A 51986-nucleotide genomic window follows, 5' to 3' on the forward strand; every position below is an offset into this window, starting at 1 on the left:
GTTTCCTCCGCAGGGCGGGTACGTTCATGCACGCCCCCCGCCATCCGACCCGGGAGTTCCGTCCTCATGAGCACCGCCACATCCCGACGAGGCGACAGCAGGATCAGCCCCGTCTTCCTCGGCATCGCCGCGATCACGGCCGTGGCCGGCTGGGCGGTGTGGACGGACTTCGCGTCGCAGCCCGGCTTCGCGGTGTTCCTGTTCGTGACGGGGGCGTGGATCGTCTCGCTCTGTCTGCACGAGTACGCGCACGCCCGCACCGCCCTGCACAGCGGGGACATCTCGGTCGGCGCCAAGGGCTATCTGACCCTGAACCCGCTGAAGTACACGCACGCGCTGCTCAGCATCGTGCTGCCGGTCCTCTTCGTGATCATGGGCGGGATCGGTCTGCCCGGCGGTGCGGTCTTCATCGAGCGGGGCCGGATCCAGGGCCGCTGGCGGCACAGCCTGATCTCGGCGGCGGGTCCGCTGACGAACGTGCTGTTCGCGATCGTGTGCACGGCGCCGTTCTGGCTGGACCTGCTGGACGGCGTGCCGGACACCTTCCGCTACGCGCTGGCCTTCCTGGCGCTGCTCCAGGTGACGGCGGCGATCCTGAACTTCCTGCCGGTGCCGGGCCTGGACGGCTACGGCGTCATCGAGCCCTGGCTGTCGTACAAGGTGAAGCGGCAGGTGGAGCCGTTCGCGCAGTTCGGTCTGCTCGCCGTGTTCGCGCTGCTGTGGATCCCGTCGGTGAACCACGTGTTCTTCGACGTGGTGGACGCGCTGCTGCGCGCGCTCGGGGTGCACGACTGGGACACCTACTGGGGCCAGCGCTTCTACCGCTTCTGGGAGGGCACCCCGGAGATCCCGGTGTTCAGCCAGTAGGGGCGCTCTGGGACTTCTCGGCCTTGGCCTTGCGGGCGTAGAACCAGGTCATGTTCGACGTGATGCCCGCGATGAGCACCCACACGATCCCGAGGAAGCTGCCCTGGACGAAGGAGACCACGGCGGCCACGACGGCGAGCAGGCAGACGACGAGAGCGAAGAGTGCGATGCGGGGCATGGGGTCGGCTCCAATACACGGCTGGTGTTCGCCGACCAGTGTCCCCCATGCCCCGCCCGCGCCCGAAGGCGACCCGAACAACCCCTTGTGGGGGTTATCGGGTGGTTATACGTCCGTGACGCGCAGGCCCGCGTGCGCCTTGTAGCGGCGGTTGGTGGAGATCAGATTGGCGACCAGGGACTCCACCTGGTGGGCGTTGCGCAGCCGGCCCGCGAAGACGCCGCGCATGCCCGGGATGCGTCCGGCCAGCGCCTGCACCAGGTCGGTGTCGGCGCGGCTCTCGCCGAGCACCATCACGTCGGTGTCGATCTCGTCGATCTCCGGGTCGGCGAGGAGCACCGCGGACAGGTGGTGGAAGGCGGCGGTGACCCGGGAGTCCGGGAGCAGGGCGGCCGCCTGTTCGGCGGCGCTGCCCTCCTCCGGCTTCAGCGCGTACGCGCCCTTCTTGTCGAAGCCGAGGGGGTTGACGCAGTCGACGACGAGCTTGCCGGCGAGGTCCTCGCGGAGCGCTTCGAGGGTGGCTCCGTGGCCGTCCCACGGCACGGCGACGATCACGATGTCGCTGCGGCGCGCGCACTCGGCGTTGTCGGCGCCCTCGATGCCGAGACCGTGTGCGTCGAGCTCCTCCGCGGCGGCCTGTGCGCGCTCGGCGGCGCGGGAGCCGAGGATCACCTTCTGGCCGGCGCGCGCGAAGCGGTAGGCGAGGCCCTTGCCCTGCGGTCCGGTGCCGCCGAGCACGCCGACGACGAGGCCGGACACGTCGGGCAGGTCCCAGGGGTCCTTGGCCGGGGCCTTCGGGGCGGTCTGTGCGCTGTCATCACTGGTAGTCATGGAGCGACCTTACTCAGAGGTACCGGGCGGCGACCCGTACGGGCGGTCTTGCCGTGAACCTCACATCGGGGCGGAGTACTTGAGGCAGCATGCAGCCCCATGGACGCCGTACGAGTGGCGCTGTTGCGCGAGGTTCTCGCCGGCACCGAGTGGCCGGCCGCCACCCGTCGCTTCGCCGGGGCGCTGCGGTCCTCGGTGGGCGCGCACGGGGGTGGGCTGCTGCTGGTCGGCACCGAGGAGTACGAGCCCTGGCACCTGGCCGCGCATCTGGTCGACGAGGCCGCCTGGTCGGGCACGCCGGAGCTGTCGCCGACCCTGGTGCGGCATGCCGCGCGGCCCGGTGATCCGGCTCATCTCGCCGTCGGTCTCGGGCGGCTCGCGGCGGCTCGGCGCGGGGAGACGTTGCTGGTGGTGACGCCGGACGCGGTGGGGGCCCCGCTGCTGGAGCGGGTGCACGACGCGCGGCGGGCCGGGGCGACCGTGCTGGCGCTGGACGGGCAGGTGGCGGCCAACACGGATCTGCGGGCGCTGGCGCACGACGCGCTGGCCGTGCCCGGCGGGACCGATCTCGATCTCGATACGGTCCAGCACCTGGTGAGTGCGGCTGCCGGGGAGAACGCGGGGGCCGCCGCGCGGGGGCGGCGGACGTTCCGGGACCGGTTGTCGCGGCTGGCGGACCATCTGACGGCGCCGCCGCCCGCGCGCTGGTAGTCGATCACGCGCGGGCCGGTGGCGACCAGCCACGACGGTGGAGCACCCGCCCGACTACCCCTTCCCGGTCTCGCCGGAGGCCCCCGTGTCGTGCCACTTCGGGTCGTTCTCCCACTCCAGGTTGCGCTCCTGCGCGGTCTGCATGGCGTGCTCGGCCTCGGTGCGCGACGCGTAGGGGCCGAACCGGTCCTTGGCCGGGCACTCCGGGCCTTCCTCGACCTTGCGGTGCTCCAGGCAGTAGTACCACTCGCCGGGTTTACCCTCGGTCCTCTTCTTGAACAGGGCCATGTCCGACTCCTCTCCTCGGGGCGCTCAGGGCCATGCTCCCCCAGTCCCGCTCGTTACACTCGCTGGCATGTCTGGCCAGTCGCAGTCGTCGCTGCTCGTACCCGGGGAACTCTCCCCCACCCGTCATGTGCCCGGGAACATCCGGCGCCCCGAGTACGTCGGCAAGCCCGCGCCGACCCCGTACAAGGGTCCGGAGGTGCAGACGCCGGAGACCATCGAGGCGATGCGGACCGCCGGACGGATCGCGGCGCAGGCGATGGAGGAGGCGGCGAAGGCGATCGCGCCGGGCGTCACCACCGACGAGCTGGACCGCATCGCGCACGCCTACATGTGCGACCACGGCGCCTACCCCTCCACGCTCGGCTACCGCGGCTTCCCCAAGTCGCTGTGCACCAGCGTCAACGAGGTCATCTGCCACGGCATCCCGGACTCCACGGTGCTGCGCGACGGCGACATCATCAACCTGGACGTGACCGCGTACATCGGCGGGGTGCACGGCGACAACAACGCCACGTACCTCGTGGGGGACGTCGACGAGGAGTCCCGGCTGCTCGTCGAGCGGACCCGTGAGTCGCTGAACCGCGCGATCAAGGCCGTGAAGCCCGGCCGCCAGATCAACATCATCGGGCGGGTCATCGAGTCGTACGCCAAGCGCTTCGGCTACGGGGTCGTGCGCGACTTCACCGGGCACGGCATCAACTCGTCGTTCCACAGCGGCCTGATCATCCCGCACTACGACAGCCCGCACGCCACGACCGTGATCCAGCCCGGCATGACGTTCACGATCGAGCCCATGCTGACGCTCGGCACGCACGACTACGACATGTGGGACGACGGGTGGACCGTCGTCACCAAGGACCGCAAGCGGACCGCCCAGTTCGAGCACACGCTCGTCGTCACGGAGACCGGCACGGAGATCCTCACCCTGCCGTAGCCCGGAGCCGCTCCGTACCAGCCCGTCCCGTTCCCGGGGCGGGCTTTCGCTTTGTCGTTCCCCTGTTCGGGAAAGCGGGTATTTTCTTACCGACAGCCTGTCGGGAAAGCCGAAAAGGGTGCTACTTTAGGCAAGGCTAACCTAACTAATACTTTCGGCGGAGGCCCCATGGACACCCCGTTCTCCACCTTGATCCGTACCGCCTCGCACGAGCAGCACACCGAGGCGGAGACGTCGACCTTCATGAGCGACCTGCTCGGCGGGACGCTCGGCGTGGACGCCTACACGCGGTACACGGAGCAACTGTGGTTCGTCTACAAGGCGCTTGAGGACGGCATGGACCGCCTCGCCGACGATCCGGTCGCGGGCCCCTTCATCCGGACCGAGCTGGCGCGCGTGCCCGAGCTGGCGCGCGACCTCGCGCACCTGCGGGGGCCCGACTGGCGCGAGCGGGTCACGGCGCTGCCGGCGACCGAGGCGTACGCGGCCCGGATCGCGGAGTGCGTGCGGGAGTGGCCGGCCGGATATGTGGCGCACCACTACACCCGGTACCTGGGCGACCTGTCCGGTGGGCAGATCATCCGCGACAAGGCGGAGAAGACCTGGGGGTTCGCGCGCAAGGGCGACGGGGTGCGGTTCTATGTCTTCGAGGGGGTCGCGAATCCGGCGGCGTTCAAGCGGCAGTACCGGGAGCTGCTGGATGCCATCGCCGTGGACGAGCTGGAGCAGCAGCGGGTGGTCGCCGAGTGCAAGCGGGCGTTCTCGTTGAACACCGCGGTGTTCGTCGCGCTGGGTGAGGAGTTCTCCAGCGCGGCCTGATGCTCTGCGGCCGGGGCTGCGGGGGCGAGAAGCGCGGCTCAGCGGAGCCGTACCCGGCCGCCCACCTCCACGTAGCCGCCCGGCTGGGGTGCCGTCAGGAGCTGGGAGCCCCTGCCCTGGCGGATGTTGAGGGCCCGGTCGAGGCGGGCCGTGAGGAGGAGGGCCGCCGCGCCCGTCGCCTCGTCCTCCGTGATGCCGTCGCCGCGGCCGGGGAAGCCGCGGGCCCGGACCCGGCCCGCCGCCTCGTCCTCCCAGGCCCAGGCGTAGATCCACTCGCCCTCGGGCGGCACCGCCAGCGCGTCCACCTCCGCGGCCGACGCGTACTGGCGCAGCGTGCGCGGCGGGACCCAGTCCGCGTGGGCCTCGATCCAGCTGAACTCGCCGTCCAGGCGCGCTCCGACGACGCCGGCCGGGACGACCAGTTCGGGCACGTCGAGCAGCCAGGCGGCGCCGACGCACGGGTGTCCGGCGAACGGCAGGCGGGTCGAGGGCGTGCAGATGTCGAGGACGCCGCGCTCGGGGTCGTCGACGAAGACGGTCTCGCTGAAGCCCAGTTTCGCCGCGAACAGCAGGCGCTCGTCCGGGTCCGGGATCCGGGAGCAGTCGCGCACGACCCCGAGGTCGTTGCCGTGCCGGCCGTCGGGGCCGCAGAAGACGGACAGGACGTCGTACTCGTTCATGTCGGCAGTGAACCACGGCATCCGGCCGCCCAACCACCCCCGCTTGACCGTCTCTTGACCTCTTCCTGGGTCGCCCATGGGTCGCTTGTATCCGCCTCGCGACCAGCGGGTTTCCATGAGAGGTGAATCACGCCACAAGGGGGTAGCACTTAGGCAAGCCTCATATAAGTTAGGGCCGCCTTAGTCGAGCTGTGCACTGTCTGTACGCCCCTTGGAGCCCGCATGCGAGCCGTCCGTTTCTCCGTCACCACCGCCGTAGCCACGGCGGCGGCCCTGACCGTCGTCACGGGCTGCACCGAGAAGAGCGACGCCAAGAGCGGCGGTTCCGGCGCGATCCGGGTGACCGCGACCGACGACAGCTGCAAGGTGTCGAAGACCCGGTTCCCGGCCGGCCACGTCGAGCTGGCCGTCGAGAACAAGGGCTCGCGGGTCACCGAGGTGGAGATCCTCTTCCCCGACGACCGCATCGTCTCCGAGCGCGAGAACATCGGCCCCGGCACCAAGCACACCCTGACCGCCGAGGTGAAGAGCGGCGACTACCGCATCGCCTGCATCCCCGGCATGAAGGGCAAGGGCCACCGCCAGGACGTGAAGGCCACCGGCGGCACGGCGGCCAAGCGCGACCCGCGCCTGGACAAGGCCGTCGCCGGCTACCGCCAGTACGCGCAGGAGCAGGCCGACCAGACGCTGCCGAAGGTGAAGGTCTTCACCGACGCCGTCCGCGCGGGCGACCTCGACGCCGCGAAGAAGGCCTACGCCCCCTCGCGCATCGGCTGGGAGCGCACCGAGCCGGTCGCCGAGTCGTTCGGCGACATCGACCCGAAGACCGACACCCGCGCCGACGGCCTCGAAGAGGGCCAGAAGTGGACCGGCTGGCACCGCCTGGAGAAGGCGCTGTGGAAGGACAAGAAGATCGGCTCGGCCGAGAAGTCGCTGGCCACGCAGCTCGACAAGGACCTCGCCGACTGGCAGCAGCGCGTCGGCAAGGCCGAGATCACCCCGACCTCCATGGCCAACGGCGCCAAGGAACTGCTCGACGAGGTCGCCACCGGCAAGGTCACCGGTGAGGAGGAGCGCTACTCGCACACCGACCTGGTCGACTTCAAGGCCAACGTCGAGGGCGCGGAGAAGGCGTACGAGCTGCTGAAGCCGGTCGCCTCGGAGAACGACGCCGCGCTCACCAAGGAGCTCGACAAGCAGTTCGCCGCGCTCGACGCCCTCCTCGACAAGTACCGCAAGAACACCTCCTCGTACGACTTCGTCTCCTACGACAAGGTCGGCAAGGCGGACCAGAAGGAGCTGTCCGACGGCGTCAACGCGCTCGCGGAGCCGCTGTCGAAGCTCGCCGCGGCCGTCGTCAAGTAGCCGTCACGCAGCCAGGAGAGGCCCGCACCATGCCGGAGAACTCCGTCAACTCCCCCTCCCCGTCCCGGCGTTCCCTGCTCACCGTCGGCGGCGCCGGGCTCGCGCTCGGGGCCGCGGCGGCGGGCGGCGCCGTCGCCCTGACCCGGTCCGACGACGGCGGTGGCGACATGACGCCCGCCGCCGAGTCGGGCGGCGCCGTGCCCTTCCACGGCGCGCACCAGGCGGGCATCGCCACGGCCGTCCAGGACCGGCTGCACTTCGCCGCGTTCGACGTGAAGACGGACGACCGCGAGGAGTTCGTCCAGTTGCTGAAGGACTGGACGAAGGCCGCCGCCCTGATGACCGAGGGACGGCCGGTCGGCGACGGCGCGTACGGCGGGCTCGCCGAGGCGCCCCCGGACGACACCGGCGAGGCGCTGGGCCTCAAGCCGTCCCGGCTCACCCTGACCATCGGCTTCGGGCCCTCCCTCTTCGAGCGGTACGGGAAGAAGTTCGGGATCGCGGACCGGCGCCCCGCGGCCCTGGTCGAACTGCCGCGGTTCCCCGGCGACAACCTGGAGAAGTCCCGCAGCGACGGCGACCTGTGCGTGCAGGCCTGCGCCGACGACCCGCAGGTCGCGGTGCACGCGATCCGCAATCTGGCCCGCATCGGCTTCGGCAAGGTCGCCATCCGCTGGTCGCAGCTGGGCTTCGGCAAGACGTCCTCGACGACGCCGGACGCGCAGACCCCTCGTAACCTCATGGGCTTCAAGGACGGCACCCGCAACATCGCGGGCACCGACACGGCCCGGCTCGACCGGCACGTCTGGGTCACCGACAAGGACGCCGGCTGGATGACGAACGGCTCGTACCTCGTCGCCCGCCGCATCCGCATGAACATCGAGACGTGGGACCGCACCTCGCTACAGGAGCAGGAGGACGTCTTCGGCCGGGACAAGGGCGAGGGCGCGCCGGTCGGCAAGGCCAAGGAGCGCGACGAGCCGTTCCTGAAGGCGATGAAGCCGACGGCGCACGTGCGCCTCGCGCACCCGGACTCCAACCACGGGGCGACGATCCTGCGCCGGGGCTACTCGTTCACCGACGGCACGGACGGGCTCGGCCGGCTCGACGCGGGGCTGTTCTTCCTCGCGTACCAGAAGGACGTGCGCACGGGGTTCGTCCCCGTGCAGCGCGCGCTCTCGGCGCACGACGCGCTGAACGAGTACATCCAGCACGTGGGGTCCGCGGTGTTCGCGGTGCCGCCGGGCGTGCGGGACGCGAGTGACTGGTGGGGCCGTGGCCTCTTCGCAGCGAAGGATGTGTGAGGGATGTTCGCGAACTATCTGATCGGGCTGCGCGAGGGCCTGGAGGCCAGCCTCATCGTCTGCATCCTCGTCGCCTACCTGGTGAAGACGGACCGCAGGGACGCGCTGAAGCCGGTGTGGCTGGGCATCGGGGCCGCCGTGTTCCTGGCGCTGGCGTTCGGCGCGGGCCTGGAGTTCGGCTCGCAGGAGATGACGTTCAAGGCGCAGGAGGCGCTGGGCGGTTCACTCTCGATCGTCGCCGTGGCTCTGGTGACGTGGATGGTGTTCTGGATGCGGCGCACCGCCCGGCACCTGAAGACCGAGTTGCAGGGCAAGCTGGACTCGGCGCTGAGCATGGGCACGGCGGCGCTCGTCGTCACGGCCTTCCTCGCGGTGGGCCGCGAGGGCCTGGAGACCTCGCTCTTCGTGTGGACGGCGGTGCACGCCACCAGCGACGGCACCACGGAACCGGTGGTCGGCGCGCTGCTCGGCCTGGCCACCGCGGTGGTGCTCGGCTGGCTGTTCTACCGGGGCGCCCTCCGCATCAACCTGGCGAAGTTCTTCACGTGGACCGGCGGCATGCTCGTCGTCGTGGCCGCGGGCGTTCTCGCGTACGGCGTCCACGACCTGCAGGAGGCCGACTTCATCGGCGGCCTCAACAACCTGGCCTTCGACATCAGCTCGACGATCGCGCCCGACGGCTGGCTCGGCACCCTCCTCAAGGGCGTCTTCAACTTCCAGCCCGACCCCACAGTCCTGCAAGTCGTCGTCTGGTGCCTGTACTTGATCCCGACGATGGCGTTCTTCCTCGGTTTCACGGTCCGGCGTTCCGAGAGGGCCGGGGCAGTGGAGGCTTCCTCTTCCCGGTAGGGTTCGGCCCCGTGAAGGGGCAGGGGAGCGAAGGGTGAAGTCAACGTCATGAGCAAGGTCATGAACAGGCTCGGCAGGCCCGCCGCGACGGCGGCGACGGCGGTCGTGCTGTCCCTCACGGCGAGCGGCTGCATGACCGTGCACGGGGAGCTGGAGGTCGTCCCGACGACCACGAAGGCGCAGGCCGCGCGTGCTCTGGATGCCTTCGTGTCCGCGTACACCAAGGCCGAGCGGACCTACGACCGGGCCGACGACGCCGCGTACGTCACCGGGCCGCTCGGGGCGATCGACACGGCGAAGCTGAAGGCGGCGCGCAAGCTCAGCCCGGACGGCAACAAGAACCCCCGGCCGCTGAAGCTCACCGACGTGAAGTACACCGTCCCCAAGAAGGCGGGCTGGCCGCGCTGGTTCGTCGCGGACGCCGACAACAACCGGTTCGACGGCTACCGCTGGGTCATGGTCTTCACGCGCGACGACGTGAGCGAGCCCTGGGCGGTGTCGTATCTGATGCTGTTCCGCGACGGCAAGGTGCCGGCGTTCCAGACGGACGCCGACGGTTACGGCGAGGCGGTCGGCAACGGCTCCGCCGGGCTAGCCGTGAAGCCGTCGGCGCTCAGCCGGAAGTACGCCGACTACCTGGACCCGAAGTCGGGCGGCGGGGACGCGTTCACCAAGGGCGCGTTCACCTCGCAGTGGCTCGCCGGCCGCAAGAAGAACCTCTCGCGGCCCGGCCTCGCCACGCAGTACATCGACGAGCCGCTCACGTCCGGCGACTACGCGCCGGTCGCGCTGCGCACCGCCGACGGCGGGGCGCTCGTCTTCTTCACCACGCGGCGGTACGTGAAGCAGACCGCGTCGCCCGGAAGCGATCTGCCGTCCATGAACGTCGGGGTGAAGGCGCTCATGACGGGGGACGCGAAGCAGTCGGCGATGTACGGGTACGTGTCGAACCAGGCCGCGCTGGTCCCCGGGAAGGGCGCCGCCGATCCGGCTGTCGAGGTGCTGGCCCGGCTCGAGGGGATCACCTCGGCCGAGGGGTCCTGACCTGCGGCCCGTCCCCCGTGCGGTTCCCCTCGCTCCCGACGGGGCGCTCTACGGCCAGGCCGAGGTGAAGTCGGGCTCCGCCCCGGCGTAGCGGGCGCAGGCGTCCGTCAGGGGTTCCAGCAGGGTCAGCGGGTCCGGCAGCGGGTGCTCCGGGCCGCGGAGCCAGCGCACCGACCGGTCGCCGGGCAGCCGGGCCGGCGGGACCAGGACGTAGCTGCCGCGGCAGTGCCAGCGCAGGCCGGGGTGTTCGTCCATCGTCTCGGGGTGGCAGTCCAGCTCGCAGGGCCACCACTCGTCCTCGTCGTCCGGGGTGCCGCGGGTCGCCGTGAAGAAGAGCATGCGGTCGTCGCCGCTGAGGGCGACCGGGCCGACGTCGACGCCGGAGGAGAGCAGCCGGTCCAGGGCCTCCTGGCCGGCCTCGGTCGGGACGTCCAGGACGTCGTGGACCATGCCGGTCGCGGTGATGAAGTTGGCCAGCGGCTGGTGCCGGGCCCAGCGCTCGATCTGCGACCGGTCCGTCGTGGACTGGGTCTGCCAGGCGAAGGAGACCGGGTGCCTGCCAGGGGTCGGGCAGCCTATGCGGTTGCACGAACATCGGTAGTCCGCCGGGTACGCGGCCGGGGCCAGCGGAAGTCCGGCGCCGGCGGCCGCGAGGAGCAGCGGCTCGCGCTCGGTGTCGGCCTCGGCCTCCTGTGGGCCCCGGGCGTTCTTCAGCCACTGGGAGATCCGGCCCAGTCCGTACCGTCCGCTCCGCTCCGTGCCCATCTATCTCCTCGTCGACGCCCTCGTGCCGGCCACGGCGGCCAGTGCCGCCGACGGGTACGGGAGGAATCCCGGACCCATATCGTCCCACCATCCTGCGCCTCGGGTGGCCACAGTCCACATCCGGGGGTATCGGAGACACCGTCATGAGGTGTCATCACCGTCATTGACGGGATTCGCGGCATTTGTGGCTTTACGGTGATGCCCATGACCGCCCTGAGCGCCCTGCCCGCCCCGCTCCGCAGGGCGGCGCCGCTCGCCGGGGCCGCCGGTCTGCTGTGCGTCAGCGGTCTGGCGTTCGTCGGCCCGCCGGAGTGGGGCCGCGGTCCGCTCACCGTCGACGCCCTGCCCCGCGTGACGTACACGGCGCATCGCGGCGGCGCCCTGGAGGTGCCGGAGAACAGCATGGCGGGGCTCGCGGCGGCCTACGCGCGGGGTACCGCGCAGGTGCTCGACTTCGACACGCGGATGCTGCGCGACGGCACGCTCGTGGTGATGCACGACGGGACCCTGGACCGCACGACCGCCTCGGCGGGGCCGGTGCGCGGCCTGGACCGGCGGGGCTGGCAGGGGGTGCGGCTGCGGCCCGCCGCGGCGCTGCCGGGGCACTGGCGTCCGGAGCGGCCGCCGACGGTCGCGGAGGTGCTCGACCGGTTCGGCGGCCGCTCCGTGCTGATGCTGGAGGCCAAGGATCCCGACAGCCTCGCCCGGCTCGCGGGGCTGATCCGGGCGCGCGGCCTGACCCGCTCGGTACTGGTCAACTCCAACCGGCCGGCGGTCGCGCGCCGCGCCCACCAGCTGGGCCTGGTCGCCCAGTTGTGGCGTTCGGCGCGGCAGATGCGGACGGACCGGCCCGCGCGCTGGGCCGGTTACGTCGACGTGCTCGACATGGACTACCGGGCGCGGGACGCGGATCTGGTGCGGGCGGTCAGGTCGGGGGTGCCGCGGGTCTGGGCGCACACCGTGAACACCCCGCGGGAGCGCGACCGGGTGCTGCGGCTCGGCTGCGACGGGGTGATCTCCGACGCGCCGGGGCTGCTGGCCCGTACGCCTCAGCGGGGCGCGATGCCGTAGAGGGCGTAGTCGACGAGCGTGTCGGTGTACTCGTACGAGATCGGGCCCGTGAACTGCAGCCAGCGCTGGGCGAGGGGCGAGACCCAGAGTTCGAGGGCGATGCGCGGGTCGATCTCCGGGCGCACCTGGCCGGCCTCCTGCGCGGCGCGCACCCGGTCCACGTAGAGCTGGAGGTTCGGCATGAGGAGCTGCTCGGTGAACTTCCGGCCGACCTGTTCGTTGACCACGCCTTCCGCGGCCAGGGCGCGGGACGGGGCCTCGAAGCGGGGGTCCTGGAGCTGGTCGACGGTGAGCCGCAGCACCAGTTTGAGGTCGGCGGCGAGGTCGCCGGTGTCCGGGATGGCGTACGCGTCCTGCCCGCCGGCGTCGCGGGCGGCCTGCTCGCCGAGGTCGAGGAAGGCCTCCAGCAGGACCTCGGCCTTCGATCCCCACCAGCGGTAGATCGTCTGCTTGCCGACGCCGGCCCGGGCGGCGATGCCCTCGATGGTGGTCCGGGGGTAGCCGATCTCGCCGACGAGGGAGAGGGCCGCGTCGTAGATGGCGTGGCGGGAGCGTTCGCTGCGGCGCGCGGAGTCGGGGGGCGTCTTCTTGTCCGAGGACGTCTGTGTGGCTGCCATGCTTCGAATGTAGCAGCGAGCGAACCGAGACGTACCGTCTCGTGATCCGTCGACAAGACGCCGTGGCGCAGAAGCGGGAGTTGCTGCGCAGGCTCCAGGAGAGGCGCGGCGGACACGACGCGTCATGACCCGGACGTACCGCCGCGAACCACCCGTTCGGTTCACAGCCCGGAGGGCTCCTCCGGCCGCACCATGGGCGTCAACAGCCCTGCGGTCGTGAGGAGCCCTCATTGCGTAATCCGCGTATCGCCGACCGGCACGCCACACCCCGGCGCTATCTGATGTGCCCACCGGCGCACTTCCAGGTCACGTACTCGATCAACCCGTGGATGGACCCGGCGAAACCCGTCGACGTCCGGCTCGCCGTCGCGCAGTGGGAGGACCTGCGCGACCGCTACCGCGCGCTCGGCCACACCGTCGACGTGCTCGACCCGCGGCCCGGCCTGCCCGACATGGTGTTCGCCGCGAACGGGGCGACGGTCGTCGACGGGCGGGTGCTCGGGGCGCGGTTCGCCCACCCCGAGCGGGAGTTGGAGGCCGTCGCGCACCTGGAGTGGTTCCGCGGCCGGGGGTACGCGCAGGTGCACGAGCCGGTGCACGTCAACGAGGGCGAGGGGGACTTCGCCGTCACCGCCTCGTATCTGCTCGCGGGGCGCGGGTTCCGGGCGTCGCCGTTGTCGCACGGGGAGGCGCAGGAGGTGTTCGGGCGGCCGGTGATCGGGCTCGATCTCGTCGATCCGCGCTTCTACCACCTCGATACGGCGCTGGCCGTGCTGGACGACGCCGCGGACGAGGTCATGTACTACCCCGGCGCGTTCTCGGCCGGGAGCCGGGCCGTGCTGCGGCGGATGTTCCCCGAGGCGCTGGTCGTGGACGAGGCCGATGCCGTGGCCTTCGGCCTGAACGCGGTGTCGGACGGCCTGCACGTGCTGCTGCCGCAGGCCGCCGTCGGGTTGTTCGAGCCGCTTCGGGAGCGCGGGTTCGTTCCGGTGGGGATGGATCTCGGGGAGTTGCTGAAGGGGGGCGGGAGCGTGAAGTGCTGCACGCTCGAGCTGAGGGGGTTGTAGCCCGGCTGCGGGCCGGTGACCGCTTCTCGCGCCGTTGAGATGGCGCACGCAGTGCGCCATCTCAGGGGCGCGGGGAACGGCGCGAGAAGCCCCACCGGCCTTCGGACGACAACGCGCCCCTCAGTCCCCGGCACCCCACGCATCCCCCCACCCGGCATCCCGCGCCTCCCGGTAAAGGGCCCCGTGCTTCTTGGTGACCGTGGCCCGCGCCAGCGCCCCCCGCACCTCGCAGAGGTCGAGCAGCACCTGCCCCTTGCGGATCTGGGGCTTGCGGACGATGCGGGCCGGGGCCGGCTCCGGGTCGAAGCGGGTCGCCGCGACGTACGCGAACTTCTCGTCCTCGTACGCGAGCGACCCGCCCTTGACCTGACGATGCAGCGAGGAACGGCTGACCCGCGCCGAGAAGTGGCACCAGTCGGTGCCCGGCACGATCGGGCAGGCCGCGCTGTGCGGACACGGCGCGGCGACGCGGAAACCGGCCGCGATCAGCCGGTCGCGGGCCTCGATGACGCGGGTGTAGCCGTCCGGCGTGCCGGGTTCGATGATGACGACGGCGTCGGTGGCGGTCCGCGCGGCGGTGTCGACGACGGCGGCGCGATCGGCCTCCGTCAGCTCCTTGAGGACGTACGAGACGGTGACCAGAGCCGCGCCGGCCGGGGCGGACGAAGCACCGATGCGGGCCCGTTCCCAGGTCACCGAGGACGCCAGCGCCGGCTCGGCGGCAGCCAGTTCGCGGCCGAGCGCGAGCGCGGGCTCGGACCAGTCGAGGACGGTCGTCGGGCGCTCCCCCGGCCAGACGTCCTGCGCCGCCCACACGGCGGCGCCGGTCCCGCCGCCGATGTCGAGGTGCCCGGCGGGCGTCCAGCCGGGGGCCGCTTCGGCGAGGGCGTCGAGCGAGGCGCGGACCGCCTCGAAGGTGGCGGGCATCCGGTACGCCGCGTACGCCGCGACGTCCGCGCGGTCGCGCAGGATCGGGGCGTCGGTGGGGGTGGTGCCCCGGTAGTTCGCGATGAGCCGGTCCACGGCACGGGTCGCCTGGCTCGGCGGGAGCCCTTCCAGGAGGGTGGCGAGGGCGGCGCGGAGGGTGTCGTCGGTGGGGGCGTTCACCCGGCGATTTTACGGGGCGTCGCCGGGTGCGGGTCCGTCGTGGCTGGTCGCGCAGTTCCCCGCGCCCCTGGGTCGTTCTTCGGGTGCGGGCCGGTGGCCGCTTCTCGCGCAGTTCCCCGCGCCCCTGGAGCGAGCTTCGCTCGCCCAAGGGAAGGTGCACCCGACGGGGCAGGCTAGGCGCCGTACGGGCCCAGGGGGACCACGGCTCGGGCAAGGCGGGTGGCGGCCCGCGCCCGGGGGCCGTTGTCGGCGGAGCGCCGTCGCGGGTGGACGGTGTTGGCGAGCAGCACCAGGAAGGTGTCGGTGACCGGGTCGAGGACCAGGGACGTGCCGGTGAAGCCGGTGTGCCCGGCGGCGCCCCGCCCGGCCAGCTCCCCCATGAACCAGGGCTGGTCGACCCGGAACCCGAGCCCGGGCGCGCGCAGCATCAGGTCGACGAAGTCGGGCCCGAGGATGCGGGCGGTGCCGTACGAGCCGCCGTTGAGGAGGGTGCGGCACAGGACCGCGAGGTCGTGGGCCGTGGAGAACAGACCCGCGTGGCCGGCGACGCCCCCGAGCGCCCAGGCGTTCTCGTCGTGCACCTTGCCGCGCAACGGTCCCCGGTCGGCCTTGGCCCAGGGCCGGCGCTGGTCCTCGGTGGCGGCGGCCTCGCGGCGCGGTCCGAACGAGGTGGCGGCCATGCCGAGGGGGCGGGTGATGCCCTCGTGGACCAGGACGTCCAGGGGTCGCCCGGTGAGGCGCTCCAGGAGGTGCTGGAGCAGCAGCATGTTGAGGTCGGAGTAGCGGTAGTGGCCGGGTTTCGACGAGGGGAACTCGGCGCGCAGGGCGGCGAGCCGGGCGGGCCGGTTCCGGGCCGCGTACAGCGGGAGTTCGGGACGCAGCCCCGAGGTGTGCGTGAGGAGCTGGCGGACGGTGAGGGCGTAGCGGGCTGCGCCGGTGAAGTCGGGGAGGTAGGCACCGACCTGCGCGTCGATGCCGAGGGTGCCGCGCTCGATCTGCTGCACGGTGGCGATCGAGGTGAACAGCTTGGTGAGCGAGGCCAGGTCGAAGACGGTGTCGAGGGTCATGGGGACGCGGGCGTCCGGCGGGAGTTCGACACCGCTGTCGGTGTCCTCGTCGTACGCGGAGTAGCGCACGGCCCAGCCGCTGACGGCCTCGGCGGCGATCACCGGGCCGCGTCCGGCGAGCAGCACGACGCCCGCGCACCAGGGCCGGGCGCCTTCGGGGAGCCGGCGCACCTCGCGGACGAGGGCGGCGAGCTGGAGCGGGTCGAGACCGGCCCGCTCGGGGGTGCCGTGCCGCAGTCTTGGGGAGCTCAGACCTCCCTCACCTCCTCCGTGCGCCGCCACGGGCGGCACAGCACCACGAACGCGAGCGCCGCCGCGAGTCCGGCGGCGAGCTGGACCAGCGCCATCGGTACGGCCGTCAGCGCGCCGTCGGCGCCGGTGATGCCGACCAGCGGGGACGCCACCGCGCCGATGAGGAAGGAGGAGGTGCCGAGCAGCGCGGAGGCCGAGCCCGCGGCGTGCGGGGTGCGCATCAGCGCGAGGGCGTTGGTGTTCGGCGTGGTCAGGGCCATCGACGCCATGAGGACGAACAGGCCGCTCGCGATGGGGACCAGGCCCAGTTCCTTCGGGGCGCCGAAGGTGCCGGTGGCGACCAGGAGGAGGAAGACGGACGCGGCGATGATCAGGGCGATGCCGATGCCGAGGACCTTGTCGAGGTTGACGCGGCCGACGAGGATCTTGCCGTTGATCTGCCCCATCACGATCAGCCCGACCGAGTTCAGTCCGAACAGGAGGCTGTAGGTCTGCGGCGACGCTCCGTAGAGGTCCTGGAGGACGAACGGGGACGCCGAGATGTACGCGAACAGCGCGGCGAACGCGAAGCCGCCCGCGATCATGTACCCGGCGAAGACGCGGTCCGCGAGCAGGGCCCGCATGGTGCGCAGCGCCGTGCCGACGCCGCCGCCGTGCCGACGCTCCGGTTCCAGGGTCTCGGGCAGGACCTTCCAGACCAGGGCGGTGAGCGCGAGGCCGATGCCGGTGAGGACGACGAAGACGCCGCGCCAGTCGGTGAAGCGCAGGATCTGCCCGCCGATGAGGGGTGCGACGACCGGGGCGACGCCGGAGATCAGCATCAGGGTGGAGAAGAAGCGGGCCATCGCGATGCCGTCGTAGCGGTCGCGGACGACGGCGCGGGCGATCACGATGCCGGCCGATCCCGCGAGGCCCTGGAGCAGCCGGAAGGCGACGAGCAGGGCGGCGTTCGGCGCGATCGCGCAGACCGCGGTGGCGGCGACGTACACGAGCAGGCCGACGAGCAGCGGCCGGCGCCGTCCCCACTTGTCGCTCATCGGGCCGACCACGAGCTGGCCGAGCGCCATGCCGGTCAGGCAGGCGGTGAGGGTCAGCTGGGCGGTGGTGGTGGAGGTGTGCAGGGAGCCGGTGACCTCGGGCAGCGCCGGGAGGTACATGTCCATGGACAGCGGGGGCACGGCGGTCAGGCCGCCGAGCACCAGGGTGACCAGGAGTCCGGTGGAGACGGCCGCGCGGGGTGCGGCGATCGGGCGTGCGGACGCCTCCGTCGTTTTCGCTTCCACCGCCTGCCGCACCGCTCTGTCCGCCCTGTCCGTCATCCTGGCTCCCTCCCGGCCGTACGTACGATTACCTATGCTCTCAGCTCGGCGGACTGGTCGAGACCAAACTGAGGTGGACAGCGATGACTGGCGAACGCGTGCGGTGGGGCATCCTGGCGACGGGCGGTATCGCCGCGTCGTTCACGGCGGACCTGCTCGATCTGCCGGACGCCGAGGTGGTGGCGGTGGGTTCCCGCTCGGACGCGTCGGCCAAGGCGTTCGCGGAGCGGTTCGGCATCCCGCGGGCGTACGGCGACTGGGCCTCGCTCGCCGCGGATCCCGAGGTCGACGTGGTGTACGTGGCGACGCCGCACTCCGCGCACCGGCAGGCCGCCGGGCTCTGTCTGGAGGCGGGCAAGCCGGTGCTGTGCGAGAAGGCGTTCGCGCTGAACGCGCGGGAGGCGGAGGAACTGGTCTCGCTGGCGCGCTCCCGCGGGCTGTTCCTGATGGAGGCCATGTGGATGTACTGCCATCCGCTCGTCCGGCGGCTGAAGGCGCTTGTCGACGGCGGGGCGATCGGTGACGTACGCACCGTGCAGGCCGACTTCGGGCTCGCCGGTCCCTTCCCGCCCGCGCACCGGCTGCGGGATCCCGCGCAGGGCGGGGGCGCGCTGCTCGATCTCGGGGTGTACCCGGTGTCGTTCGCGCAGCTGCTGCTCGGTGAGCCGGAGGAGGTCGCCGCGTCGGCGCAGCTGTCGGACGAGGGCGTCGACCTTCAGACCGGGATGCTGCTGTCGTGGGCGAACGGGGCGCGGGCGCTGCTGCACTGCGCCATCAACGCCGGTACGGGCGTCACGGCGTCGGTGACCGGGTCCGCCGGGCGGATCGATGTGCCGGGCGGCTTCTTCCACCCGGAGCGGTTCGTGCTGCACCGGGACGGGCGGGAGCCCGAGGAGTTCACGGCGGTGCCGGAGGACGGGCCGCGTGATTCGCTCCGGCACGAGGCGTTGGAGGTCATGGGGCGGTTGCGGGCCGGGGACACCGAGTCGCCGTTGGTGCCGCTCGACGGGACCTTGGCCGTGATGCGGACGCTGGACCGGGTGCGGGCGGCTGTCGGCGTGCGGTACCCCGGGGAGCTGTAGGGCTCTCGTCGCCGGGTGCCGGCCGGTGGGGCTTCTCGCGCAGTCCCCCGCGCCCCTGGAACGAGCTCCGCTCGTCCAGGGGCGCGGTTCCCACCGGGTTCAGGCTTGGTGCAGGCCCTGGTTGCCCACCTCGGTGACGAACGACGCCGCCGTGGTGAGCGGGGCTCCCGGGGTCGTCACCGCCGAGACCGTCTTGAAGTCGGCGCGGGCCTCGGAAGTGCCCAGCTCCACGGTGACGTAACCGCGTTGGCCGTTGTAGTGCTTCATGTGCGGGTTGCGGGCGAGGTAGGCCTCCCAGTTGGACGGCTTCGCGGAGCCGTCCTTCCCGCTGGTGATCGAGGTCGTGACGATCTCGGTGCCGAGGGTCGCGGAGTCCGGGTCGTCGAAGTCCTGCTTGATGTCCAGGCCGTACGAGACGTGCACGTCGCCGGTGAGGACCATGAGGTTCTCGACGCGGGCGGAGCGGGCGCCCTGGAGGACGCGCTCGCGGGAGGCGGGGTAGCCGTCCCAGGAGTCCATGGAGAGGGTGTCGGTGCCGTCGGGGTTGTTGCGGCGGCCGAAGGTGACCTGCTGCGGGACGACGTTCCACAGGGCCTTCGAGCGGCGCCAGCCGTCGATGAGCCAGCGCTCCTGGGTGAAGCCGGGCAGCGTCTGCGAGGCGGCCTCGGACTCGGGCGTCGGGGACTTCCAGCCGTCGCCGTTGGCCTGGTTGGTGCGGTACTGGCGGGTGTCCAGGATGTCGAACTGGGCGAGCCGGCCCCACTGCAGACGGCGGTAGAGCTGGGCGTCGGGGCCGTGCGGCAGCTGGGGGCGGCGCAGCGGCTGGTTCTCCCAGTAGGCGCGGTACGCGGAGGCGCGGCGCAGCAGGAACTCGGCCGGCGGGTCGTCGTTCTCGGAGGTGTCGTCGGCGTAGTTGTTCTCGGTCTCGTGGTCGTCCCAGGTGACGACGAACGGGTGCGCGGCGTGCGCGGCCACCAGGTCCGGGTCGGACTTGTAGAGGGCGTAGCGCAGCCGGTAGTCGTCGAGGGTGACGGTCTCGCGGTTGAAGACGGCGGGCAGCACGCGGTCGGTGTACTTGCGGGCGCCGCCGACGGACGTGACCGCGTACTCGTAGAGGTAGTCGCCGAGGTGGAGGACCACGTCGACGTCGTCCTCGGCGAGGTGCTTGTACGCCGTGAAGTAGCCGTCGTGGTACGCCTGGCAGGAGACGGCGGCGAGGGTGAGCGCGGGCAGGTGGCGGGCGGAGGGTGCGGGCGCGGTGCGGGTGCGGCCGGTGCCGCTGACCCAGGATCCGGCGCGGAAGCGGTAGAAGTAGACCCGGCCGGCGTCGAGGTGGTCGACCTCGACGTGCACGGAGTGGTTGAACTCCGGGTGCGCGGTGACTCTGCCGCGCCGGACGGTCCGTTCGAAGCGTTCGTCGAGGGCCAGCTCCCAGCTCACCTCGACGCGCTGCGCGGGCAGTCCGCCGCCCACCTCGAAGGGGGCCGGGGCGAGACGGGTCCACAGCAGCACGGAGCCGGGCAGCGGGTCGCCGGAGGCGACACCGAGCGTGAACGGGTCGCTGGTGATCTTCGCACCGTCCAGTTCGGCGGCGGCCGCCGTGCCCGCGGTGGGCAGGTTCGTCGCGAAGGCCAGCGCGGCGGCCGCGCCGGTGACGGTGAGGAAGCGACGGCGTCCCAAGTGCTGGGCCGCTGCGCGGAGTTCGGGTGCGTGTGACATGGAGCCCCTCCCCTGACTGCTGCTGTCGTGTGGCATCAGGGGAATTGCAGTGGCCCGGGACGACGCCAGCCTGTCGCGTACACAACAGCCACATGGCGGATCGGTGATCTCCGGATGGCACCCCGCCCGTAACCTGCGCCCATGGACGTTTCGCACACTGCACCGGCATCGCCGTCGACGAGGACCGCCGTGGTCACCGGCGCGGGTTCCGGCATCGGCCGGGCCGTCGCCCTGGAGCTGCTGCGCTCCGGCTGGCGCGTGGCCCTCGCGGGCCGCCGGCCCGGCCCGCTGGAGGAGACGGCGGGGCTCGCCCCCGGCACGGACGCGCTCGCCGTCCCCGCCGACGTCTCCCGCCCCGACGACGTGACGGCCCTGTTCGCCGCCGTGCGCGACCGGTTCGGACGGCTCGACCTGCTCTTCAACAACGCGGGGACGTTCGGGCCCGGCGGCGTCCCGGTCGAGGAGCTGTCCTACGAGGACTGGCGGCAGGTCGTCGACGTGAACCTGGGCGGGGCGTTCCTGTGCGCGCAGGCGGCGTTCCGGCTGATGAAGGAGCAGGATCCGCAGGGCGGCCGGATCATCAACAACGGCTCGATCTCCGCACACACGCCGCGGCCGCACTCGGTCGCGTACACCGCCACCAAGCACGCCGTGACGGGCCTGACCAAGTCCCTCTCCCTCGACGGGCGTCCGTACCGGATCGCCTGCGGGCAGATCGACATCGGCAACGCGGCCACCGACATGACCGAGCGGATGCGCAGCGGAATTCTTCAGGCCAACGGGGAGCTGGCCGTCGAGCCGGTCATGGACGCCGGCGATGTGGCGCGGACCGTGCGGCACATGGCCGAGTTGCCGCTGGAGGCCAACGTCCAGTTCGCGACGGTGCTCGCCACGAACATGCCTTACGTGGGGCGGGGCTGAATCGGGGGGTTCCCCGCGCTCCTGAGGCATGCGCTCCGCGCAGCCTCCCCCAGCCGGGCGACAATGGCCCCATGACGACACCGCTGCGCTACACGGCCTTCGCCACCACCCCCGCCGGAGGGAATCCGGCGGGGATCGTTCTCGACGCCTCCGCGCTGGACGACGACACCATGCTGAAGATCGCCGCCGATCTGGGCTACAGCGAGTCGGCGTTCGTGACCCCGGACCCGGGCGGAGGCGAGCGGAGCTACCGCCTGCGTTACTTCAGCCCCAAGGCCGAGGTCCCCTTCTGCGGTCACGCCACCGTGGCGACGGCCGTGGCCCTGGCGGAGCGCCACGGCACCGGCGACTACCTGTTCCACACCCCGGCCGGCGAGGTCCCGGTCACCGTCGAAGGCACCCCCGACGGCCCCCTGCGCGCGACCCTGACCAGCGTCGCCCCGCACATCGAGGACGTACGGGACGAGGACCTCGCGGAGGCGCTGGCCGCGCTCGACTGGGCGGCGGCCGAGCTCGACCCGGCGTTCCCGCCGAGGATCGCCTACGCGGGCGCCCGGCACCTGGTCCTGGCGGCGGGCAGCCGGGAGCGCCTGGCCGATCTGGCGTACGACTTCGACCGGCTGACCGCGCTGATGCAGCGCCTGGACCTGACCACCGTCCAGCTCGTCTGGCGGGAGGGCGAGTCCACCTTCCACGTCCGCGACCCGTTCCCGGTGGGCGGGGTCGTCGAGGACCCGGCGACGGGCGCGGCGGCCGCGGCGTTCGGCGCGTACCTGCGCGCCCTCGGCTTCGTCCCGGCCGAGTCCGTCCTCACCCTGCACCAGGGCGCCGACATGGGCCGCCCCGGCGAGCTGACGGTGACGCTGCGGGAGGGCGACGAGCGGGTGCGGGTGAGCGGGACGGCGGTGCCGATCGCGTAGCCGCGGCGGGGCCGCGCCGATTCACGTACGCCCGAGAACGGTCTCGATCTGCGCCAGCTCCCCGGTCGACAGCGGCCCGTGCGCCAGCGCCCCGGCGTTCTCCTCGGCCTGGGCCACCGTGCGGAACCCGGGGATGGGCACGGTGCGCGGGCTGCGCGCCCACAGCCAGGCCAGCGCGCCCTGGGCCGGGGTGCGGCCCCCGCTGGTGAGCACCGAGCGCAGGGCGTCGACGCGGGCGGTCCAGTCCGGGTCGGCGCCGCCCGAGCCGAAGCCGGGGAGCCAGGCGGGCGGGTCGCTGCGGATGTCGCCGGGGGCGAGCGTGCGCCCGGGGCCGTGGCCGCCGCCGAGCAGGCCCATGGCAAGCGGGCTGCGGTTGACGCTCGCCAGGCCCAACTCGTCGCAGAGGGCGAGGAGTTCGGGGGCGTCCTGGAGGACGTTGCAGCGGTGCTGCACGGCGGCGCAGTGCGCGCCCTCGGCGAAGACCCGGGCGCGGGCGGGGTCGTCGGTGCTCCAGGCGTAGGTGCGGACGAGACCCTCGCGGACGAACTCCTCGCAGGCGTCGCGGAGCCGGGCGGCGCGCTCCGGGGCGGCGTCCGCGATGTGCAGCTGGTACAGGTCGACGCGGTCCGTGCCGAGCCGGGCCAGGGAGGCCGTCAGGGCGCGGCGGGCGTGTTCCGGGGAGTCGTCGCTGCCGGTGAGGGTCCTGGTCCGCTCCTCGAAGACGTTGCCCCACTTGGTGGCGATGACCACGTCGTCGCGGTGCTTGCCGAGGGCGCGCGCCAGGACGCGCTCGCTGTGTCCGGTGCCGTAGGCGTCGGCGGTGTCGAAGAAGGTGACGCCGAGGTCGAGGGCGCGCCTCACGGCCCGCACCGACTCCTCGTCGTCGACCCTGCCCCAGCCGAGCGGCCGCCCGTCCGGGTCCTGCCACTCGCCGCCGATCGCCCAGCAGCCGAAGCCGAGCGCGCTGACCTCGATGCCGCTTCCGCCCAGTGTCCTGGTGAAGGTGTCCATGCGGGGGACGCTAGGAGTTGGAGCGCACGCGAGGTCAACGGGCCCGGAAAGAAAGCCTGTTCAGTCCTGGCCGGTCTCGAACCGGGCGACCTTGCCGTTCTCCACCTGGAACGTCCAGCGGGTGCGCATCTCGCCCCAGGTGTCGTTGCGGTAGCGGGCGACGAGGCCGCGGCCCTGGGCCGTCTCCTTCTCGACCTCCATGTGGCCGTGCGAGTCGAAGATCTCGCGGTCGGTCCACTCGTCGAGGTTCCGGTCGCTGCCGTCGTCCGCCATGGTGGCGCCAGGGGCGAGCACCGCACGGAAGGCGTCCTTGTCGTGGGCGTTCAGCGCCGTGACGAAGGCGCGGACCGCCGGGTCGCTGAGTTTCGCGGTCTGGATGGGCATGCGGTCAGCGTGGCACCGGGCGGTGGGGGCCGCCACCCGAACGGGCCCGGTCACCGGGTGCCGGTCGCCGCCCTGGCGGACGGTGGAACCATGACGACCACCTGCATACGTTCCCGCCGTTCCTGCCTCGACCGCACCGGCCTCGGGCTGCTCGCGCTGCGCGCGGGCACCGGCGGCGTGCTGCTGGCGCACGGCGCGCAGAAACTGCTCGGCTGGTTCGGCGGCGGCGGGGTCTCCGGCACGACCGCCGCGATGGACTCCATGGGGTTCACCCCCGCGAAGGCGAGCGCGCTGGCCGCCGGGCTCGGCGAGGTCGGCGGCGGCACCCTGCTCGCGCTCGGCCTCGCGACCCCGGTGGGCGGCGCCGCCGCGGCCGGGACCATGGTGGCGGCCTCCGCCGTGCACGCCCCGAACGGCTTCTTCGCGATGAACGGCGGCTACGAGTACGCGGCGTTCCTCGGCTTCGTCGCCGCGGGCCTCGCGGTGACCGGCCCCGGCCGCTACTCCCTCGACCACGCTCTCGGCCATGCCCTCGACAGGCACTGGATGGTGCCCGCGGCGCTCGTCGGGGCGGGGGCGGCGGCGCTCGCCGTGGTCGGCTCGCGCAACAAGCGGGTCAAGGAGCAGGCGCCGCAGGAGTAGTCCGCCCCCGCACCGCCCGCGCCCCGCTCTCCGGAGCCCTCTCTCTAGACTCGTCGTCCATGACGACGAGCGACACCGGCCGGCCGGCCGCCGATCCCGACACCGAGCTGTGGACCACCGTCGACCGGCTCCGCGCCTGGCTCGACGGGAGCAACCGGCAGCCGCCGCGGGAGGCGCTGCTGCTGCGGCTGCTGAAGCTGTCGGAGGAGGTCGGCGAGGTCGCCGAGGCGGTGATCGGGGCCGTCGGCCAGAACCCGCGCAAGGGCGTCAGCCACACCTGGCAGGACGTCGAGTCGGAGCTGTGCGACGTGATCCTCACGGCGCTGGTGGCCCTCGGCACGCTCACCCCCGACGCCCGCGCCGCCCTCACCGCCCACGTGGCGAAGGTGGCGGAGCGTTCGCTCGGCGCGGGCGGCACCGGCACGGGCGGCGTCGTCACGGCGGTCAGCAGCAACGGCACGTACTCCTTCACGAAGCCGAACCGCGAGAGCATCACGCTTCTCACGGGCCTCGGCGTAGAGGGCGATGTGCACGCCGGGGTCACGGTCCGGCACCGGTCCCGCGTCGCCCAGGACCCCACGCAGCCGAACCTGCGCCAAGTCCACCTGATCCACGAGGAGTTGTTCACCGAGCTGGCCGAACAGGGCCACCAGGTACGCCCCGGCGACCTCGGCGAGAACGTCACCACGCGCGGCATCGACCTGCTGGCGCTGCCCACCGGCGCCCTGCTGCGGTTCGGCGACGGCGGCGCGGTCGTCGAGGTCACCGGCCTGCGCAACCCCTGCCTCCAGATCGACGCCTTCCAGGAGGGGCTGCTCAAGCGGGTCGTGGGCCGGGACCCCGGCACCGGGGAGATCGTCCGCAAGGCCGGCGTCATGAGCGTCGTACGGGAGGGCGGGACGGTGCGGCCCGGAGACGCCGTGCACGTCGAACTGCCCGCGCCACCGCACCGGCCGCTGGAGCGGGTCTGACCGGCGGGTGCAGAGGGCCGCAGGTGAACGGCTACCATCGCCGCCATGACAGACAGGCACCGAATCTCCGAACTTCCGCGCTTGGGCGTGGCCATCGTCACCATGGGGAACCGCCCCAAGGACGTGGACGCGCTGCTGGATTCGGTGGCCATGCAGGACGCTCCCCCGGTCCGCGTCGTCATGATCGGCAACGGCACGGTGCTGCCCGCGTACACCGGCTATCCCTTCGAGGTCACGACGGTCGAACTCGACGACAACCTCGGCTGCCCGGGCGGCCGCAACGTCGCGCTCGCCCGGCTCCGTGAGTTCGGCGACGTGGACGTGGCCGTCGAACTGGACGACGACGGGCTGCTCGTGGACGCCGACGTCTTCTCCACCATCCAGCGGCTGTACGCGGACGATCGACGGCTCGGCGTCGTCGGTTTCCGCATCGCGGACGAGCACGGGGAGACGCAGCGCCGCCATGTGCCGCGGCTGCGCGCCAAGGACCCGATGCGGCGCGGCCTCGTGACCGCGTTCCTCGGCGGCGGGCACGCCTTCTCGATGGACATGCTCGCCGAGACGGGCGACTGGCCCGCCGACTTCTTCTTCACCCACGAGGAGACGGACCTGGCGTGGCGGGCGCTCGACGCCGGCTGGAAGGTCCTCTACGAGCCGTCGCTGCTGCTCCAGCACCCGAAGACCTCCCCCGCGCGGCACGCCGTCTACCACCGGATGACCGCCCGCAACCGGGTGTGGCTGGCCCGGCGCCGCCTTCCGCTCCTGCTCATCCCCGTGTACCTGGGCGTCTGGACGGCGATCACGCTGCTGCGGACCCGCTCGCTCGGCGGTCTGCGTGCGTGGGCGGCCGGTTTCGTGGAGGGCGTGCGCACGCCGGCCGGTGAGCGGCGGCCGATGAAGTGGCGCACAGTGTGGCGGATGACCCGACTGGGCCGCCCTCCGCTGATCTGACCTCAGGCCCGGCGGCCGGGTACTGCCCGGTGGGGCTGGTCGCGCAGTTCCCCGCGCCCCTGAGCTGCGCACTGCGTGCGCCATCTCATCAGGAGAGGCGTGGCGGAGCCACAGCCTCAGGGGGAGGCGGCGCGAAGCGCCTGCCTCAGGGGCGCGGGGAACTGCGCGAGAAGCGGCCACCGGCCGTCAGCCGACCGACAACCGGATCAGCCCTGCTGAGCGCGCCGCCTACGGGTGGCGAACACCGTCCCCGCACCGGCGGCGACGACCAGCCCGGCAGCCGCGGCGAGCGGCCCGGCGGGGACATCGGCACCGGTGGAGGCGAGGGAGCCGCCGACGGTCGACCCGGTCGTGCCGGTGCCACCGGTGGTACCCGCCCCGCCCGCGGTGCCCGAAGTACCGCCGGACGTACCGCCGTCGGAGCCACCGGACCCGCCCGGCAGCGTCGCGTCCTCGTCGAGGGAGACCGCGGCGGTGACCGGGTCGAGCGCGGCGCCCGCCGCGTAGAACCCGCCGAACGCCTTGGCGCCGTCGGCGGTGAGGGTGGCCGCGGCGCCGTCCAGCTCGACGATGTCGTCCTTGGCGGTCAGGTCGCCGGAGCCGAGCTTCAGGGTGGCGACGGTCAGGTCGTCGTAGGTGGTGACCTTGCCGGTCTCCCGGTCCTTGCTGGAGACGTCGGCGACGAGCTTGCCGCCGGTGCCCTTCGCCGTCACGTGCAGATCGCTGAACTGCAGGTCGAGGGAGTAGGCGCCGTCCTCCTCGTGGCCGAGGAAACGGACCTTGCCCGCGAACTTCGCGTCCAGGGACTTGGCGTCGGCGTCGTAGCTGCCGCTCGCGTCGCCGAACCGGTAGACGGAGCCGTTCTTCGCGGCGCCGCCGCTCAGTTCGACCTTGCCGTTCGCGATGGGTCCGGTGATGTACGTACGGAAGGACTCCTTGACGCCCCAGTCCAGGTTGCCGTCGACGACCTCGCCGGAGACGGCCTCGGTGGGCTCGGCGGAGGGACTGGCGGTCCTGGTCGGCGTCGGCGTCTTCGTCGGCGTGGGCGTCTTGGTGGGGGTCGGCGTCTTCGTCGGCGTCGGCGTGGGCGAGGGGGTGGACGGGGAGGCGGCCGTGACGGTCAGCGTCGCCGCGTCGAGCGCGGTGCCCTCCTTGTACATGCCGTTGAAGGCCGCGGCGCCGTCGGCGGTCAGCGTCGCCGGGATGTCCTTGAAGGTCATCGCGCCGCCCGCGCCCTGGCCGGGCCTGACCGCGGACAGGTCGAGGGTGGCGAACTCGATGTCGTCCTGGACCGTGCCGTTGAGGGAGACGTCGGCGTCGATGTGCCCGGTGGTGCCGGAGGTCACCACCTTCACGTCGCTGATCTTGATGTCGAAGGCATGGGCCTTCGAGGAGAAGCGGACGGCGCCCTTGAAGGCGGTGTCGGTGCCGTGCGTGGTCGTGTCGTAGGTGCCGGTGCCGTCGGTGAAGGTGAACGCGCCGTTGCCGGCGGCCTGTGTGGCGCCGTCGGTCGCGTCGATCGAACCCGCGGCGATTCCGGTCACGTACTTGCGGAAGGACTCCTTGATGCCCCAGTCGAGCGTGCCGTTCTTCAACTCGATGCCGGACGGGGCGCCTTCGGCGGCGACGGCGGGCAGCGCGAGGGCGCCCGCCCCGAGCGCGACGACGGTGGCCGTGGCGGCGGCGAGGGCTATCGGGTGTCTGGCGATGCGTGCCATGGGGGTGGTTCCTCCTTGGTGTGGATCTTGGTTCAGGTGGGCCGTCGGGGGTGGACGGCCGCCGGGGAGAGGGAAGTCGGGAGTGGCGAGCGGGTCAGGAGTCCTGGGAGGTGCGGCGCCGACGGATCAGCAGGCCCGCGGCGGCGGCCAGGACGACCACGACGGCGGCGGCGATCCCGGCGACCGCTCCCCCGGACAGGCCCGCGTCCGTCCCGGCCGCGGCCGGTTCGGCGGCGCGCGACGCCTTCGCCGCGGGGGTGGGCGTCGGCGACGCCGAGCTGCCGAGGTCGGGCAGGGCGGGCAGGTGTGCGTCCGCGTCGAGGGCGACGGCCAGGGAGACGGGGTCCATGGCGGTGCCCTTCTTGTACATCCCGCCGAACGCCTTCGCTCCGGCGGCGGTGAGCACGGCCGGGGCCTCGGTCACCTTCACGAGCCCGTCGTCGGTCTTGAGCCCGCCGGTCTTGAACGTCACCAGCGCGGCGCCCTCGGCGGTCCTGCCGTCGCTGGTCGTGTCGGCGCGCAGGGTGCCCTTGCCGTCGGCGACGGAGACGGTCACGTGCGCGAGTTTCAGGTCGAGGCCGTGCTCGCCGGTGAAGCGGACGGACCCGTCGAACGCGGCCTTCAGGGACTGCTTCTTCTTGTCGTACGTGCCCGAGCCCTTCGGGAAGCGGAACAGCGCGCCGCCGTCCTGGGCGCCGTCGCCGAGGGTCCACTCGCCCTGGGCGATGTCCCCGGTGACGTACTCGCGGAAGGTGCGCCGCACGCCCCAGTCGACGGCTCCGTCACGCACCTTCCCGGAGGCGTCCTGCTTCGCCTTCTCGGCCTTCTCCTCCTTGGACCCGGCCTTCTTCGTGGCCGTGGCGGAGGGCTCGGCCCTCTTCGGCGCGACGTCCGCGGACAGGCTCACCGGGTCGAGCGCGGTGCCCGCCGTGTAGTACCCGGCGAAGGACTGCGCACCTTGTGAAGTGAGCGTGGCGGGAAGGTTGTTGAGGGCGACCGCGTTGCCGTCGCCCCTCATATTGATCCCGCCGAGGGAGAGGGAGGCGAAGGGCACCTGGCGGGACGACGTGACCGCCCCGGTGCCCTTCGCCCTGCTCACGACATCGACGTACAGCGTGCCCGAGCCGCCCGCGATGCGGACGGTGGGGTTGCTGATCGTCATGTCGAGTTCGTACGAGCCGTTGGACTTCTTGTGGCCGACGAAGTGCACCCCGCCGGAGAACGAGGACGAGAACGCGCCGGTCGATCCGTCGTACGAGCCGCGCGCCGAGTGGAAGCGGAACTGGCTCGCGCCGACGGTGGCCGCGCCGCCCGTCAGGGAGTAAGTGCCTTGGGCGATGGGCCCGGTGATGTAGCTCTGGAAGGACGCCTTCACGCCCCAGTCGAGCCGGCCGCCCTGCACGGTGCGGGCGGCGGCGTGCGCGCCCGCGACCGGGAGCAGGGCGCCGAGCAGCGCGGTGAACAGGGTGACGGCGAGGACGCGGAGACGTATCCGGGCGCGTCGGGGCATGGCTCTTCCTCCGGGTGACCGTCACCAGACCCTGGCGACTTAGGTAAGGCTAACCTAAACTATGATCGCCTTTGTCAACAGCCCCTCTCACCACGACAGGACGGTGTCCGCGTGTCCACGCACGGCGCCCTCGCGCACTCCCCCCGACGGACGGGGGTGCTGATCTCCGTACTGCTCCTGGCACTCGCGCTGCTCGCCACCGCCTGCTCGGGCACCACCACCGGGTCCACCGGGGCCACCGGACCGAAGACCACCGCCGCGGCCGCGACGGCGGACCGCGTCGAGCCGCTCAGCCCGGCGCCGACCCCGAAGCTGCCCGCCACCGTCACCTCGGCCGACGGCAAGCGGGTCACCGTGCGCGAGGCCGACCGGATCGTGCCGCTGTCCGGCAGCCTGAGCGAGCTGGTGTTCACGCTCGGGCTCGGCCGGCACGTGGTCGCGCGCGACATCACGGCCACGTTCACGCAGGCGGAGAAGTTGCCGGTGGTCACCCGCAACCACGACGTGTCCGCGGAGAGCGTGCTCTCCCTGAAGCCGGACCTGGTGCTCGCCGAGGCCACGTCCGGGCCCGCCGAGGCGATGCAGCAGATCCGCGACGCGGGCGTCCCGGTCGTCGTGATCGCCCCGGCGAAGGGCCTGTCCGACGTCGGCACCCGCATCGGGGCCGTCGCGAAGACGCTCGGCGTCCCGGCCGCGGGCAAGAAGCTGACGCGGCGCTCCGAGGACCGGATCGACGCCGTGCGCAGGACGATCCCGAAGCCGAAGAGCACGAAGGACCGGCCGCGGGTCGCCTTCCTCTACCTGCGCGGCTCGGCCTCCGTCTACCTCCTCGGCGGCAAGGAGTCGGGGGCCACTTCGCTCCTCGAAGCGGCGGGCGCGGTCGACGCGGGCGCGGCCTCGGGCCTGAAGAAGGACTTCACCGCGATCACCAGCGAGGCGCTGGCGAAGGCGGCGCCGGACGCGATCCTCGTCATGAGCAAGGGACTCGACTCGGTCGGCGGCATCGACGGCATGGTGAAGATCCCGGGCGTCGCCGAGACCCCGGCGGGCGTGGACCGCAGGGTCGTCTCGGTCGAGGACGGCGTCCTGCTCAACTACGGCCCCCGCACGGACCAGGTGCTGCGCTCGATCGTGCGGCAGCTCTACGGAACGGACGGTTCCTGAGATGACGGCGACCGCGACCCCGCCGACGGCGGCCCGGGAGCAGACGCCCGCCGCCGCCCCGAAAGGACGCCGCAGCACCGCGTGGCTGCTGACGGCCGGGCTCGCCGCGGCCCTGCTGCTGCTCGCCCTGCTCTCCGCGGGCATCGGCGCGTATCACATCGCGCCCGGCGACATCCTGTCGTCGGTCCAGCACCGGGCCGGGCTCGGCGGTCAGGCGCTCGACCGGGTCGGCGAATCGGTCCTGTGGAACGTGCGGCTGCCCCGGATCGTGCTCGCCCTCCTCGTCGGCGCCTCGCTCGGCTGCGCGGGCGCCCTGATGCAGGGCGTGTTCGGCAATCCGCTCGCCGAGCCCGGTGTCATCGGCATCTCGTCGGGCGCGGCGGTCGGCGCGGTCGGCTGCATCGCGCTCGGGCTGAACTTCCTCGGCACGTGGACGATCACGGTCTGCGCGTTCGTGTCGGGGCTCGCGACGGTCCTCGTCGTCTACGTCATGTCCCGCTCGGGCGGCCGCACCGAGGTCGTCACGCTGATCCTGACCGGCATCGCGGTGAACGCCTTCGCGGGCGCGCTGATCGGCCTGTTCCTGTCCTACGCGGACACGGCCGCCGTCAACCAGATCACGTTCTGGCAGCTCGGTTCGCTGGCGCAGGCGACCTGGCCGAAGGTGCTGGCGGTGCTGCCCTGCGCGGCGATCGGCCTGCTCGTCGCCCCCTTCTACTCCCGCAAGCTGGACCTCCTCTCCCTCGGTGAACGCCCGGCGCGGCACCTGGGGGTGGACGTGGAGAAGCTGCGGATCACGCTCATCCTCGTCATCGCCCTGCTCACGGCGGCGGCCGTGGCGGTGTCCGGCGTCATCGGCTTCGTCGGCCTGGTGATCCCGCACCTGCTGCGGATGCTGGCCGGCCCGGGTCACCGTTTCCTCGTCCCCGGCAGCGCGCTGGGCGGCGCGGTCGTCCTGGTGGCGGCCGATCTCGCCGCGCGCACGGTGGCGGCGCCCGCCGAACTTCCCATCGGGGTGCTCACCGCCCTGACCGGCAGCCCGTTCTTCTTCTGGCTGCTGCGCCGCACCCGTCGCAAGCAAGGAGGCTGGGCATGAGGAGCTGGACCCGCTCCCGCACGCTCCCCGAGCGGTACGCCCCCGGGGACACGGTCGCCGAGGCCCGCGCCCTCCATCTCGGCCTGGGCGGCCGCGCCGTCCTGTCCGGCGTCGACCTGACGGTGCGGGCGGGCGAGGTACTGGCCCTGGTCGGCCCCAACGGTGCCGGAAAATCGACCCTGTTGGCGGCGCTCGCCGCGGACCTGGCGGCCACCTCCGGCGATCTGCTGATCCACGGCCGCCCGGCCGCCGCCTGGTCCGCGGCCGAACTCGCGCTGCGTCGCGCCCTGTTGCCCCAGGCGGCGACGCTGTCCTTCCCGTTCCCGGTGGCGGACGTGGTGCGGATGGGGCGGGCGCCCTGGGCGGGCACGGCGCAGGAGGACGAGGACGACGCGGTGATCGCGGCGGCGCTGGCGGCGACGGAGACGACGGCCTTCACGGCCCGCCCCTTCGCCGCGCTCTCCGGCGGCGAACGCGCCCGGGTGGCCCTGGCCCGCGTCCTCGCCCAGTCCGCGCAGCTCCTCCTCCTGGACGAGCCGACGGCCGCCCTCGACCTGCGCCACCAGGAACTGGTCCTGAACGTCTGCCGGGAGCGGGCCGCCGCCGGTGACGCGGTGGTCGTGGTCCTGCACGACCTGGGCCTGGCCGCGGCGCACGCCGACCGCGCGGCGGTCCTCCACGGCGGCCGGGTCACGGCGGTGGGCGCCCCGGCCGAGGTCTTCACCGGGCCGCTGCTCAGTGAGGTGTACCAGCATCCAGTGGAGGTGCTGCCGCATCCGGGGAGCGGGGCGCCACTGGTGGTGCCGGTGCGCTCCTGACTGCTTGGCTGGCCCGTATGACTGTCATCGTCACGAGCCTCATAGCGGTCCTCGGCACCTTGCTCGGTGCGGCCCTGACCCCCGTCCTCCAGGGCCGCGCCACGGCGCGCTCCGAGCGGTTCGCCCGCGAGGAGAAGCTCAGACAGGAACGGATCGACGCCTACTGCGCGTTCGGCGGCGCCCTTGCCAACTACCGCAGGGGCCAGCTGGACCGCTGGTTCCGCCGCCTCGACGACCGGTCGTCCGACCCGGCCGACATTCATGAACTCCGGCGCGAGGCACAGCGGCTGCGCGCGGCGGCCATCGAGGCGATGTTCCGGGTGGAGCTGCTGACCGACGCCCCGGACCTGGTCTCCAAGGGCCGGAGCGCGTTCGCCGCCGTGGACGACCTGGTCCGCACCGACGACCGCGAGGAGCTGGCGGCGGCCCGGGTCGCGTCCCGCAACCTGCTCTACGACTTCATCGCGGCGTCCCGGCCCTATGTACGCAACACCTGAACACCGGTCAGATGGCGTCGAGGCTGCGCCCGGTGGTGCGCGGCCCGAACAGCCGCACGTTCACGCACAGCAGGACCATCAGCACCCCGGACCCGGCGAACACCGCCGTGGCGCCCAGGTCGTCGAGCACGTCGAGCGCGACGAACGGCAGGACCACCGAGGTGAGCCGGGACAGTGAGTAGGCGATGCCGATGGCGCTGGAGCGCAGGCCGGTCGGGAAGATCTCCGTCTGGTAGACGTGGAAGGCGTTGGAGAAGACGTTGCTGCAGACGGTGAGCGCGAACCCGGCTCCGACGATCAGCCAGGAAGCGGACGCGAACCCGAAGACAAGGCCGAGGCCGGCGATGCCGAGCGCCGAGGCGATGATCAGCGACCGGCGTTCGACGCGGTCGATCAGCGGCACGGACAGCGCCGAGCCGACGGGGTAGCCGAGATAGCTGAGGGCCGCGTAGGTCAGGGACTCGGTGACGGTGTGGCCCTTGGCCTGGAGCACGACCGGGGCGAGGGAGCCGAAGCCGTAGTAGCCGACGGTCTGGAGGACCTGGAAGATCCACCACATGACGGTGCGGCGCGCGTACGGCGCCTTGAACATGCGCTTGAGCGGCACCCTTTCCTCGGTGGCGGCGGCGCGCGGGGCCGCGTCGGCGCCGGGGTCGACACCGGTCCGCGCCTCGATGTCCCGGACGATCGCCTCGGCCTCGGTGTGCCGCCCGCGCGAGACGAGCCAGCGCGGCGACTCGGGCAGCCGGGTCCGCAGGAGCTGGATGAACGCGGCGCCGAACGCCCCCGCCACCAGCAGCCAGCGCCACCCGTCGATCCCGAGCAGTTCGTGCTCGGCGACGAGCCGGGCCCCGAGCAGCGCGGCGACCGGCACTCCGACGAAGCCGAAGGTGTAGGCCCAGGCGATGTACCGGCCGCGTACGGCACGGGGCAGGAACTCCGCCAAGTACGTGTCCACGAGCACGAGTTCGGCACCGAGCCCGAGCCCGGCGAGGAACCTGAGCACGGACAGCTGGGTGGCGTCCTGGGCGAAGGCGCAGGCGAGCGAGAAGAGTGAGTAGAGCCCGAGGTTGACGAGGAACATCCGCCGCCGCCCGAACCGGTCGGCGAGCACCGAGAGCACATTGGCGCCGACGAACATCCCGAGGAACCCGGAGGCGATCAGCCATGACTTCTGATCGCCCGACAGCTGCCAGGGCTCGGCTAGCGCGGCGGCGAGGACGCCCCCGAGGAACACCTCGTACAGATCGAAGAAGGCCCCGATCCCGACGACCGCGGTGAGCCGTTTGTGCCACCCCCCGACCTTCAACCGGTCGAGCCGCTCCGCCGCCGCCATGCCCTGTGCACTCATGGCGCCCGACGTTAGCTGCATATGACACGCATATGTAAGGGGTGTTTCACCTGGTGGAAGCCCAGGTGGGAGGGTGGGGCAGACGAGTCGGGCTGTACGCCGGGTTCTGTACCCCGGGACCTCGCGGTCGTCGGGGTGACGGCCATCCATCTAGGGCCGGCGTTGCCACCGGCCTCGTGCGGTCTACCCGCGAACTCGGGCGGGCAGCCCTCGATCGTCCGCGCAGGAGCACCGGGGTGCTCCCTCTTGACCTTGCTCCAGGTGGGGTTTACCTAGCCGCCTGAGTCACCTCAGGCGCTGGTGGTCTCTTACACCACCGTTTCACCCTTACCCAGCAAGCTGGGCGGTCTGTTTTCTGTGGCACTGTCCCGCGGGTCACCCCGGGTGGCCGTTAGCCACCACCTTGCCCTGTGGAGCCCGGACGTTCCTCGGGAGGTTCCGGAGAACCCCACGCGGCCGCCCGCCCGGCTCGTCTGCCGTGCGGCCATCCTACCCGGCCGTTGCCGGCCTCAGCCGCGCAAGGCCTCCGCGCCCGTCCGCCACGCCCCGTCCAGATCCACGCCGTCGGGAAACCGTCCGTGGATCTCCAGGATCACCATGCCGTGCGCGAACGCCCACGCCGCGCGGGCCCGGTCCTGGTCGCCGGCGCAGACGCGCATCAGGGGGGCCGCCGCCCGGTCCTCCAGGCCCTCGGGAAGGGCTTGGCGGGGCAGGGGGCGTTCGGTGGCGAGGCAGTAGAGGTGGGGGTGGGCGAGGGCCCAGGTGCGGTAGGCCGCCATCAGTGCGGGCAGCGAGCCGGGGGCCGTGCGGTCCGCCTCCTCGCAGGCCTCGGCCGACTCGGTGAGCATCTGCGCGACGAGTTCGGCCTCCACCGCGTACTTGTCGGGGAAGTGCTTGTAGAGGGACGGGGCCTTGATGCCGAGGCGGTCGGCCAGGGCCCGCATGGTGAGGGCGTCGGGGCCCGACTCCTCCAGCAGGACCCTGGCCTCCGCCGCGATCTCGGTGGCGCGGGGCGTGAGCCGCCGTCCGGTACCGGCCTCAAGCACGCTGGAAACCCTCCTTGGTCCGCAGTCCGTAGCCGAAGGCGCGATCGTACGAGATGTGGGCGAGCCAGCCGCACAGGCCCGCGAAGATCGGGGCCCAGGCGACGGGCAGCACCGTGTACGCGACCATCAGCGCCAGCGGGACCAGGGCGCGGTGGGCCGCGTTGCAGTACGGCACAGCGCGGGCCGGGAGCTGCCCTTTCCGGACGTGCCGCGCGTCGCCGGCCGCCACCAGGAACGTCAGGTCGGGCGCGACGAAGAAGGCGAGCGCGAGCACCGCCGCGAGCCGACCGTGGTTCACACCCTCCAGGACGGCGAAGGCCGACCAGAAGAGCCCGAGCGCGAGCCAGGCGGTGCGGCGCGCGACGGGCCTGCGCAGGAAGGACTTACGGGTGACGGTGACGGGTGCGGTGGTGCACATCGGGGCCTCCCGGGGAGTCGGACGTTCCCCCGGCTAACGACGTTAGCCGGTGCATGAAGAAACCGTACGGCTAACACCGTTAGCCGTCAAGCCTCCGCTTGACCTTGCCGCAACGTCAACGTTTCTACTGAAGGCATGCGGATCGGAGAGCTGGCCCGGGTCGTCGGCGTCACCACACGGGCCATCAGGCACTACCACCACCTCGGGCTGCTGCCCGAGCCCGGGCGGCTGGGGAACGGATACCGGGAGTACGGGCTGCGGCACGCCGTGGAGCTGGCCCGGATCCGGCGGCTGACCGAGCTGGGGCTCGGCCTCGCCGAGGTGCGGGACGTGCTCGCCGAGGACGCCGGGCGGGATCTCGTGGAGGTGCTCGCCGAGCTGGACGACGATCTTGCGCGGCAGGAGGCCGGGCTGCGCGAGCGGCGGCTCCGGCTGCGGGCGCTGCTCGACGACGCGGAGCGGCAGGGCGGGCTGCCCGCGGGCAGCCCCCTCTCCCCCGAACTCGCCGCGTTCTTCGCCGATCTGGGGGACGTCGGCCTGGATTCGCCGATGGCCGCGAAGGACCGCGAGGTACTGGCCCTCGTCGACGCGACGGCGCCGCCCGAGGCGCGGGCGGAGCTGATGGCCGTCCTGGTGCCCGCGCTCACCGCGCCGGGCGCGCTGGACACCGTGCGCGAGGTGTACGCCCGGCTCGACGCGCTCGCCGATGCCGGGCGCGACGATCCGCGGGTGGCCGGGGCGGCCCGCGCGCTGCTCGCCTGCCTCCCGGCGGACCTGCCGACACCGCGGGACATCGAGCAGCACGCGCTCCTCGACGCGTTCCTCGCCGACTTCTCCCCCGCGCAGGCGGAGGCCGTGCGGCTCGCGATGCGGATGGCGGAGGAGGAGCGGTGAAGCGCGTGCTCCGGCACGAGCTGCGCGTGCTGGCGAGCCTCGGGATGTGGGTGGCGCGGCGGCGGCACGGCGTTCCCGCGGGGGCCGGCGCCTTCTCGTACGCGCGGGGGCAGGCCGTGATGATGTACGCGTTCGTGTTCGTCTGCGTCGTCGAGTCGTGCGGGATGTGGGTGCTGCTGCGCGGCCTGCCGGTCCTGCACGCCGTCGTCCTGGTCCTCGACGTCTACACCGTGCTGATGGTGCTCGGGCTGCACGCGGCCGCCGTCACCCGGCCGCACGTGGTCACGGCCGACGCGCTGCGGGTGCGCCGCGGCGCCCAGGTGGACCTGCGGATACCGTTCGAGCGGATCGCACGGGTGCGGCGGGAGAACCGGTTCACGCACACCCCCGCCGACGGCGAACTGAACCTGGACGTCGGCGCGCAGACCACCCTGACCCTCGAACTCGACGGGCCCGTCGAGCACTTCAGCTTCTTCGGGCGGGCGCGGGACGTACGCGTCGTGCGGCTGTACGCGGAGGACACCGACGCGCTGGACCGGGCGCTCGCCGCCGCGCTCACGCGGGCGCGAACAGCACCTTCGCCCGTCCCGGATCCGCCTGCGTGAGCCGTACCCGCAGCGGCTCCCCCAGCGGCAGCCCGGCGGAGCCGCCCTCGATCCGGGCGACCACGGCCGGGTCGGTCAGTTGGACGGTGCCGACCGCCGGTTCGTGGTCCTTCACGTCGACGACCACGGCGTCGAACAGTTCCCCGACCCGGTTGCGCAGCAGTGCCGCCTCGACGATGTCGACGCACTCGCGCTCCACGGTGTTGGCGCGCCGGGTGCCGTCGGCCATCTCCTTGGGCAGGGCGGGCAGCGCCGCGAGCACCCACTCCGGCGGCGCCTGCCCGGCGGCCGCGGCCAGGCACAGCTCGGACGCGTAGCGGTCGACGAGGCGGCGCAGCGGCGCCGTGCAGTGCGTGTAGGGGGCGGCGACGGCGGCGTGCGTGGTGAGAGCGGGCAGGTCGCCGCCGGTGAACGCGGTGTAGCCCGCGCCGCGCAGCAGCGTCGTGCACTCCTGGAGGAAGGCCGCGTGGTGCGGGTTCTCCGGGTCGAGGGAGCGGACGAGCGCGGAGTACGGGACGTGGTGCGGCCAGTCGATGTGCAGGGCCTTCGCGGTGTGGTGCAGGCGGCCCACGGCGCCGTCGGGGGCGGCGGGCAGGGTGCGCAGCACTCCGTCGCCCGCGGTGAGCATCAGATCGGCGGCGGCCATGCCGGTGAGCAGGGAGATCTGGGCGTTCCAGGAGTCGGCGGGCAGCGGGGCGCGGAAGGTCAGCTCGTAGGCGCCGTCGGTGGTGACGATCTCCTGCTCGGGGACGTCGAGGGAGATGCCGCCGCGCTCCCGCTCCAGGCGTTCGCGCAGGGTGCCGATGTCGCGGAGCAGGGCGACGGGTTCCTCGGCGGTGCCGTCGTCGATGGACCGCTGGACTCCCGCGTAGTCGAGTTTCGCGCGGCTGCGCACCAGGGCGCGGACGACGTCGGTGGCCACGCTCCGCCCGTCCGCGTCCAGGTCGATCGTCCACAGCACGGCGGGGCAGGTCTGGTCCGGCAGCAGGCTGGCCGCGCCCTCGCTCAGCACGGTCGGGTGCAGCGGCGTCCTCCCGTCGGGGAAGTACAGGGTCGTCACGCGCCGGTGGGCCTCGGCGTCGAGCGCCCCGCCGGGAACGACGAAGGCGGCCACGTCGGCGATCGCGTACCGCACCCGGTAGCCGCCCCCGGGCCGCCGCGACAGGTGCATGGCCTGGTCGAGGTCGGTGGAGGACGGAGGGTCGACGGTGAAGAAGGGGATGTCCGTCTCGTCGCGCTCGGGCAGTCGCGGCGCGGCGGCGGCCGCCTCGGCCTCGGCGAGCACGTCGGCCGGGAACTCCTCGGGCACGTCGAGCCGCGTACGCAGGTCGCTCAGCACGGCGCCGAGCGGCTCCCGCGCGGCGCCGGTCACACGGAGGTGGCGGAGGGGCATGCACCGAGCGTAGGACGAGGTGGCGGGGTCAGCACGCCGTACGCTGGGCTGTCGGTCGACCGTTGTTCCGTGTTCCGTACGTGTATGAGGAGAGCCCGTGCTTGTGCTGTTGCCGCCGTCGGAGGGTAAGGCCGCTTCCGGACGCGGGGCACCGCTGAAGCCGGAGGGTCTGTCGCTGCCGGGGCTCGCCGGGGCGCGGGCCACCGTCCTGGACGAGCTGGTCGAGCTGTGCACGGCCGACGAGGAGAAGGCGCGCGACGTGCTCGGCCTGAGCGAGGGGCTGCGCGGCGAGATCGCGAAGAACGCGGAGCTGCGCACGGCCGGGGCCCGGCCCGCCGGGGAGATCTACACCGGGGTGCTCTACGACGCGCTCGGCCTGGCCTCGCTGGACGCCGCCGCGAAGAAGCGGGCCGCGCGCTCGCTGCTCGTCTTCTCGGGGCTGTGGGGCGCGGTGCGGGTGACGGACCGCATTCCGTCGTACCGCTGCTCGATGGGCGTGAAGCTGCCCGGGATCGGCGCGCTCGGCCCGTACTGGAAGGCGCCGATGGCCGAGGTGCTGCCCGAGGCGGCCGGGGACGGGCTGGTGCTCGATCTGCGCTCGGCCGCGTACGCGGCGGCCTGGAAGCCCAAGGGCGAGCTGGCGGAGCGGACGGCCGGGGTGCGGGTGCTGCACGCGCCGACCCGCAAGGTCGTCAGCCACTTCAACAAGGCGACCAAGGGCCGGATCGTGCGCGCCCTGCTCCAGTCCGGCGCCGCACCGGCGGGCCCGGCCGAACTCGTGGACGTGCTGCGCCGGTTGGGCTACACGGTCGAGGTCGAGGAGCCCGCGAAGCCGGGGCGGGCGTGGAGCCTGGACGTGCTGGTGGACGAGATCCACTGAGCCACGGCAGACCCAGTGATTGCAGCATGTGCAACGACCTTTGCGCATGCTGCGTCGCGCGAGGCAGGATGAGGCCATGACCTCGCCTGCCGCTGCCTCCGTGCTCGATCTCGCCCCCGTCATTCCCGTCGTCGTCGTGGAGGACGCCGCCGACGCGGTGCCGCTCGCACGGGCCCTGGTCGCGGGCGGGCTGCCCGCGATCGAGGTGACCCTGCGCACCCCCGCCGCGCTCGACGCGATCCGCGCGATCGCGGACGAGGTGCCGGAGGCGGTCGTCGGCGCGGGCACGATCATCTCGCCCGCGAACGTCGCCGACTCCGTCGCCGCCGGGGCCCGTTTCCTGGTCAGCCCGGGGTGGACGGACGCGCTGCTGGTCGCGATGCGCGGGTCCGGGGTGCCGTTCCTGCCGGGCGTCTCCACGACGTCGGAGGTCGTGGCGCTGCTGGAGCGCGGCGTGAGCGAGATGAAGTTCTTCCCCGCCGAGGCAGCCGGCGGCGCCCCCTACCTGAAGTCCCTCGCCAGTCCGCTGCCGCAGGCCCGGTTCTGCCCGACCGGCGGTGTCTCCCCGGCCAACGCGGGCACATACCTGGCGCTCAAGAACGTCGGCTGCGTCGGCGGCAGCTGGATGCTGCCGGGCGACGCGATCGCCGCGAAGGACTGGGGCCGCGTCGAGTCGCTGGCCCGCGAGGCGTGCGCTATCGCAGGTGAGCTGTCTCGTTGAGCAGACGCACGCTCGCGTTGCCGTCGGCGTAGTACGCGACCGCGCTGAGGGAAGCCGCCGCGAGGTCCATCCTGAACAGGGTCTCGGGCGGGGCGCCGAGGGCGAGCCGCACCAGGGTCTTGATCGGTGTCACGTGGGTGACCAGGAGGACCGTGCGGCCCCGGTACGTCTCGGTGAGACGGTCGCGTGCCGCGGCCACGCGGGCCGCCACCGCCGCGAAGCTCTCGCCGCCGCCGGTGGGGGGCGCGTCCTGGGATGCCAGCCAGGCGTTCATATCGGCCGGGTGGCGGTCCCGTACCTCCTTGAAGGTCAGGCCCTCCCACGCGCCGAAGTCCGTCTCGCGCAGCCCGTCCTCGGTCGTGATGCCGAGATCCAGGCGGGCCGCCACCGCCTGGGCCGTTTCCTGGCAGCGCTTCAGCGGGGATGCCACGATCGCCTCGATCGTGCCTCGTCGGTGCAGCGCTGCCGCCGCCCGGGCCGCCTGGTCCCGGCCCGTCTCGGAGAGCACCGGGTCGGTGCCGCCGCTGCCGCTGAAGCGTTTCTCCGGGGTCAGGGCGGTTTCGCCGTGGCGGAGCAGGACGAAGGTGGCGGGGGTGCCGAGGTCCGGGCCCGCACCTCTGGCGGGGCCCACCGGGGCCCCGTCAGAGGGCCGGCGCACTAGAGGCCCGACTCCGAGGTGCGGACCAGGATGCGGCGGCAGTTCTCGCAGCGCACCACGGCGTCGGGGGCCGCGGCGCGGACCTCGTTCAGCTCCGTGATGTTCAGCTCAAGGCGGCAGCCCTCGCAGCGGCGCTGGAAGAGCTTGGCGGCGCCGACGCCGCCCTCCTTCTCGCGGAGCTTGTCGTAGAGCTTGAGGAGGTCCGCCGGGATCGAGGCGGCGACGACCTCGCGCTCCTTGGCGACCGACGCCGCCTCGGTGTCCAGCTCGCCGGCGGCCTGGTCGCGGCGGGCCGTCGCGTCGTCGGTCTTCGCCTGGACGGAGGCGAGGCGGTCGGTCAGCTCGCTCACCCGCTCCTGCGCGGACTCACGGCGCTCCATGACCTCGAGGACGACGTCCTCCAGGTCGCCCTGGCGCTTGGCGAGCGAGGCGATCTCGCGCTGGAGGTTCTCCAGGTCCTTGGGCGAGCTGACGGTGCCGGAGTCGAGGCGCTTCTGGTCGCGGGCGGCACGCTGGCGGACCTGGTCGACGTCCTGCTCGGCCTTGGTCTGCTCGCGGGCGCAGTCGCTCTCCTCGGTGGTCGCGGCGACGTGCAGGTCACGCAGCTGCGTGAGGTCCTTGCCGAGCGACTCCAGTTCGGCGTGCTCGGGCAGCGACTTCTTCTTGTGCGCGAGCTGCTGGAGGCGGACGTCCAGGTCCTGGACGTCCAGGAGACGGATCTGGTCGGCGGGCGCGGCGTTCAGTTGGGGGCTCCAAAGGTCGAAACGGGGTTGTTGGACGCCGCGTGGGCGGTCCAGGGGTCGGTGGGTGTGCGCGAGACGTGGACGCGCAGGCCCCAGCCTTCGCGGTCGGAGATCTCCTCGAGCTGGCTCGCGGCCAGTTCGCACCAGGGGGACTCGGTGGCCCAGTGCGCGGCGTCGAGCAGCGCGAGCGGGGAGTGCTCACGGGCCTCGCTCGCCGGGTGGTGGCGCAGGTCGGCGGTGAGGAAGGCGTCGACTCCGGCGGCGCGTACGTCGTCGAAGAGGCTGTCGCCGGAGCCGCCGGAGACCGCGACGGTACGGATGACCGCATCCAGGTCGCCCGCGACCCGGATGCCCTGGGCCGTGGCGGGGAGGCGGTCGGCGGCGGTGCCCGCGAGCTCGCGCAGGGTCACCGGGTGGTCGAGCTCACAGACCCGGCCGAGGCCGCGGCGGCCCGAGGGGTCCGTCGGGTCGGGCACCAGGGGGCGCACGACCCGGACGCCGAGGGCGCCCGCGAGGGCGTCGCTGACGCCGGGGTCGGCCTTGTCGGCGTTGGTGTGGGCGACGTGCAGCGCGATGTCGTTCTTGATCAGGGTGTGCACGACCCGGCCCTTGAAGGTGGACGCCGCGACCGTCGTCGTACCGCGCAGATAGAGCGGGTGGTGCGTGATCAGCAGGTCAGCGCCCAGCTCGACGGCCTCGTCGACGATCTCCTGGACCGGGTCGACGGCGAACAGCACCCGGGTGACCTGGGCGTCCGGGTCGCCGACGACCGTGCCGACCGCGTCCCATCCCTCGGCGAGGGAGGCGGGCCAGAGGGTGGCGAGCGCGGCGGTTGCTTCAGACAGGCGGGGCACGCAGACAGGTTACCTGCGCTGCGTGCCCCACCCCTAAGACAGGTTCTCCGGGCTCTCGTCCCCGGTCAGCCGATCAGGTCGGCGCGCAGGTCCTTCAGGACCTCCTCGGCCGCCGTGACGCCGAGTCCGAGGTACCAGGTCTCGTCCGGGACGTCCTTGGCCTGCCCCTTCTTCACCGCGCCGAGCTTCTTCCAGAGCGGGTTGTCCTCGGCGCTCGCGCGCTGGGTCTTCTTCGCGTCGCCGTAGACGCCGGTGAAGATCCAGTCGGCGTCCGCGGAGTCGATCTTCTCCGGGCTGATCTCCGTCGCCAGGTCGTCGATCTGCTGGTTCTTCGGCCGCGGGATGCCGGCGTCGTCGAGGATCGTGCCGATGAAGGAGGCCTTGGCGTAGAGGCGGATGCGGTCCGGCATGTAGCGGAGCATGGTCACGGTCGGGGCCGTGCCGCCGTTGGCCTTCTTCACGTCGGCGCCGAGCTGCTTCACGTTCTTGTCGTACGCGGCGAGGTTCGCCTCGGCCCTGGCCTTCTCGTCGAGGGCGGAGGCGTTGAGGAGGTAGTTCTCCTTCCACGTGAAGCCGGGGCGGATGGAGAAGACGGTCGGGGCGATCTTGGCGAGCTGCGGGTAGAGCTTGGCGGCGCGCAGCTCGCTGCCGAGGATCAGGTCGGGGTGGAGGTTCGCGATGGCCTCCATGTTGAGGGCGTTGATGGTGCCCACGTTCTTGGGGCTGCCCGCGTCCTTCTCCAGGTAGGACGGGATGCCGTCGTCGCCCTCGGTGGGGGCGTAGCCGACGGGCTTGATGCCGAGGGAGACGACGTTGTCGAGCTCGCCGACGTCGAGGACGACGACGCGCTGCGGCTTCTTCTTGATCTCGGTCTTGCCGAGCGCGTGGGTGAGGGTGCGCGGGAACTCGCCGGCCTTCGCCGTCGTGCCCATCCTCGCCGTCTGCTCGGCGGCCTTGGAGAAGTCGTCGCCGCCCTGGGCCACGGCCTTGGAGCCGGAGCCGTTGTCACCGCCCGCCTTGCCGGAGCCGTCGTCACCGGAACCGCAGGCGGTGAGGGCGAGGGCGGCGGCCGCCGTGGCGGCCAGGGCCGCGACGCGCGTACGGGGGCGTATGAGCATGGGTGTGCTCCAGTTCCGGGTGCACAAGATGTGCACAGCAATTAGTTAGGTAAACCTAACATCAGGCACGTCGGGGGCCGTTCACCCCTCCCCAGCACATCCGGCGCGCGCCTCTCAGCAGATTGCGGGCACGGCCACCCTTTGGTGTGAAGCGGGCGGTCGTGGATGCCCTGGAGGTACGTACGAAAACTAGCTTCGGCCGTGCAGAACACCCGAGGGGGGACGAGCGGAGGTGACAGATCCCCATGACGGCCCTGGCCCTGGAGACCGCGCCGGAGATGCGGCCGCGGCCGCCGCGCACCGGCTGCGTGATCACGGCGGACGCGTCGTACGCGGCACGGCTCGCGTACGACGGCACCTCGTGGTTCCCGCAGCGGTGGACGCTGGACGGCCCTGAGCCGTACGCGGTGCCGCTGCCCGGACACCAGCCCGAGGAGCCGGGCACCGACGTCCTGCCGCTGACCGACGGCCGGGTGCTGATCCGGCGCCGGGCCGACGGGCGGCGCCACCTGTTCGCCCTGCTGTACCCGACGGGACCGGACACGGGCGAGGTGCCGCTCGGCGCCGTCGAGTGCGACGAGCTCGACCTGCTGCCGCCGTCGCCGGACGGGCGCAGCGCGTACGCCCTGGAGCCGGGCGAGAAGTCCACCCATGTGTGGCTGGTGGCGGGCGGCGCGTTCGGTCCCGAGCATGTGGCCGAGGTGCCGGGGCGGTGTTCGGGCGGGGTGTGGCTGGACCGTACGGGGCGGCTGCTCGCCCTCGACCGGGAGCCGGCGGACGGCGGGCCCGTCAAGACGGTCGCGGTCGATCTGGAGCGGGGCGGTGAGGTGACGCCGCTGCTCCAGATCACCGAGGAGAGCGACGACCGGCTGCTCATCGCCGATCTCGACAGCGGGCTCATCCTGGTCCGCTCGGACGCGGCGACGCCGGGTGTGCCCCGGCTCGGCTGGGGCGTGCTGGGCTCGACGCTGCCGATCCGCTTCCCGCAGGCGCTGCGGGTCGCGGAGTGCACGGTGACGCCGTTCGCGGTGCAGCCCGGGCAGACGCTGCTGCCGGAGAGCTGCGCGGTGGCGCTGCGGATCGACGGCCCCGCGGGCGGTGCCGACGGTGGACCGTGGCTCGGGCTGTGGCGGCCGTCCGACGCGCCGTTGCATCAACTGGCGGCACCGGCGGGCTGGTTGGCGGGAAGCGGCTTCTGGTCACGCGAAGGAGTGCTTTCTCTTCCCTGTGTGACGCAGGAGGTGTCGTGCGGGCTCGCTCGGGTACCAGCCCCTGAGCCATCGGTTGCGGCCGCGGACGGACAGCCCGCACCGGCCGTCCCCGAGGCACCGTCGGCACCGCGTCCGGTCCCCCTGGGGCAGGCGCCGCTCGGTGGGCGCACGGCGGGTGGTTAGACTCGCCGGGCTGTAAGTAAAGGATCTTGTAAGGGTTTACGGGGTGAGTTTTCCGATGACGGGAAGCAACGGCAGGAACGGCGGCACGGAGACCATGGAGCGCCACGAGCGCGTGGAGGCCTCGGCCTCCGGTGGTTCCGGGCGGCACCGCGGCACGGTCGCCGCGTCGGCGGCGGCTCCGAGTGAGCAGTCCGAGCCGCGCGGGCGGCATCGCGGGGCGCGGGCCGACGAGGCATAGGTTCCGTTCAGAACGGTACGGAGGGGCCCGGTGACCGACCAGTCACCGGGCCCCTCCTGTCGTGCGGGAAGCCTTCCGGGTCAGCCGTGCTTGAGGCCGAGCACCTCCGCCGCCGCGAAGGTCTCGTTCGGCGGGCGGTCCTGGTAGTGCGGGGTGAGCAGTGCGTCGAGCTCGTCGTAGGTGAACGCGTCCTTCTCCGTGTCGAACTTCGCCCGCACCTGCGGCCGTTCGACGATGGCCACCATGCCGCCGTGCACGACGAGGAGCTGGCCGTTGACATGCGACGCGGACGGTCCCGAGAGGTAGCCGACCAGCGGGGCCACGTGTTCGGGGGCGAGCGGGTCGAGGCCGTCGGCGGGCTGGGCGAACCCGGCGAAGACGTCCTCCGTCATCCGGGTGCGGGCGCGGGGGCAGATGACGTTCGCCGTGACGCCGTACTTGGCGAGGGCCAGGGCGGTGGAGGTGGTCAGGCCGACGATGCCGCCCTTCGCCGCCGCGTAGTTGGGCTGGCCCGCGCTGCCCGCGAGGAACGCCTCCGAGGAGGTGTTCACGATGCGGCCGTAGACCGGGGCTCCGCTCGTCTTGGAGCGGTCGCGCCAGTGGCGGGCCGCGAAGTGGGTGGTGTTGTAGTGGCCCTTGAGGTGGACGTGGATGACCGAGTCCCACTCGTCCTCGGTCATCGAGAAGATCATGCGGTCGCGCAGGATGCCGGCGTTGTTGACCAGGATGTCGAGCTGTCCGTAGGTGTCGACGGCCGACTGGACCAGTTCCGCCGCCTGTTGGTGATCGGTGACATCGCCGGTGTGGGCGGTGGCCGTGCCGCCCGACGCCCGGATCTCCTGGGCCACCTGTTCGGCCGGGGTGGCGTCCGCCGCCCCCGAGCCGTCCCTGCCGGGCTGCCCGAAGTCGTTGACGACGACGTTCGCGCCGAGGCGGGCCAGTTCCAGGGCTTCGGCCCGGCCGAGGCCGCGGCCTGCGCCGGTGACGATCGCCGTGCGGCCCTTGAGCGGCGTTGACATGGTGGGCGTTTCCTCTCGGTCGTCGGGTGCGGCTCTCGTCGTGGGCGGTCGCGCAGTTCCCCGCGCCCCTGAGGCGCCGAGCGCACCCGGCAGGGCTAGATCTCGATGCAGGTGCGGAGGGCGGAGCCGGTGCGCATCTGGTTGATGGCCTCGTTGATGTCCGCCAGAGGCACCCGGTGGGTGATCAGGGATTCCAGGTCGATGCGGCCCGCGCGCCACAGAGCGATGGCCCGCTCGTAGGACGCGAGGACGTCGCCGCCGCCGTACATGGACGGCAGGATGCGCTTCTCGTCGAAGAACAGCTCGAACATGTTGAGCTGGAGGACGTCGTCCATGGCACCGGCGCCGACCACGACGAGCGTGCCGCCGCGCCGGGTCGTCTCGTACGCGGTGCGGGCGGTGGCCGACTTGCCGACGACCTCGAAGACGTAGTCGAACCCCTCACCGGCCGTCAGCCGCTGCTTGGCGTCGCCGAGCGCGTCCGGGGCGACGGCCTCGGTCGCTCCGAACCGCAGCGCCGCCTCGCGCCGCGACTCCACCGGGTCGACGGCCACGATCTGCGCCGCGCCCTTGAGCCGGGCGCCCTGGATCGCGGAGATGCCGACGCCGCCGCAGCCGATGACCGCCACCGACGAACCGGCCGCCACATCGGCGGTGTTGATGGCCGAGCCGAGCCCGGTGGTGACGCCGCAGCCGATGAGCGCGGCGATGTCGAACGGGACGTCGTCGGGGATCGGGACCGCGCACCCCGCGTCCACCACGACCTCCTCGGTGAACGTACCGGTGCCCGCGAAGCCGAAGACGTCCCCGCCGGGACGCTTGAAGTTGGGGGTGCCGGCGTTCATGAACCCGGCGAGGCAGAGCTGGGTCTGGCCGCGCTTGCAGGCCGGACAGGCGCCGCAGGCGGGCAGCCAGCAGACGAGCACCCGCTGGCCGACGCTCAGCCCGGTGACCCCGTCGCCGACGTCGACGATCTCACCGGCGCCCTCGTGCCCGGGGACGAACGGCGCCGGCTGCGGCAGGACGCCGTTCATCGCGGAGATGTCGGAGTGGCACAGGCCCGTCGCCCGGACCCGGATCCTCACCTTTCCCGGACCGAAGCCGACCGCCTCGACGTCGTCCAGTACTTCGAGTTTGTCCTGGCCTATCTCGTGCAGTACGGCTGCTCGCATGGGGTGCGGCTCCTTCGCGTCTCTGCTGCGTGTACGTCCCTGCGTGTACGTCGTTCAGGTGTGGTCGATGAGCGTGTCCGCCAGGACCGGGGCCTCGTCGCGCTCCACGGCCGTCACCGTCACCTGCACCCGGTTCGGCTGCTGCCACATGCGCACGCGCAGCGTCTCGCCCGGGAAGACGACACCGGCGAAGCGGGTGCTGTAGCGGGTGACGCGGGAGACGTCGCCGTCGAGGGCCGTGTCGACGACGGCCTTGAGGGTCATGCCGTAGCTGCACAGGCCGTGCAGGATCGGCTTGTCGAAGCCGGCCAGCTTGGCGAACTCGGGGTCCGCGTGCAGCGGGTTCCAGTCGCCGGAGAGGCGGTAGAGCAGGGCCTGCTCCTCGCGGATCGGGCGGTCGACGGTGCGGTCGGGCGCGCGGTCCGGGACCTCCAGGCGCTCGGAGGGGCCGCGCTCGCCGCCGAACCCGCCTTCGCCGCGGACGAAGATCTGGGAGTCGGCGGTCCACAACGGCCCGTCGGCGTCGGCGACTTCGGTGCGCAGGACGAGGACGGCCGCCTTGGTCTTGTCGTAGACGGCGGCGACCCTGGACGTGGTCGTCGCCGCGCCCCGCACCGGGATCGGGCGGTGCATCTCGATCGTCTGCCCGCCGTGCAGCACGTGCGCGAGGTTCACGTCGACGCCCGGGGCGCCGAGCCCGCCGACGACTCCCATGCCGGCGCCCGCGACGGTGGCGAAGCTGGGCAGGACGTGCAGCGCCGACTCCAGGGTGTAGCGCAGCTCGTCGGGGTCGGTGGCGGGGACACCGGCGCCGAGGCCCAGGTGGTAGAGCTGGATGTCCTTGTGGTCCCAGGTGATCTCGGCGGACCTGGGCTCGGCGGCCACGGCCTTCGCTGCGTCGATGGGCATCAGACAGGCGCTCCTCAGACTGACGGGTCGTACGGATCAAGACCTCGGTGCGGCCGTCCGCACCGTCGGCCGCACCGAGGTCGTCACGGGCCGGGCAGAACGTGTCCGGCAGAACGCATTCGGTAGAACGCATCCGGTAGAACGTGTTCTCATCCACCCGGCGACCTCATGTATAGCCAAGAGGCGGTGGGTTGGGAAGGGTGCGGCCACACCTTTCTGACTGGGCGTCAGATGGGCCGGGTGTGACATTTGTACCGGCGGACCGTGGACAGTCGTGTCTGCCGCGGGCCCGCCGCCGCTCCGTACCGTCGGTGTCATGACGACAACGACACCGGCGGTGTCCTTCACGGGGGCCGTCAAGACATTCGGGGACGTCCGCGCGGTCGACGGCCTGACGCTGCGGATCGACGCGGGCGAGACGGTCGCGCTGCTCGGCCGCAACGGCGCGGGCAAGTCCACCGCCATCTCCCTGCTGCTCGGTCTGGACGAGCCCGACGAAGGGCGCGTGGAGCTGTTCGGCACGTCGCCGCAGACCGCGGTGCGCGCCGGGCGGGTCGGGGCGATGCTCCAGGAGGGCCGGGCCGTGCCCCGGGTCACCGTCGCCGAACTGGTCGGCTTCGTGGCCCGCCGCTACCCGGCGCCGATGGACGTGCCGGAGGCGCTGCGGCTCGCGGGGGTCGGGGAGCTGGCGGACCGCCGCGTCGACAAGCTGTCGGGCGGCCAGACGCAGCGGGTGCGGTTCGCGGTGGCGCTGGCCGGGAACCCCGCGCTGATCGTCCTGGACGAGCCGACAGCGGCGCTCGACGTGGAGGCCCGGCACGCGTTCTGGGCGTCGATGCGGGCGTACGCGCGGCGCGGCCACACGGTGCTGTTCTCCACGCACTACCTGGAGGAGGCCGACGCGCACGCCGACCGGATCGTCGTCGTCGACCACGGCCGCCTCGTCGCCGACGGCAGCGGGGACGAGCTGCGCCGGGCCGGCGGCGGCAGCCTGGTCGCCTTCGACCTCGCCGGGCGCGGCACGGAGGGGCTCGCGCTGCTGCCGGGGGTGGTCTCGGTGGAGATCCGCGGCGACCGGGCACGGCTGCGCACCGAGGACCCGGACGCCACGGTGATGGCGCTGGCCGCGCTGGACGCCGTACGGAATCTGGAGGTGGCACCGGCCTCCCTGGACGACGCCTTCCTGGCGCTGACCGGCACCGACGACCTCGACGAGCAGCTGGAGCGTGTGTGATGTGGGACTACCTGCGGCTCGAAGTGCGGCGCACGCTGCGCGACGGCCGGTATGTGATCGGCACGGTCGCGATGCCCGTGATGATGTATCTGCTCTTCACCAACCTCGGCTCTGACGACGGAAGTTGGAAGACGACGTCGATGGTCGGGATGGCCGCGTACGGGGCGCTCGGCGCGGCGATGAACACGGCGGGCGGAGTCGCCGAGGACCGGGCGATCGGCTGGCTGCGGCAGCTGCGGATCACGCCGATGGCGCCGTACCAGGGCGTCGTGGGCCGGGCCCTGACGGGCGCGGTGACCGTGCTGCCCGCCGTCGCGGCGGTGCTGGTGGCGGGCGCGGCGGTGAACGGCGTGCGGCTCGACCTGTGGAAGTGGCCGGTCATCGTCGTCCTGCTGTGGCTGGGCTCGCTGCCCTTCACGCTGCTCGGCCTCGGCAACGGCTACCGGCTGACGTCGCAGGCGCTGGGCGGGCTGAACATGCTCTGCTATCTGGGGCTCGCGGTGCTCGGCGGCCTGTGGTTCCCGGTGGCACTGTTCCCCGGCTGGCTGCGGCAGGTGTCGTCGTTCACGCCGACGAACCGGTTCGCACAGCTCGGCACGGCCGTCGCCGACGGGCACGCGCCCTCGCTCGCCGCCCTGGCGATTCTGGTCGGCTGGCTGCTGGCCTTCGGTTCGTACGCTGTGGTCTCGTACCGCAGGGCCGCTCGGACCATCTGAGACGGAACGGGAACGGGGAGTTCTGATCATGGCGCTGAAGGAACAGTGGCGGGCGTGGCAGATCGCGCGCGACGAGTGGAAGGCGGAGAACGCGCGGGTCAAGGCCGAGCAGCGCGCCTGCCGCAAGGAGGGCCGTCCGGTCGAGCAGCTGGGCCCGTCGCTCAACGGGTTCACGATGCTGCCGTGGCTGCTGATGGGCCTGGGCGCCTTCTCCAACCTGATGCAGGGGAAGACACCCAACCCGTGGATCGGCGGCATCGCCCTGCTGACCTTCAACTCCCTCTACATCTATGTGGTGTTCAGGGCCTTCCACAAGGAGACGCGGGAGGCGACGTCCACGCACGTCGCGGTCGGCCTGATGACCGTGCTGACGTGTGCGCTCGCCGGCGGTTACGGCGGCAGCTGGCTGACGTTCTTCCCGCTGCTCGGCCTCGCGGTCGGCGCGCTCGCCCGGGGCCACAACATCGGCCGGATCGGCCTGGGGCTGAGCGTTCTCGGCGGTGTCGTCGGCGCGCTGCGCGAGGGCTGGGACGCGATCAGCGTCTTCTACGGGACGTTCCTGTCCACGATGGTGACGGCGGCGATCCTCTCGCTCGCCGAGACCGTACGTGAACTGCGCTCGGCCCGCGAGGAGTTGGCCCGGCAGGCCGTGGAGAAGGAGCGGCTGCGCTTCTCCCGCGACCTGCACGACCTGCTCGGGCACACCCTGTCGGTGATCGTGGTGAAGTCGGAGGCGGCGCGGCGGCTCGCGCCGCGCAGCATGGACGCGGCCCTGGAGCAGATCACCGACATCGAGGCGGTCGGCCGGCAGGCGCTCACCGAGATCCGCGAGGCGGTCACCGGGTACCGCGAGGGCAGCCTCGCCACCGAGCTGGACAACGCGCGCTCGGCGCTCACCGCCGCCGGGATCGAGCCCGTCGTCCGGCAGTCGGGGCCGCCGCTGTCCGCGCAGACGGAGGCGCTGCTGGGCTGGGTGGTGCGCGAGGCGGTCACCAACGCCGTCCGCTACAGCGCGGCCGGCACCTGCACCGTCACCGTCGAGGGGACGGCGGAGCGGGTGCGGCTGCGGGTCGTCGACGACGGCTCGGGGCCGCCGTCCGGCACGGCCGGTTCCGGGGTCGGCGGCACCGGCCTGAAGGGGCTCACCGAACGGCTCGCCACGGCGGGCGGGTCACTGACGGCCGGGCCGGGGCCGCGCGGCGGATTCACCGTGACGGCCGAACTCCCCGTCGGTGAGGGTGAGTCGGCGCGGGACGCCGAACTGACGGAAGCCAGCACGTAAGGTCACCCCGTGACGACAGAGATGCCGCAGGACCATCGGCCCGCGAAGAGTGTGCGCGTGCTGCTCGCGGAGGACCAGGGGATGATGCGGGGCGCGCTGGCGCTGCTGCTCGGCCTGGAGGAGGACATGGAGGTCGTCGCGCAGGTCTCGGCCGGTGACACCATCGTCGACACGGCGCTGACGTGCCGGCCCGACGTCGCTCTCCTCGACATCGAGCTGCCGGGGCGCAGCGGGCTCGACGCCGCCGCCGAGCTGCGCGATCAGGTGCCGGACTGCCGGGTGCTGATCCTGACCACGTTCGGGCGGCCCGGGTATCTGCGGCGGGCCATGGAGGCCGGGGCCGCGGGGTTCCTCGTCAAGGACGGGCCCGTCGAGGATCTCGCCGAGTCCATCCGCAAGGTGCTGCGCGGGGAGACGGTGGTCGATCCGGCGCTGGCCGCCGCGGCGCTCTCGGCGGGGCCGAGTCCTCTGACGGCGCGGGAGGCCGATGCCCTGCGTGCATCGGCCGACGGGGCGACGGTCTCCGACATCGCCGGGAAGCTGCATCTCTCGGAGTCGACGGTGCGGAACTACCTCTCTTCGGCGATCGGCAAGACGGGCACCCGCAACCGTATGGAGGCCATGCGCTCCGCGCGTCAGCAGGGTTGGCTGTAGAGCGCGGCTCGCGTCGTGGCTGGTCGCGCAGTTCCCCGCGCCCCTGAGCGAGCGGAGCTCGCTTCATCCCGGGTGGAACTCGATCCGTCGGCCGGCACCTTCTCGGCAGAGCTGCTGGTGTCGCCTCCCCTGGTGGACGGTCTGCCGC

At 72.5% G+C, this 51986-nt stretch carries 54 protein-coding genes, 1 other RNA gene and 2 pseudogenes; 31 read left to right on the top strand and 26 right to left on the bottom strand.

Translation table 11 applies throughout. The features are described 5' to 3' along the window. Positions 1–66 precede the first annotated feature (66 nt). Positions 67–867, top strand: coding sequence for a site-2 protease family protein (locus tag ABT127_RS32110; protein WP_351457748.1), 801 nt, complete (start codon positions 67–69; stop codon positions 865–867). On the opposite strand, the gene ABT127_RS32115 is transcribed toward ABT127_RS32110, so the two are convergent. Both ABT127_RS32115 and npdG read right to left on the bottom strand, forming a co-directional pair. After that, a complete protein-coding gene (locus tag ABT127_RS32115; RefSeq protein WP_351457751.1) occupies positions 857–1045 on the bottom strand; it encodes a hypothetical protein in 189 nt (62 codons plus the stop codon). The two genes, ABT127_RS32110 and ABT127_RS32115, sit on opposite strands and share 11 nt — an antisense overlap. A gap of 105 nt (positions 1046–1150) precedes the next feature. Next, on the bottom strand, positions 1151–1876 hold the full coding sequence (gene npdG / locus ABT127_RS32120) for an NADPH-dependent F420 reductase (RefSeq protein WP_351457753.1): 726 nt from the start codon (positions 1874–1876) through the stop codon (positions 1151–1153). A 99-nt stretch (positions 1877–1975) separates the two neighbouring features. Here npdG and ABT127_RS32125 point away from each other — a divergent pair, with 99 nt between their 5' ends. Continuing rightward, a complete protein-coding gene (locus ABT127_RS32125) occupies positions 1976–2587 on the top strand; it encodes a hypothetical protein (RefSeq protein ID WP_351457756.1) in 612 nt (203 codons plus the stop codon). A 54-nt stretch (positions 2588–2641) separates the two neighbouring features. Here the strand turns inward: ABT127_RS32125 and ABT127_RS32130 are convergent, their stop codons facing one another. Then, positions 2642–2875, bottom strand: a complete 234-nt coding sequence (locus ABT127_RS32130) for a hypothetical protein (protein WP_351457758.1) — start codon at positions 2873–2875, stop codon at positions 2642–2644. A gap of 67 nt (positions 2876–2942) precedes the next feature. Between ABT127_RS32130 and map the strand changes: the two genes are divergently transcribed. Both map and ABT127_RS32140 read left to right on the top strand, forming a co-directional pair. Beyond that, positions 2943–3809, top strand: coding sequence for a type I methionyl aminopeptidase (gene map, locus ABT127_RS32135; protein ID WP_351457761.1), 867 nt, complete (start codon positions 2943–2945; stop codon positions 3807–3809). Between the two features lie 168 nt (positions 3810–3977). After that, complete coding sequence (locus ABT127_RS32140) at positions 3978–4628, top strand: biliverdin-producing heme oxygenase (RefSeq protein ID WP_351457764.1); 651 nt, start codon at positions 3978–3980, stop codon at positions 4626–4628. 38 nt (positions 4629–4666) lie between these two features. Here ABT127_RS32140 and ABT127_RS32145 read toward each other — a convergent pair whose 3' ends face one another. Continuing rightward, a complete protein-coding gene (locus tag ABT127_RS32145) occupies positions 4667–5308 on the bottom strand; it encodes a PhzF family phenazine biosynthesis protein (protein ID WP_351457766.1) in 642 nt (213 codons plus the stop codon). A 222-nt stretch (positions 5309–5530) separates the two neighbouring features. On the opposite strand from ABT127_RS32145, the gene efeO reads away from it, so the two are divergent. Genes efeO through ABT127_RS32165 form a run of 4 tightly spaced genes read left to right on the top strand, consistent with a single transcriptional unit; the run spans position 5531 to position 9870 of the window. Then, on the top strand, positions 5531–6673 hold the full coding sequence (efeO, locus tag ABT127_RS32150) for an iron uptake system protein EfeO (protein WP_351457768.1): 1143 nt from the start codon (positions 5531–5533) through the stop codon (positions 6671–6673). A gap of 29 nt (positions 6674–6702) precedes the next feature. Beyond that, positions 6703–7977, top strand: a complete 1275-nt coding sequence (gene efeB, locus ABT127_RS32155; RefSeq protein ID WP_351457771.1) for an iron uptake transporter deferrochelatase/peroxidase subunit — start codon at positions 6703–6705, stop codon at positions 7975–7977. Between the two features lie 3 nt (positions 7978–7980). Beyond that, on the top strand, positions 7981–8826 hold the full coding sequence (gene efeU, locus ABT127_RS32160; RefSeq protein WP_351457774.1) for an iron uptake transporter permease EfeU: 846 nt from the start codon (positions 7981–7983) through the stop codon (positions 8824–8826). A gap of 48 nt (positions 8827–8874) precedes the next feature. Beyond that, positions 8875–9870, top strand: coding sequence for an SCO2278 family lipoprotein (locus ABT127_RS32165; protein ID WP_351457776.1), 996 nt, complete (start codon positions 8875–8877; stop codon positions 9868–9870). Positions 9871–9918: 48 nt separating this feature from the next. Here the strand turns inward: ABT127_RS32165 and ABT127_RS32170 are convergent, their stop codons facing one another. Next, positions 9919–10635: a bifunctional DNA primase/polymerase gene (locus ABT127_RS32170; RefSeq protein WP_351457779.1), complete on the bottom strand. Its 717-nt coding sequence runs from the start codon at positions 10633–10635 to the stop codon at positions 9919–9921. Positions 10636–10839: 204 nt separating this feature from the next. Here ABT127_RS32170 and ABT127_RS32175 point away from each other — a divergent pair, with 204 nt between their 5' ends. Further along, entirely contained in the window at positions 10840–11706 is an 867-nt protein-coding gene (locus ABT127_RS32175; RefSeq protein WP_351457781.1) for a glycerophosphodiester phosphodiesterase, read from the top strand. Here the strand turns inward: ABT127_RS32175 and ABT127_RS32180 are convergent. Continuing rightward, on the bottom strand, positions 11685–12323 hold the full coding sequence (locus tag ABT127_RS32180; protein WP_351457784.1) for a TetR/AcrR family transcriptional regulator: 639 nt from the start codon (positions 12321–12323) through the stop codon (positions 11685–11687). The two genes, ABT127_RS32175 and ABT127_RS32180, sit on opposite strands and share 22 nt — an antisense overlap. A gap of 230 nt (positions 12324–12553) precedes the next feature. Between ABT127_RS32180 and ddaH the strand changes: the two genes are divergently transcribed. Further along, a complete protein-coding gene (gene ddaH / locus ABT127_RS32185; RefSeq protein WP_351457787.1) occupies positions 12554–13390 on the top strand; it encodes a dimethylargininase in 837 nt (278 codons plus the stop codon). 120 nt (positions 13391–13510) lie between these two features. Here ddaH and ABT127_RS32190 read toward each other — a convergent pair whose 3' ends face one another. The 3 genes from ABT127_RS32190 to ABT127_RS32200 all read right to left on the bottom strand — a co-directional run bounded on the left by ABT127_RS32190 (position 13511) and on the right by ABT127_RS32200 (position 17135). Further along, on the bottom strand, positions 13511–14497 hold the full coding sequence (locus tag ABT127_RS32190; protein WP_351457790.1) for a small ribosomal subunit Rsm22 family protein: 987 nt from the start codon (positions 14495–14497) through the stop codon (positions 13511–13513). A 173-nt stretch (positions 14498–14670) separates the two neighbouring features. Then, positions 14671–15846, bottom strand: coding sequence for a serine hydrolase domain-containing protein (locus ABT127_RS32195; RefSeq protein WP_351457793.1), 1176 nt, complete (start codon positions 15844–15846; stop codon positions 14671–14673). Then, positions 15813–17135, bottom strand: a complete 1323-nt coding sequence (locus tag ABT127_RS32200; RefSeq protein WP_351457796.1) for a multidrug effflux MFS transporter — start codon at positions 17133–17135, stop codon at positions 15813–15815. The genes ABT127_RS32195 and ABT127_RS32200 overlap by 34 nt, the downstream gene beginning before the upstream one ends. Positions 17136–17218: 83 nt before the next feature. On the opposite strand from ABT127_RS32200, the gene ABT127_RS32205 reads away from it, so the two are divergent. Then, complete coding sequence (locus ABT127_RS32205) at positions 17219–18217, top strand: Gfo/Idh/MocA family protein (RefSeq protein WP_351457799.1); 999 nt, start codon at positions 17219–17221, stop codon at positions 18215–18217. Between the two features lie 99 nt (positions 18218–18316). Here the strand turns inward: ABT127_RS32205 and ABT127_RS32210 are convergent, their stop codons facing one another. Continuing rightward, positions 18317–19936, bottom strand: a complete 1620-nt coding sequence (locus ABT127_RS32210; RefSeq protein WP_351457801.1) for an alkaline phosphatase D family protein — start codon at positions 19934–19936, stop codon at positions 18317–18319. Between the two features lie 141 nt (positions 19937–20077). On the opposite strand from ABT127_RS32210, the gene ABT127_RS32215 reads away from it, so the two are divergent. After that, positions 20078–20857, top strand: a complete 780-nt coding sequence (locus ABT127_RS32215) for an SDR family oxidoreductase (RefSeq protein ID WP_351457804.1) — start codon at positions 20078–20080, stop codon at positions 20855–20857. 71 nt (positions 20858–20928) lie between these two features. After that, on the top strand, positions 20929–21777 hold the full coding sequence (locus ABT127_RS32220; protein WP_351457806.1) for a PhzF family phenazine biosynthesis protein: 849 nt from the start codon (positions 20929–20931) through the stop codon (positions 21775–21777). 21 nt (positions 21778–21798) lie between these two features. On the opposite strand, the gene ABT127_RS32225 is transcribed toward ABT127_RS32220, so the two are convergent. After that, positions 21799–22788: an aldo/keto reductase gene (locus ABT127_RS32225; protein WP_351457809.1), complete on the bottom strand. Its 990-nt coding sequence runs from the start codon at positions 22786–22788 to the stop codon at positions 21799–21801. Between the two features lie 60 nt (positions 22789–22848). Beyond that, a complete protein-coding gene (locus tag ABT127_RS32230) occupies positions 22849–23172 on the bottom strand; it encodes a nuclear transport factor 2 family protein (RefSeq protein WP_351457812.1) in 324 nt (107 codons plus the stop codon). A gap of 90 nt (positions 23173–23262) precedes the next feature. Here ABT127_RS32230 and ABT127_RS32235 point away from each other — a divergent pair, with 90 nt between their 5' ends. The 4 genes and pseudogenes from ABT127_RS32235 to ABT127_RS32250 all read left to right on the top strand — a co-directional run bounded on the left by ABT127_RS32235 (position 23263) and on the right by ABT127_RS32250 (position 25736). After that, positions 23263–23814, top strand: a complete 552-nt coding sequence (locus ABT127_RS32235) for a DoxX family protein (protein ID WP_351457814.1) — start codon at positions 23263–23265, stop codon at positions 23812–23814. 59 nt (positions 23815–23873) lie between these two features. Beyond that, positions 23874–24227: pseudogene (locus tag ABT127_RS32240) on the top strand (MazG-like family protein); the annotation flags it as partial. Further along, positions 24201–24785, top strand: coding sequence for an MOSC domain-containing protein (locus ABT127_RS32245; protein WP_351457880.1), 585 nt, complete (start codon positions 24201–24203; stop codon positions 24783–24785). The pseudogene ABT127_RS32240 and the gene ABT127_RS32245, both read left to right, overlap by 27 nt. Before the next feature lie 45 nt (positions 24786–24830). After that, the gene (locus tag ABT127_RS32250) at positions 24831–25736 is read left to right on the top strand and encodes a glycosyltransferase family 2 protein (RefSeq protein WP_351457816.1); all 906 of its coding nucleotides are present in this window, start codon (positions 24831–24833) and stop codon (positions 25734–25736) included. A gap of 206 nt (positions 25737–25942) precedes the next feature. Here ABT127_RS32250 and ABT127_RS32255 read toward each other — a convergent pair whose 3' ends face one another. Continuing rightward, positions 25943–27454: an HtaA domain-containing protein gene (locus ABT127_RS32255; RefSeq protein WP_351457819.1), complete on the bottom strand. Its 1512-nt coding sequence runs from the start codon at positions 27452–27454 to the stop codon at positions 25943–25945. Between the two features lie 94 nt (positions 27455–27548). Beyond that, on the bottom strand, positions 27549–28964 hold the full coding sequence (locus tag ABT127_RS32260) for an HtaA domain-containing protein (protein WP_351457822.1): 1416 nt from the start codon (positions 28962–28964) through the stop codon (positions 27549–27551). A gap of 111 nt (positions 28965–29075) precedes the next feature. On the opposite strand from ABT127_RS32260, the gene ABT127_RS32265 reads away from it, so the two are divergent. The 4 genes from ABT127_RS32265 to kilB are packed head-to-tail and all read left to right on the top strand — an operon-like array spanning position 29076 to position 32539. Next, positions 29076–30128, top strand: coding sequence for a heme/hemin ABC transporter substrate-binding protein (locus ABT127_RS32265; RefSeq protein ID WP_351457824.1), 1053 nt, complete (start codon positions 29076–29078; stop codon positions 30126–30128). 1 nt (position 30129) lies between these two features. Then, positions 30130–31224 carry a FecCD family ABC transporter permease gene (locus tag ABT127_RS32270; protein ID WP_351457827.1) on the top strand — a complete coding sequence of 365 codons (1095 nt, stop codon included), beginning with the start codon at positions 30130–30132 and terminating at the stop codon, positions 31222–31224. Then, positions 31221–32042, top strand: coding sequence for a heme ABC transporter ATP-binding protein (locus ABT127_RS32275; RefSeq protein ID WP_351457829.1), 822 nt, complete (start codon positions 31221–31223; stop codon positions 32040–32042). Before ABT127_RS32270 ends, ABT127_RS32275 begins: the two co-directional genes overlap by 4 nt. Positions 32043–32059: 17 nt before the next feature. Further along, positions 32060–32539 (top strand): plasmid transfer protein KilB, encoded by a 480-nt coding sequence (gene kilB, locus ABT127_RS32280; RefSeq protein WP_351457832.1) that lies wholly within the window; start codon positions 32060–32062, stop codon positions 32537–32539. A gap of 7 nt (positions 32540–32546) precedes the next feature. Here kilB and ABT127_RS32285 read toward each other — a convergent pair whose 3' ends face one another. From ABT127_RS32285 to ABT127_RS32300, 4 genes are all read right to left on the bottom strand, one after another. Further along, a complete protein-coding gene (locus tag ABT127_RS32285; protein WP_351457834.1) occupies positions 32547–33890 on the bottom strand; it encodes an MFS transporter in 1344 nt (447 codons plus the stop codon). A gap of 79 nt (positions 33891–33969) precedes the next feature. Further along, positions 33970–34362: RNase P RNA component class A (gene rnpB, locus ABT127_RS32290), an RNA gene on the bottom strand. A gap of 37 nt (positions 34363–34399) precedes the next feature. Beyond that, on the bottom strand, positions 34400–34936 hold the full coding sequence (locus tag ABT127_RS32295) for a TetR/AcrR family transcriptional regulator (protein ID WP_351457836.1): 537 nt from the start codon (positions 34934–34936) through the stop codon (positions 34400–34402). After that, positions 34929–35354, bottom strand: coding sequence for a DUF4260 family protein (locus tag ABT127_RS32300; RefSeq protein ID WP_351457838.1), 426 nt, complete (start codon positions 35352–35354; stop codon positions 34929–34931). Before ABT127_RS32300 ends, ABT127_RS32295 begins: the two co-directional genes overlap by 8 nt. Before the next feature lie 135 nt (positions 35355–35489). Between ABT127_RS32300 and ABT127_RS32305 the strand changes: the two genes are divergently transcribed. Together ABT127_RS32305 and ABT127_RS32310 are read left to right on the top strand one after the other, a co-directional pair. Further along, the gene (locus ABT127_RS32305) at positions 35490–36248 is read left to right on the top strand and encodes a MerR family transcriptional regulator (protein ID WP_351457841.1); all 759 of its coding nucleotides are present in this window, start codon (positions 35490–35492) and stop codon (positions 36246–36248) included. 44 nt (positions 36249–36292) lie between these two features. Beyond that, entirely contained in the window at positions 36293–36853 is a 561-nt protein-coding gene (locus ABT127_RS32310; RefSeq protein ID WP_351457882.1) for a hypothetical protein, read from the top strand. On the opposite strand, the gene ABT127_RS32315 is transcribed toward ABT127_RS32310, so the two are convergent. Continuing rightward, positions 36804–38246 (bottom strand): RNB domain-containing ribonuclease, encoded by a 1443-nt coding sequence (locus tag ABT127_RS32315; protein ID WP_351457843.1) that lies wholly within the window; start codon positions 38244–38246, stop codon positions 36804–36806. The genes ABT127_RS32310 and ABT127_RS32315 overlap by 50 nt on opposite strands. Before the next feature lie 97 nt (positions 38247–38343). Between ABT127_RS32315 and yaaA the strand changes: the two genes are divergently transcribed. Continuing rightward, entirely contained in the window at positions 38344–39126 is a 783-nt protein-coding gene (gene yaaA / locus ABT127_RS32320) for a peroxide stress protein YaaA (protein WP_351457846.1), read from the top strand. Between the two features lie 76 nt (positions 39127–39202). Next, on the top strand, positions 39203–39847 hold the full coding sequence (gene eda / locus ABT127_RS32325; RefSeq protein ID WP_351457848.1) for a bifunctional 4-hydroxy-2-oxoglutarate aldolase/2-dehydro-3-deoxy-phosphogluconate aldolase: 645 nt from the start codon (positions 39203–39205) through the stop codon (positions 39845–39847). On the opposite strand, the pseudogene ABT127_RS32330 reads toward eda, so the two are convergent. The 4 genes and pseudogenes from ABT127_RS32330 to ABT127_RS32345 all read right to left on the bottom strand — a co-directional run. Continuing rightward, positions 39822–40463 (bottom strand): annotated as a pseudogene (locus tag ABT127_RS32330) (histidine phosphatase family protein); the annotation flags it as partial. The gene eda and the pseudogene ABT127_RS32330 overlap by 26 nt on opposite strands. A 41-nt stretch (positions 40464–40504) precedes the next feature. Continuing rightward, positions 40505–41248 (bottom strand): zinc ribbon domain-containing protein, encoded by a 744-nt coding sequence (locus ABT127_RS32335; protein WP_351457885.1) that lies wholly within the window; start codon positions 41246–41248, stop codon positions 40505–40507. Further along, positions 41245–42102, bottom strand: coding sequence for a Nif3-like dinuclear metal center hexameric protein (locus ABT127_RS32340; RefSeq protein WP_351457851.1), 858 nt, complete (start codon positions 42100–42102; stop codon positions 41245–41247). The genes ABT127_RS32335 and ABT127_RS32340 overlap by 4 nt, the downstream gene beginning before the upstream one ends. Before the next feature lie 65 nt (positions 42103–42167). Continuing rightward, positions 42168–43220, bottom strand: coding sequence for an ABC transporter substrate-binding protein (locus tag ABT127_RS32345; protein WP_351457853.1), 1053 nt, complete (start codon positions 43218–43220; stop codon positions 42168–42170). A gap of 245 nt (positions 43221–43465) precedes the next feature. Between ABT127_RS32345 and ABT127_RS32350 the strand changes: the two genes are divergently transcribed. Next, complete coding sequence (locus ABT127_RS32350; protein WP_351457856.1) at positions 43466–44614, top strand: hypothetical protein; 1149 nt, start codon at positions 43466–43468, stop codon at positions 44612–44614. A gap of 55 nt (positions 44615–44669) precedes the next feature. Beyond that, positions 44670–44852, top strand: a complete 183-nt coding sequence (locus ABT127_RS32355) for a hypothetical protein (RefSeq protein WP_351457859.1) — start codon at positions 44670–44672, stop codon at positions 44850–44852. Between the two features lie 80 nt (positions 44853–44932). Here ABT127_RS32355 and ABT127_RS32360 read toward each other — a convergent pair whose 3' ends face one another. The 3 genes from ABT127_RS32360 to chsH3 form a co-directional block, all read right to left on the bottom strand. Then, complete coding sequence (locus ABT127_RS32360) at positions 44933–45871, bottom strand: 3-oxoacyl-ACP reductase (protein WP_351457862.1); 939 nt, start codon at positions 45869–45871, stop codon at positions 44933–44935. Between the two features lie 95 nt (positions 45872–45966). Further along, on the bottom strand, positions 45967–47043 hold the full coding sequence (locus tag ABT127_RS32365) for a Zn-dependent alcohol dehydrogenase (RefSeq protein ID WP_351457865.1): 1077 nt from the start codon (positions 47041–47043) through the stop codon (positions 45967–45969). Between the two features lie 54 nt (positions 47044–47097). Next, complete coding sequence (chsH3, locus tag ABT127_RS32370; RefSeq protein WP_351457867.1) at positions 47098–47952, bottom strand: enoyl-CoA hydratase ChsH3; 855 nt, start codon at positions 47950–47952, stop codon at positions 47098–47100. 316 nt (positions 47953–48268) lie between these two features. Between chsH3 and ABT127_RS32375 the strand changes: the two genes are divergently transcribed. Genes ABT127_RS32375 through ABT127_RS32390 form a run of 4 tightly spaced genes read left to right on the top strand, consistent with a single transcriptional unit; the run spans position 48269 to position 51838 of the window. Further along, complete coding sequence (locus ABT127_RS32375) at positions 48269–49186, top strand: ABC transporter ATP-binding protein (RefSeq protein WP_351457869.1); 918 nt, start codon at positions 48269–48271, stop codon at positions 49184–49186. Then, positions 49186–49902, top strand: a complete 717-nt coding sequence (locus ABT127_RS32380; RefSeq protein ID WP_351457887.1) for an ABC transporter permease — start codon at positions 49186–49188, stop codon at positions 49900–49902. The genes ABT127_RS32375 and ABT127_RS32380 overlap by 1 nt, the downstream gene beginning before the upstream one ends. A 28-nt stretch (positions 49903–49930) precedes the next feature. Continuing rightward, positions 49931–51184 (top strand): sensor histidine kinase, encoded by a 1254-nt coding sequence (locus ABT127_RS32385; protein WP_351457872.1) that lies wholly within the window; start codon positions 49931–49933, stop codon positions 51182–51184. A gap of 21 nt (positions 51185–51205) precedes the next feature. Next, positions 51206–51838: a response regulator gene (locus tag ABT127_RS32390; protein WP_351457890.1), complete on the top strand. Its 633-nt coding sequence runs from the start codon at positions 51206–51208 to the stop codon at positions 51836–51838. Positions 51839–51986: the final 148 nt, after the last annotated feature.

The organism is Streptomyces sp. NPDC001904 (assembly GCF_040297005.1).
GTDB lineage: Bacteria > Actinomycetota > Actinomycetes > Streptomycetales > Streptomycetaceae > Streptomyces.

Excerpts from the sequence above, each read along its gene's own strand:
- ABT127_RS32360 (WP_351457862.1), bottom strand. The coding sequence starts at position 45,871 with ATGTCAACGCCGCTCAAGGGCCGCACGGCGATCGTCACCGGCGCAGGC.
- ABT127_RS32215 (WP_351457804.1), top strand. The coding sequence starts at position 20,078 with ATGGACGTTTCGCACACTGCACCGGCATCGCCGTCGACGAGGACCGCC.
- ABT127_RS32365 (WP_351457865.1), bottom strand. The coding sequence starts at position 47,043 with ATGCGAGCAGCCGTACTGCACGAGATAGGCCAGGACAAACTCGAAGTA.
- ABT127_RS32125 (WP_351457756.1), top strand. The coding sequence starts at position 1,976 with ATGGACGCCGTACGAGTGGCGCTGTTGCGCGAGGTTCTCGCCGGCACC.
- ABT127_RS32285 (WP_351457834.1), bottom strand. The coding sequence starts at position 33,890 with ATGAGTGCACAGGGCATGGCGGCGGCGGAGCGGCTCGACCGGTTGAAG.
- ABT127_RS32170 (WP_351457779.1), bottom strand. The coding sequence starts at position 10,635 with ATGGGCACGGAGCGGAGCGGACGGTACGGACTGGGCCGGATCTCCCAG.
- ABT127_RS32225 (WP_351457809.1), bottom strand. The coding sequence starts at position 22,788 with ATGGACACCTTCACCAGGACACTGGGCGGAAGCGGCATCGAGGTCAGC.
- ABT127_RS32140 (WP_351457764.1), top strand. The coding sequence starts at position 3,978 with ATGGACACCCCGTTCTCCACCTTGATCCGTACCGCCTCGCACGAGCAG.
- ABT127_RS32260 (WP_351457822.1), bottom strand. The coding sequence starts at position 28,964 with ATGCCCCGACGCGCCCGGATACGTCTCCGCGTCCTCGCCGTCACCCTG.
- eda (WP_351457848.1), top strand. The coding sequence starts at position 39,203 with ATGACCTCGCCTGCCGCTGCCTCCGTGCTCGATCTCGCCCCCGTCATT.
- ABT127_RS32345 (WP_351457853.1), bottom strand. The coding sequence starts at position 43,220 with ATGCTCATACGCCCCCGTACGCGCGTCGCGGCCCTGGCCGCCACGGCG.
- ABT127_RS32180 (WP_351457784.1), bottom strand. The coding sequence starts at position 12,323 with ATGGCAGCCACACAGACGTCCTCGGACAAGAAGACGCCCCCCGACTCC.
- ABT127_RS32110 (WP_351457748.1), top strand. The coding sequence starts at position 67 with ATGAGCACCGCCACATCCCGACGAGGCGACAGCAGGATCAGCCCCGTC.
- kilB (WP_351457832.1), top strand. The coding sequence starts at position 32,060 with ATGACTGTCATCGTCACGAGCCTCATAGCGGTCCTCGGCACCTTGCTC.
- ABT127_RS32145 (WP_351457766.1), bottom strand. The coding sequence starts at position 5,308 with ATGAACGAGTACGACGTCCTGTCCGTCTTCTGCGGCCCCGACGGCCGG.
- efeB (WP_351457771.1), top strand. The coding sequence starts at position 6,703 with ATGCCGGAGAACTCCGTCAACTCCCCCTCCCCGTCCCGGCGTTCCCTG.
- ABT127_RS32305 (WP_351457841.1), top strand. The coding sequence starts at position 35,490 with ATGCGGATCGGAGAGCTGGCCCGGGTCGTCGGCGTCACCACACGGGCC.
- ABT127_RS32390 (WP_351457890.1), top strand. The coding sequence starts at position 51,206 with ATGCCGCAGGACCATCGGCCCGCGAAGAGTGTGCGCGTGCTGCTCGCG.
- ABT127_RS32200 (WP_351457796.1), bottom strand. The coding sequence starts at position 17,135 with ATGACGGACAGGGCGGACAGAGCGGTGCGGCAGGCGGTGGAAGCGAAA.
- ABT127_RS32270 (WP_351457827.1), top strand. The coding sequence starts at position 30,130 with ATGACGGCGACCGCGACCCCGCCGACGGCGGCCCGGGAGCAGACGCCC.
- ABT127_RS32350 (WP_351457856.1), top strand. The coding sequence starts at position 43,466 with ATGACGGCCCTGGCCCTGGAGACCGCGCCGGAGATGCGGCCGCGGCCG.
- ABT127_RS32355 (WP_351457859.1), top strand. The coding sequence starts at position 44,670 with ATGACGGGAAGCAACGGCAGGAACGGCGGCACGGAGACCATGGAGCGC.
- ABT127_RS32220 (WP_351457806.1), top strand. The coding sequence starts at position 20,929 with ATGACGACACCGCTGCGCTACACGGCCTTCGCCACCACCCCCGCCGGA.
- chsH3 (WP_351457867.1), bottom strand. The coding sequence starts at position 47,952 with ATGCCCATCGACGCAGCGAAGGCCGTGGCCGCCGAGCCCAGGTCCGCC.
- ABT127_RS32235 (WP_351457814.1), top strand. The coding sequence starts at position 23,263 with ATGACGACCACCTGCATACGTTCCCGCCGTTCCTGCCTCGACCGCACC.
- npdG (WP_351457753.1), bottom strand. The coding sequence starts at position 1,876 with ATGACTACCAGTGATGACAGCGCACAGACCGCCCCGAAGGCCCCGGCC.
- ABT127_RS32115 (WP_351457751.1), bottom strand. The coding sequence starts at position 1,045 with ATGCCCCGCATCGCACTCTTCGCTCTCGTCGTCTGCCTGCTCGCCGTC.
- ABT127_RS32315 (WP_351457843.1), bottom strand. The coding sequence starts at position 38,246 with ATGCCCCTCCGCCACCTCCGTGTGACCGGCGCCGCGCGGGAGCCGCTC.
- ABT127_RS32230 (WP_351457812.1), bottom strand. The coding sequence starts at position 23,172 with ATGCCCATCCAGACCGCGAAACTCAGCGACCCGGCGGTCCGCGCCTTC.
- efeU (WP_351457774.1), top strand. The coding sequence starts at position 7,981 with ATGTTCGCGAACTATCTGATCGGGCTGCGCGAGGGCCTGGAGGCCAGC.
- ABT127_RS32205 (WP_351457799.1), top strand. The coding sequence starts at position 17,219 with ATGACTGGCGAACGCGTGCGGTGGGGCATCCTGGCGACGGGCGGTATC.
- ABT127_RS32255 (WP_351457819.1), bottom strand. The coding sequence starts at position 27,454 with ATGGCACGCATCGCCAGACACCCGATAGCCCTCGCCGCCGCCACGGCC.
- ABT127_RS32210 (WP_351457801.1), bottom strand. The coding sequence starts at position 19,936 with ATGTCACACGCACCCGAACTCCGCGCAGCGGCCCAGCACTTGGGACGC.
- ABT127_RS32175 (WP_351457781.1), top strand. The coding sequence starts at position 10,840 with ATGACCGCCCTGAGCGCCCTGCCCGCCCCGCTCCGCAGGGCGGCGCCG.
- ABT127_RS32130 (WP_351457758.1), bottom strand. The coding sequence starts at position 2,875 with ATGGCCCTGTTCAAGAAGAGGACCGAGGGTAAACCCGGCGAGTGGTAC.
- ABT127_RS32250 (WP_351457816.1), top strand. The coding sequence starts at position 24,831 with ATGACAGACAGGCACCGAATCTCCGAACTTCCGCGCTTGGGCGTGGCC.
- map (WP_351457761.1), top strand. The coding sequence starts at position 2,943 with ATGTCTGGCCAGTCGCAGTCGTCGCTGCTCGTACCCGGGGAACTCTCC.
- ABT127_RS32380 (WP_351457887.1), top strand. The coding sequence starts at position 49,186 with ATGTGGGACTACCTGCGGCTCGAAGTGCGGCGCACGCTGCGCGACGGC.
- ABT127_RS32275 (WP_351457829.1), top strand. The coding sequence starts at position 31,221 with ATGAGGAGCTGGACCCGCTCCCGCACGCTCCCCGAGCGGTACGCCCCC.
- ABT127_RS32300 (WP_351457838.1), bottom strand. The coding sequence starts at position 35,354 with ATGTGCACCACCGCACCCGTCACCGTCACCCGTAAGTCCTTCCTGCGC.
- ABT127_RS32310 (WP_351457882.1), top strand. The coding sequence starts at position 36,293 with ATGTGGGTGGCGCGGCGGCGGCACGGCGTTCCCGCGGGGGCCGGCGCC.
- ABT127_RS32385 (WP_351457872.1), top strand. The coding sequence starts at position 49,931 with ATGGCGCTGAAGGAACAGTGGCGGGCGTGGCAGATCGCGCGCGACGAG.
- efeO (WP_351457768.1), top strand. The coding sequence starts at position 5,531 with ATGCGAGCCGTCCGTTTCTCCGTCACCACCGCCGTAGCCACGGCGGCG.
- ABT127_RS32165 (WP_351457776.1), top strand. The coding sequence starts at position 8,875 with ATGAGCAAGGTCATGAACAGGCTCGGCAGGCCCGCCGCGACGGCGGCG.
- ABT127_RS32375 (WP_351457869.1), top strand. The coding sequence starts at position 48,269 with ATGACGACAACGACACCGGCGGTGTCCTTCACGGGGGCCGTCAAGACA.